56 protein-coding genes and 1 riboswitch (2 of these 57 only partly in view) are annotated in these 55,675 nt (G+C 59.1%); of the genes, 29 read left to right on the top strand and 27 right to left on the bottom strand.

The genetic code is table 11. The features are described from left to right. Positions 1-1,513: the 3' portion of an alpha/beta fold hydrolase gene (locus ACMG4M_RS01920; RefSeq protein ID WP_272962507.1), read on the top strand. The gene continues 182 nt to the left of window position 1, outside the view; 1,513 of the gene's 1,695 nt are visible here — the last part of the coding sequence; its start codon lies off the left edge, out of view; its stop codon occupies positions 1,511-1,513. 23 nt (positions 1,514-1,536) lie between these two features. Here ACMG4M_RS01920 and ACMG4M_RS01925 read toward each other — a convergent pair whose 3' ends face one another. The 8 genes from ACMG4M_RS01925 to ACMG4M_RS01960 form a co-directional block, all read right to left on the bottom strand. Beyond that, positions 1,537-3,219 (bottom strand): alpha/beta fold hydrolase, encoded by a 1,683-nt coding sequence (locus tag ACMG4M_RS01925; RefSeq protein ID WP_414430636.1) that lies wholly within the window; start codon positions 3,217-3,219, stop codon positions 1,537-1,539. 154 nt (positions 3,220-3,373) lie between these two features. After that, on the bottom strand, positions 3,374-4,285 hold the full coding sequence (locus ACMG4M_RS01930) for a hypothetical protein (RefSeq protein ID WP_414430637.1): 912 nt from the start codon (positions 4,283-4,285) through the stop codon (positions 3,374-3,376). Beyond that, the gene (locus ACMG4M_RS01935; RefSeq protein ID WP_414430638.1) at positions 4,282-4,827 is read right to left on the bottom strand and encodes a hypothetical protein; all 546 of its coding nucleotides are present in this window, start codon (positions 4,825-4,827) and stop codon (positions 4,282-4,284) included. The genes ACMG4M_RS01930 and ACMG4M_RS01935 overlap by 4 nt, the downstream gene beginning before the upstream one ends. A 14-nt stretch (positions 4,828-4,841) precedes the next feature. Then, positions 4,842-6,002: a S41 family peptidase gene (locus tag ACMG4M_RS01940; RefSeq protein WP_035246001.1), complete on the bottom strand. Its 1,161-nt coding sequence runs from the start codon at positions 6,000-6,002 to the stop codon at positions 4,842-4,844. Between the two features lie 69 nt (positions 6,003-6,071). Next, positions 6,072-6,704, bottom strand: coding sequence for a CsgG/HfaB family protein (locus ACMG4M_RS01945; RefSeq protein WP_035246002.1), 633 nt, complete (start codon positions 6,702-6,704; stop codon positions 6,072-6,074). A gap of 38 nt (positions 6,705-6,742) precedes the next feature. Then, positions 6,743-7,576, bottom strand: a complete 834-nt coding sequence (locus tag ACMG4M_RS01950) for a hypothetical protein (RefSeq protein WP_156964845.1) — start codon at positions 7,574-7,576, stop codon at positions 6,743-6,745. Continuing rightward, positions 7,573-8,019, bottom strand: coding sequence for a hypothetical protein (locus ACMG4M_RS01955; RefSeq protein WP_414430639.1), 447 nt, complete (start codon positions 8,017-8,019; stop codon positions 7,573-7,575). The genes ACMG4M_RS01950 and ACMG4M_RS01955 overlap by 4 nt, the downstream gene beginning before the upstream one ends. A 20-nt stretch (positions 8,020-8,039) precedes the next feature. After that, entirely contained in the window at positions 8,040-9,293 is a 1,254-nt protein-coding gene (locus ACMG4M_RS01960) for a hypothetical protein (RefSeq protein ID WP_414430640.1), read from the bottom strand. Between the two features lie 318 nt (positions 9,294-9,611). Between ACMG4M_RS01960 and ACMG4M_RS01965 the strand changes: the two genes are divergently transcribed. Together ACMG4M_RS01965 and ACMG4M_RS01970 are read left to right on the top strand one after the other, a co-directional pair. Further along, complete coding sequence (locus ACMG4M_RS01965; protein ID WP_414430641.1) at positions 9,612-11,471, top strand: hypothetical protein; 1,860 nt, start codon at positions 9,612-9,614, stop codon at positions 11,469-11,471. Positions 11,472-11,510: 39 nt separating this feature from the next. Further along, positions 11,511-12,218 carry a hypothetical protein gene (locus ACMG4M_RS01970; RefSeq protein WP_414430642.1) on the top strand — a complete coding sequence of 236 codons (708 nt, stop codon included), beginning with the start codon at positions 11,511-11,513 and terminating at the stop codon, positions 12,216-12,218. Positions 12,219-12,281: 63 nt separating this feature from the next. On the opposite strand, the gene ACMG4M_RS01975 is transcribed toward ACMG4M_RS01970, so the two are convergent. Further along, on the bottom strand, positions 12,282-13,634 hold the full coding sequence (locus tag ACMG4M_RS01975; RefSeq protein ID WP_414430643.1) for a deoxyguanosinetriphosphate triphosphohydrolase: 1,353 nt from the start codon (positions 13,632-13,634) through the stop codon (positions 12,282-12,284). A 136-nt stretch (positions 13,635-13,770) separates the two neighbouring features. On the opposite strand from ACMG4M_RS01975, the gene ACMG4M_RS01980 reads away from it, so the two are divergent. Together ACMG4M_RS01980 and ACMG4M_RS01985 are read left to right on the top strand one after the other, a co-directional pair. Beyond that, positions 13,771-14,445, top strand: a complete 675-nt coding sequence (locus tag ACMG4M_RS01980) for a type 1 glutamine amidotransferase domain-containing protein (RefSeq protein WP_414430644.1) — start codon at positions 13,771-13,773, stop codon at positions 14,443-14,445. 245 nt (positions 14,446-14,690) lie between these two features. Further along, positions 14,691-15,167 carry a glutathione peroxidase gene (locus tag ACMG4M_RS01985; RefSeq protein WP_035246011.1) on the top strand — a complete coding sequence of 159 codons (477 nt, stop codon included), beginning with the start codon at positions 14,691-14,693 and terminating at the stop codon, positions 15,165-15,167. Between the two features lie 132 nt (positions 15,168-15,299). Here the strand turns inward: ACMG4M_RS01985 and ACMG4M_RS01990 are convergent, their stop codons facing one another. The 4 genes from ACMG4M_RS01990 to trhA all read right to left on the bottom strand — a co-directional run bounded on the left by ACMG4M_RS01990 (position 15,300) and on the right by trhA (position 17,346). Continuing rightward, on the bottom strand, positions 15,300-15,722 hold the full coding sequence (locus ACMG4M_RS01990) for a DUF6691 family protein (RefSeq protein WP_414430645.1): 423 nt from the start codon (positions 15,720-15,722) through the stop codon (positions 15,300-15,302). Beyond that, positions 15,719-16,159, bottom strand: a complete 441-nt coding sequence (locus ACMG4M_RS01995) for a YeeE/YedE family protein (protein WP_272962518.1) — start codon at positions 16,157-16,159, stop codon at positions 15,719-15,721. The genes ACMG4M_RS01990 and ACMG4M_RS01995 overlap by 4 nt, the downstream gene beginning before the upstream one ends. Further along, the gene (locus ACMG4M_RS02000; RefSeq protein WP_035246015.1) at positions 16,156-16,467 is read right to left on the bottom strand and encodes an ArsR/SmtB family transcription factor; all 312 of its coding nucleotides are present in this window, start codon (positions 16,465-16,467) and stop codon (positions 16,156-16,158) included. Before ACMG4M_RS02000 ends, ACMG4M_RS01995 begins: the two co-directional genes overlap by 4 nt. A 219-nt stretch (positions 16,468-16,686) precedes the next feature. Then, a complete protein-coding gene (trhA, locus tag ACMG4M_RS02005) occupies positions 16,687-17,346 on the bottom strand; it encodes a PAQR family membrane homeostasis protein TrhA (RefSeq protein ID WP_272962519.1) in 660 nt (219 codons plus the stop codon). 36 nt (positions 17,347-17,382) lie between these two features. Here trhA and ACMG4M_RS02010 point away from each other — a divergent pair, with 36 nt between their 5' ends. From ACMG4M_RS02010 to ACMG4M_RS02075, 14 genes are all read left to right on the top strand, one after another. After that, the gene (locus ACMG4M_RS02010; RefSeq protein WP_198030627.1) at positions 17,383-17,610 is read left to right on the top strand and encodes a hypothetical protein; all 228 of its coding nucleotides are present in this window, start codon (positions 17,383-17,385) and stop codon (positions 17,608-17,610) included. Then, positions 17,607-18,053, top strand: coding sequence for a Dps family protein (locus ACMG4M_RS02015; protein WP_035246021.1), 447 nt, complete (start codon positions 17,607-17,609; stop codon positions 18,051-18,053). Before ACMG4M_RS02010 ends, ACMG4M_RS02015 begins: the two co-directional genes overlap by 4 nt. A gap of 118 nt (positions 18,054-18,171) precedes the next feature. After that, a complete protein-coding gene (locus tag ACMG4M_RS02020) occupies positions 18,172-18,906 on the top strand; it encodes a glutathione peroxidase (protein WP_272962521.1) in 735 nt (244 codons plus the stop codon). Positions 18,907-19,329: 423 nt separating this feature from the next. Continuing rightward, complete coding sequence (locus ACMG4M_RS02025) at positions 19,330-19,953, top strand: efflux RND transporter periplasmic adaptor subunit (RefSeq protein WP_414430646.1); 624 nt, start codon at positions 19,330-19,332, stop codon at positions 19,951-19,953. Beyond that, complete coding sequence (locus ACMG4M_RS02030) at positions 19,901-20,401, top strand: efflux RND transporter periplasmic adaptor subunit (RefSeq protein ID WP_414430647.1); 501 nt, start codon at positions 19,901-19,903, stop codon at positions 20,399-20,401. Before ACMG4M_RS02025 ends, ACMG4M_RS02030 begins: the two co-directional genes overlap by 53 nt. Beyond that, the gene (locus ACMG4M_RS02035) at positions 20,401-23,469 is read left to right on the top strand and encodes an efflux RND transporter permease subunit (RefSeq protein ID WP_414430648.1); all 3,069 of its coding nucleotides are present in this window, start codon (positions 20,401-20,403) and stop codon (positions 23,467-23,469) included. The genes ACMG4M_RS02030 and ACMG4M_RS02035 overlap by 1 nt, the downstream gene beginning before the upstream one ends. 189 nt (positions 23,470-23,658) lie before the next feature. Further along, positions 23,659-24,639 (top strand): calcium/sodium antiporter, encoded by a 981-nt coding sequence (locus ACMG4M_RS02040; protein WP_272980180.1) that lies wholly within the window; start codon positions 23,659-23,661, stop codon positions 24,637-24,639. Between the two features lie 37 nt (positions 24,640-24,676). Continuing rightward, entirely contained in the window at positions 24,677-25,801 is a 1,125-nt protein-coding gene (locus tag ACMG4M_RS02045; RefSeq protein ID WP_035246308.1) for an AI-2E family transporter, read from the top strand. Beyond that, positions 25,798-26,544, top strand: a complete 747-nt coding sequence (locus ACMG4M_RS02050; RefSeq protein ID WP_035246031.1) for a DUF4397 domain-containing protein — start codon at positions 25,798-25,800, stop codon at positions 26,542-26,544. The genes ACMG4M_RS02045 and ACMG4M_RS02050 overlap by 4 nt, the downstream gene beginning before the upstream one ends. Positions 26,545-26,811: 267 nt before the next feature. Then, complete coding sequence (locus ACMG4M_RS02055; RefSeq protein WP_156964846.1) at positions 26,812-26,985, top strand: OsmC family protein; 174 nt, start codon at positions 26,812-26,814, stop codon at positions 26,983-26,985. Positions 26,986-27,047: 62 nt separating this feature from the next. Beyond that, on the top strand, positions 27,048-27,332 hold the full coding sequence (locus ACMG4M_RS02060; RefSeq protein ID WP_035246033.1) for a pyrimidine/purine nucleoside phosphorylase: 285 nt from the start codon (positions 27,048-27,050) through the stop codon (positions 27,330-27,332). A gap of 25 nt (positions 27,333-27,357) precedes the next feature. Then, entirely contained in the window at positions 27,358-28,260 is a 903-nt protein-coding gene (locus ACMG4M_RS02065; RefSeq protein ID WP_052042544.1) for an alpha/beta fold hydrolase, read from the top strand. Between the two features lie 177 nt (positions 28,261-28,437). After that, the gene (locus ACMG4M_RS02070; RefSeq protein WP_035246034.1) at positions 28,438-29,520 is read left to right on the top strand and encodes a hypothetical protein; all 1,083 of its coding nucleotides are present in this window, start codon (positions 28,438-28,440) and stop codon (positions 29,518-29,520) included. A gap of 200 nt (positions 29,521-29,720) precedes the next feature. Further along, a complete protein-coding gene (locus tag ACMG4M_RS02075; RefSeq protein ID WP_414431152.1) occupies positions 29,721-30,989 on the top strand; it encodes an MATE family efflux transporter in 1,269 nt (422 codons plus the stop codon). A 144-nt stretch (positions 30,990-31,133) separates the two neighbouring features. Here ACMG4M_RS02075 and ACMG4M_RS02080 read toward each other — a convergent pair whose 3' ends face one another. Beyond that, positions 31,134-32,060 (bottom strand): sterol desaturase family protein, encoded by a 927-nt coding sequence (locus tag ACMG4M_RS02080; protein ID WP_414430649.1) that lies wholly within the window; start codon positions 32,058-32,060, stop codon positions 31,134-31,136. Positions 32,061-32,181: 121 nt separating this feature from the next. Here ACMG4M_RS02080 and ACMG4M_RS02085 point away from each other — a divergent pair, with 121 nt between their 5' ends. The 4 genes from ACMG4M_RS02085 (at position 32,182) to ACMG4M_RS02100 (ending at position 35,643) form a co-directional block, all read left to right on the top strand. After that, positions 32,182-33,204: a helix-turn-helix domain-containing protein gene (locus ACMG4M_RS02085; protein WP_414430650.1), complete on the top strand. Its 1,023-nt coding sequence runs from the start codon at positions 32,182-32,184 to the stop codon at positions 33,202-33,204. Between the two features lie 217 nt (positions 33,205-33,421). Further along, positions 33,422-34,402 carry an NAD(P)H-dependent flavin oxidoreductase gene (locus tag ACMG4M_RS02090; protein WP_414430651.1) on the top strand — a complete coding sequence of 327 codons (981 nt, stop codon included), beginning with the start codon at positions 33,422-33,424 and terminating at the stop codon, positions 34,400-34,402. A 159-nt stretch (positions 34,403-34,561) separates the two neighbouring features. Continuing rightward, positions 34,562-35,011 (top strand): glutaredoxin family protein, encoded by a 450-nt coding sequence (locus tag ACMG4M_RS02095; RefSeq protein ID WP_035246043.1) that lies wholly within the window; start codon positions 34,562-34,564, stop codon positions 35,009-35,011. Positions 35,012-35,040: 29 nt separating this feature from the next. After that, positions 35,041-35,643, top strand: a complete 603-nt coding sequence (locus ACMG4M_RS02100) for a glutathione S-transferase family protein (RefSeq protein ID WP_272962528.1) — start codon at positions 35,041-35,043, stop codon at positions 35,641-35,643. A gap of 86 nt (positions 35,644-35,729) precedes the next feature. Here ACMG4M_RS02100 and fghA read toward each other — a convergent pair whose 3' ends face one another. Next, the gene (gene fghA, locus ACMG4M_RS02105) at positions 35,730-36,575 is read right to left on the bottom strand and encodes an S-formylglutathione hydrolase (RefSeq protein WP_272962529.1); all 846 of its coding nucleotides are present in this window, start codon (positions 36,573-36,575) and stop codon (positions 35,730-35,732) included. A 72-nt stretch (positions 36,576-36,647) separates the two neighbouring features. Further along, entirely contained in the window at positions 36,648-37,757 is a 1,110-nt protein-coding gene (locus tag ACMG4M_RS02110) for an S-(hydroxymethyl)glutathione dehydrogenase/class III alcohol dehydrogenase (RefSeq protein WP_035246048.1), read from the bottom strand. Positions 37,758-37,895: 138 nt separating this feature from the next. Between ACMG4M_RS02110 and ACMG4M_RS02115 the strand changes: the two genes are divergently transcribed. Together ACMG4M_RS02115 and ACMG4M_RS02120 are read left to right on the top strand one after the other, a co-directional pair. After that, positions 37,896-38,768: a LysR family transcriptional regulator gene (locus ACMG4M_RS02115; protein ID WP_272997644.1), complete on the top strand. Its 873-nt coding sequence runs from the start codon at positions 37,896-37,898 to the stop codon at positions 38,766-38,768. A gap of 264 nt (positions 38,769-39,032) precedes the next feature. Continuing rightward, positions 39,033-39,428 carry a GFA family protein gene (locus ACMG4M_RS02120; RefSeq protein WP_272980182.1) on the top strand — a complete coding sequence of 132 codons (396 nt, stop codon included), beginning with the start codon at positions 39,033-39,035 and terminating at the stop codon, positions 39,426-39,428. 35 nt (positions 39,429-39,463) lie between these two features. Here ACMG4M_RS02120 and ACMG4M_RS02125 read toward each other — a convergent pair whose 3' ends face one another. From ACMG4M_RS02125 to ACMG4M_RS02170, 10 genes are all read right to left on the bottom strand, one after another. Further along, a complete protein-coding gene (locus tag ACMG4M_RS02125) occupies positions 39,464-39,781 on the bottom strand; it encodes a TRL-like family protein (protein ID WP_052042547.1) in 318 nt (105 codons plus the stop codon). Between the two features lie 211 nt (positions 39,782-39,992). Further along, complete coding sequence (locus tag ACMG4M_RS02130; RefSeq protein ID WP_273010118.1) at positions 39,993-41,147, bottom strand: hypothetical protein; 1,155 nt, start codon at positions 41,145-41,147, stop codon at positions 39,993-39,995. Positions 41,148-41,157: 10 nt separating this feature from the next. Further along, entirely contained in the window at positions 41,158-41,376 is a 219-nt protein-coding gene (locus tag ACMG4M_RS02135) for a hypothetical protein (RefSeq protein WP_007151188.1), read from the bottom strand. A gap of 240 nt (positions 41,377-41,616) precedes the next feature. Beyond that, positions 41,617-42,558 (bottom strand): DegV family protein, encoded by a 942-nt coding sequence (locus ACMG4M_RS02140; protein WP_035246056.1) that lies wholly within the window; start codon positions 42,556-42,558, stop codon positions 41,617-41,619. 110 nt (positions 42,559-42,668) lie between these two features. Beyond that, positions 42,669-44,138: a pyruvate kinase gene (gene pyk / locus ACMG4M_RS02145; RefSeq protein WP_414431153.1), complete on the bottom strand. Its 1,470-nt coding sequence runs from the start codon at positions 44,136-44,138 to the stop codon at positions 42,669-42,671. Positions 44,139-44,270: 132 nt separating this feature from the next. Then, entirely contained in the window at positions 44,271-44,738 is a 468-nt protein-coding gene (locus tag ACMG4M_RS02150; protein WP_035246058.1) for an aminoacyl-tRNA deacylase, read from the bottom strand. Between the two features lie 422 nt (positions 44,739-45,160). Then, positions 45,161-45,991 (bottom strand): methylenetetrahydrofolate reductase [NAD(P)H], encoded by an 831-nt coding sequence (metF, locus tag ACMG4M_RS02155; protein WP_035246060.1) that lies wholly within the window; start codon positions 45,989-45,991, stop codon positions 45,161-45,163. Positions 45,992-46,122: 131 nt separating this feature from the next. Beyond that, positions 46,123-47,511: an adenosylhomocysteinase gene (gene ahcY / locus ACMG4M_RS02160; protein ID WP_035246062.1), complete on the bottom strand. Its 1,389-nt coding sequence runs from the start codon at positions 47,509-47,511 to the stop codon at positions 46,123-46,125. Positions 47,512-47,531: 20 nt separating this feature from the next. Further along, positions 47,532-47,609: riboswitch (S-adenosyl-L-homocysteine riboswitch) on the bottom strand. Positions 47,610-47,670: 61 nt separating this feature from the next. Continuing rightward, the gene (gene metK, locus ACMG4M_RS02165; protein ID WP_272962534.1) at positions 47,671-48,819 is read right to left on the bottom strand and encodes a methionine adenosyltransferase; all 1,149 of its coding nucleotides are present in this window, start codon (positions 48,817-48,819) and stop codon (positions 47,671-47,673) included. Between the two features lie 62 nt (positions 48,820-48,881). Next, positions 48,882-49,862: an ArsR/SmtB family transcription factor gene (locus ACMG4M_RS02170; RefSeq protein WP_297765609.1), complete on the bottom strand. Its 981-nt coding sequence runs from the start codon at positions 49,860-49,862 to the stop codon at positions 48,882-48,884. Between the two features lie 234 nt (positions 49,863-50,096). Between ACMG4M_RS02170 and tkt the strand changes: the two genes are divergently transcribed. The 4 genes from tkt (at position 50,097) to fba (ending at position 55,475) form a co-directional block, all read left to right on the top strand. Further along, positions 50,097-52,097: a transketolase gene (tkt, locus tag ACMG4M_RS02175; protein ID WP_414430652.1), complete on the top strand. Its 2,001-nt coding sequence runs from the start codon at positions 50,097-50,099 to the stop codon at positions 52,095-52,097. Next, positions 52,098-53,114 (top strand): type I glyceraldehyde-3-phosphate dehydrogenase, encoded by a 1,017-nt coding sequence (locus ACMG4M_RS02180; protein ID WP_272962537.1) that lies wholly within the window; start codon positions 52,098-52,100, stop codon positions 53,112-53,114. Positions 53,115-53,162: 48 nt separating this feature from the next. After that, on the top strand, positions 53,163-54,326 hold the full coding sequence (locus ACMG4M_RS02185) for a phosphoglycerate kinase (RefSeq protein WP_272962538.1): 1,164 nt from the start codon (positions 53,163-53,165) through the stop codon (positions 54,324-54,326). A gap of 84 nt (positions 54,327-54,410) precedes the next feature. Beyond that, on the top strand, positions 54,411-55,475 hold the full coding sequence (fba, locus tag ACMG4M_RS02190; protein ID WP_035246071.1) for a class II fructose-bisphosphate aldolase: 1,065 nt from the start codon (positions 54,411-54,413) through the stop codon (positions 55,473-55,475). Positions 55,476-55,547: 72 nt separating this feature from the next. Here the strand turns inward: fba and ACMG4M_RS02195 are convergent, their stop codons facing one another. Next, positions 55,548-55,675, bottom strand: partial view of an META domain-containing protein gene (locus ACMG4M_RS02195; protein ID WP_272962539.1) — the end only. 301 nt of this gene lie beyond the right edge of the window; the window shows 128 of its 429 coding nt (coding positions 302-429); its start codon lies off the right edge, out of view — the gene reads right to left on this strand; it ends in the stop codon at positions 55,548-55,550.

A 55,675-nucleotide genomic window follows, 5' to 3' on the forward strand; every position in this document is an offset into this window, starting at 1 on the left:
CCAGGCGCTGGACATGGCAGACCGGTTCGAGTCTCAGGCGGTATCACAGAATTTGCTGGATCGGACACTGGAAATGCTGCCGATGGGAGTGGCATTGCTCGATGATGAGTTGAACATCATCATGCTCAACCAGCAGGCCGATCGAACCCTGGCAGAGCATGAAATGCTGGCCAACCATGATGGCCATTTCAAGATCAATAATCGTGAGCAGCATAAACTGCTCCATCATTATATAGAGCGATCTCTCGAGGACGGCAGCAGCCACGCCTTGATGCTGTCACCGGGGAATCCCCGCTCCGTTTCTTTGCTGGTATGCCCTGCGGATCTGGTAAAAGACAGAGACGACAATGATCCCCCCGCCGTGACTCTGTTTTTATCCAATCCGGACTTCCAGTCCTTGATCGACGAGCAAACACTGACCGACCTGTATCGGTTGTCCGCTGCGGAGGCAGAGCTGACTCGTGATCTGATTCATGGTTATGATCTGCGCAGTATTGCCCAGCGCCGTCAGGTCTCGGAGCTGACGGTACGTACCCAGTTGAAATCCATTTTTCGGAAAACAGAAACGGCGCGGCAAGCAGAGTTGGTGTCGTTGGTGCTATCTGGCCTGGCTCCTCTGCGGGGTAGAGAATCTGTCACCGCGAAAGTGGCTGATGACATCGGCGAATCGACGGGGTTACGTTATTGCAAGGGCGCCCACGGGCAGAGGCTGTGTTTTGCGGAGTACGGCGATCCGCAGGGTGTTGCAGTGATGTTCTGTCACAGTGTGCGCGGTTCCCGTCTTGAGGTGCCTGGCGGCGACAGTGTGTTGCGGGACATGCACATCCGGTTAATCATCCCAGAGCGCCCTGGTTATGGTGATTCGGAGGCACTTGACGAACGGACTGTGGATGACCTGGCCGAGGACATGCGGTGCCTGGCCGATCATCTGGAGCTACCGCAATTCCATCTGCTTGGTTACTCGCTGGGTGGCTTCCTGGCCCTGCACTGTGCAGCCCGGTTAGGAGATCGAATCAGCCGTCTGGGGCTGGTTTCCAGCCTGGCGCCACCGGGCAAGGAGGCGGGTAAACCGTTGAAAGGCATGATGCGTCTGGCGGTTGCCCTTGCAGACAAGGCGCCTGGGCTGGCGGAGACCGTGCTGGACCATATGGCGCGCACGATTCTGAAAAACCCTCGCCGCCATTTGGGCTCGTCGGTGGATCGCAAACTGCTCGCCGAACCGGATCACCAGGAGCGTTATTTACTGGCGCTGAGAGAGTCGTGTCGACAGGGCTCCATGGGGTTCGTTCAGGATTTGCAGGCGGTGGCTCGAACGCCGTTACCGGAACCGTCATCACTGGCGTTGCCGGTTTATCTCTGGCATGGCGAACAGGATGGGCAGGTGCCTGCTGATCAGGCCATACAGCTTGACCGCTGGTTGACCAACAGCGAGCTGACGCTGCTGCCGGACGGCGGGCATTTTTTTATCTATTCCCGCTGGCCGCAGATTCTGGCCAACTTTGTGGCTGAGTAAGGCAGTGTTGGGATCGGCTGCCCTCAGGCCTGTTGCGTGATGGCTTGTGGTACCGAACCGGCCAGTGCCTCAATAAACTCTCGCCAGCATTCAATCACCGGGTAGCGACCCTGGTCTTTCAGTACATGAAACCGGGCGCCGGGGATCGCCTGGGCCATCAGCCTGGCTGGTTCCAGCTGCACGCTGCGATCCAGGGCGCCGTGCCAGACCAGGGTAGGAATCGCGATGTCCTCCAGCTCGAACCCCCAGGGCCGCAGCACCCGGAGATAGTCATCTATGATCACTCTGGCGCCCTGAAACCAGCGCTGCCGTAATTGCGGCAGGGTGATTGCCTGCACGGCCGGGTCGTTGATCAGGCTGGCGTCCTTGTCATCCAGCACCCGAGAGAAAAAGGAAAAGAATTTTTCCGGAGAGCGGTTCACGCCACGCAGGGCCAGTTTGCCCAGAGCGATGAAGAGCCGTGGATCGCGGTCGACCATTTTCAGCAGACGATTATGCATTGGGTCCAGTTGCCCGGCCTGCATGTATTGCCAGGGCACGATGCTGCCAATGACTCCGACCCGCTCGAACAGTGACGGGTACCTGGCCGCAGCGGCCAGCGCGTAGGGCCCGCCGAAACAGTAGCCGGCCAGAATGGGGCTTTGCAGGTTCAGCCGTTCGCAGAAATAGCGCAGGTCTACCGCGAAATCGACGAAATTGCCGTTCGGGCAGGGGCTGGAAATGCCGAACCCGGGGCGCACTACCACGAGTACCCGTAATCCCTGGGAGACATACCAGTCATGGTGGGGTTCGTGGCAGGGCATATTTCCGGCCTGGTTTTCCATTACCAACAGGGGTTTGCCTTCCGGGCAGCCGTACTCGAACCAGCTCAGTACCCTGTTATCGGGCAGCACCATGAAGCGCTCCTCGCGCCCGTCATGGGTGCGCAGGGACGGTGTAGCAAGCAGTGCATGGCTCATTGCCCGGCTGACCAGGGCGACTTGGCTACTGATGCCGGTCTTGCCCATGATCGATTTAAGCTGGGTGCGTGCAGTGTGTACGCTGACTGAGAGCAACTCGGCACTCTGACCAAGATTACCCACCTTGCAAAGCAGGTGTAGCAAGCGGGCTTCTGCGGGAGAGATGCCGAACAGGTTGGCCAGCGACTGAACTGATGGCGCAGCGACGCTCCGGTCGGCAAAAACCCAGACCACGGTAGTAATTCGCGACACGTCATCGGGTGCATCCGAGCGGAATACCGGCATGCACAGTAGCACCAGTTTTTCCTGTTCCGAGTGCAGCAGCTGGCTGTCGCGGCCCCGTTGTAGGCGAACAACCTGTTGCAGTTGCTGTTTGAGAGTGGGGTCGCTGAGCATCAGCGCGCCGCCATCGGCCATGCGTAGCGGGCCCGAGGCCATGATGCGATCTGCTGCCGAATTGTGTTTTACCACATGTAGCTGGTCATCCAGCATCAGCATGGGCCAGGGTAGACGGTTGGTCATGTCGTTGAGGAGATGGTTCTGGTCTTCCTGGGAATGCATGTGGTTGCTGCTGCGCACGGCACGATCCAGGTGCTGCAGTAGCGATTCCATGGATTCCAGGTCCTGGTTCTCCTGCTGGCACCAGTCGATCATGGGCTCCAGCAGCTCGCCCCAGTCACCCGGCGAGAGAGCTGTTTCGTAGATGCGTCCTATCAGGGCATCCCATTGTTTTCGTTCGGCATCCATGTGAATTCCCCTGTTCCCTCTATGAGAACTGTATCAAATTTTGGGGAAAAGGTTAGGTAGGCCAAGACACCGTGGAATGATTACGGTGTTGGGAATGGTTCGCTCTCTTTCGACTCAGGGTGAGCCTGATCCGAAGGAGAGCGAACGAAGATAGTTATTGTGCAGAAGCCAGCGATTTCATTAGCCCTGGATAGATGGCATCGGCTGCCTTGATAGCATCCTGGTAAGTGCTTTCATTGGCGTAGTGTGTTTTTAAATAACGAGCCATGTCATCCAGGTTGCGGAATGAGAGGTCTGAAGTGGTGCGGATGTAATCCATGCCCCCGGAGCTGTTGATGGCGGTAGTTCGCCCCACTTCCTTACCGAGTTTTGAGCCGAGGATGCCGCCAATGAAAGGCACATTTTCCAGTGCTTTCTGCCCCGCATAAGCGCCCACGGTGGAACCGATCGCACTACCCATATTCGCGTTGATGGCCTTGTCGACCCATTCCGCGAGAACACCGTCACTGGTCCACGGGTTCATATACTCACCGCTGTTATCCGGTATCAGCAAAGCCGCAGTGACATTGTCCGATTGGCTTTTTCTGGTGGCGGCCATGGCGGGCGGTGGTGTCCGTGAGGTGCTACGAATCATGGAGGCAATCAGATCGCTGGACAGGCCCATCCTGCGCAAGCGTCGGGTTTCTTCATCATCGAAGCTTTTGTAGGGGCCTTGTGTCTCTGTTCTGGCAGCTAGCACTGTCTGGCTGGTCCCTTTTTTGATGGCATCTACCAGGTCAATGACTCGCAGATCTTCAGGCCCGATAAACCACAGGGCGTCTTCCTCTGGGAGCATTGCTGCGTAGCCTGGAAAGAGCGCGACGTTTTCCCGATGCCAGTCTAGCGCGTTGCCACGGGGAGTGTGGCTGGCCAGATTGCCGAGAATGTCACCGGCAAACAGGCTGCGAGGATTGTCGATCAGCCATTGTCGCTGTTCCAGGATGTCTTTCCCGGCCACCTCTTGATCGTATTGATGCTTTTCAGCAGTAACCCATTTCTCCAGCGCTTGCAGGTGGCGACGCATCATATCGTTGGACAGGTCCTCGGAGGCGATGGCCGGGTCTTTTTTCCAACGAAAAGCGCAGAGGGAGAATAAACCGATATATAGCTTCGAATCTTGCCATTGGCCTGGGAGGTGAAAAGGGTTTCGCCTCCGGTTGCCACTGAGAGTTCGCTATCAAACTCTATATCGGAGCTGCTGGGCAGAGTGAACAGGGAACCGATATACATGAGGAAATGGCCCCAGTTCATTTTGATCGTGGAGTTTTCCATGCTGACAGCCAAGTTGGCAGACTGACTGGGTGATGCGTCAGCGGATAGCCCTTGTATCTGCGACTCCATGGAGTTTTCGATAGCAGAGGTTATTTTTGTCCATTCCGGGCTTTTGACCATTTGAGTTTTGCTGGTCACTGTTGCAGGGGCCGCTTGAAAAGCAACGGGCAATGAGACGCTGCCTGTCTCGGGAAGCACTTCTCCCTCTGTCGGCACATAACGATAGGACATGCAGCCGCTAACCAGGAGGATGCTGGTCATGACCAGGGTGAGAGGGTAAACGGATCGAATTGACATAGTGGGTTCCTGAATCAGCGCGCCGAGTTGGCCACGGCGGTTTGCAGGCCCGGATAGATCTTGTCGGCGGCCTTGATTACGTCCACAAAGTTGCTCTTGGTGCTGTGGGTGGTGGCCAGCCATTGCGCCATGTCACTCATGGAGTTGAAGGAAATGTCTGAGCTGCTGCGGATGAAGTCCCAGCCGCCGGACGCTTCCAGGGCGGTGTTGCCGCCCACGGCCTTGCCAGCCTTGGAGCCCAGGAATCCGCCCAACATGCCGCCGAAGGGCACATTTTCCAGTACCTTGTTGGCCGCGTAGGCGCCAGCAACGCCACCGACTGCGGAGCCGGTGGCCTTGCCCATGGAGACGTTGATGGTCTTGTTGACCCATTCGGCGGTGACGCCGTCGCTGGTGTATGGCGAGAGGAATTGGCCGCTGTTGTTCTTGAGCGCCAGGCCATCGATTTTCTGTTGCTGGATGGCGGCCAGCTGTTCGCTGGTTTGCTCGCGGCGCTCCAAGACTACGTCACGGGTGCCGGCAGTGCCCGGAGACATGATGCTTAGTCGTGCGAAGGTGCCTGGCTCTCCACGCATTTGCGCAACCAACTGGTGCAGAGTCTGGCCGGCAGTGGGAGTCATCTCTCCGTTCTTGCCATCGCCGATGGCAACGATTAAATCGCCGCTCTGTAGCAGGCCGCTCTCTTCCGCTGCGCTCAACGGTACCAGGCTTTCCACTTTCAGAAAGTGCTTGTCTTCAGTCTGGTGGATTCGGATCCCGAGCAGACCATCACCGAGAGGTTCATCGCTTGTCGATACGCCCTGGGCTCCCGTCGAGTTCGGGTCGAGAGTAGCCCAAACCTGCTGACCGCCTTTGCCATAATCAATACAGCGCCAGGCACCGACAGTGTGTTCGGCCTGGACCTGAAAGCTTCCCGAAGGGACCACTAGGGAGTGGTACATCAGCTTGCCAGATGACACTTCGGTCTGCAGGCAGGCGGCGGTTTTGTTGTCACGGGCCTGAAAGACCTGCTTTTGATAGGCCTCGGAACCGGTTGACGATGTAACCGGGCCGTTGACGGTGGTCACGGCGGGGCTGCTTGTGCCACCTTGTTGATAACTGGAGGCGCAGGCGGCGAGTAGTGCAGAACCCAGCACGACCGCCCCCAAGCGGATGCAGGTAAAAATACGTTCCATGATGGTGTCTCCTGATAATACCTGTCCCTGCGGGCGGTCGTTCCCGTGGCGTCCGCGGACAGTAAAGGGTTAGCGGTAAAGCACGTTATCCTGGGTGGCCTTGCTCATTTCAAAGCCGTCGCCCCACACCAAGGTGCCCAGCTCCATGTCTACCATTTCGAAAGAAATGTAGTGGTAGCGCTGGCGCATCTGGCTTTGCCGATCAATGGCGTCCTGGGAGGTGATGGTGGCGAACATCTGGTAGTCGACCCCGGCGGTGGCCTGGGTCTTGCGGATGGTGCCACCATCCACCAGGCCTTCGCGTTTGATTTCGCGCTCTTTCTGAATTGCCGCCAGGTTCTGGCGATTCACGAACACCATGCGGCCGTTGGCGGCACGGGTGAGCTCGATTTGCAGCCGTTTGGCAAGCATGTTGAGGTTGATCACCGAGGTGCTTTCGTTCTTGAAACCTTCCATATCAATCAATACCCGGGGCGGGGTAGGGCGGTTGGAGACCATGGGATTGGATAGCAGGCTGCGCATCATTTTGTCGGTCATGGCGACCACGTCCTGGGATTCGATACCGACCCCCTGAACCCGCCCGGCACTGCCTACGTCCTGGTATACGGAAGGCTGTCCGGCGGCGTTATCGACCCGCGACGGCGCACAGGCGCTGACCAGCACAGCGGCACCGAGGATGGCGATGGGTTTGAAAGCGTTCATGGTGTTCCCCTCATGGAATTCGTGGATAAATAAGGTGCTTACTGGCTCATCTGGGCCATGGTATGCAGAGCAATTTCCTTGCCGGTGGCGCTCATGGGCTGCGGGCGATCGCGCTTTTCGAAGCCGCTTTCAGCCACCACCCAGGCATGTTGGTCTTCACTGCCTGGCGGTTTGCCATCGGTGTTGAAAACCGCGAGCACGCTGGCATCTTTCACGGACAGCACGCGCACCTGGTAGAGGCCATCGCGGTCAAATTCGCTGCCTACCACCAGTTCCAGTACATAATCCGCTTGCTGGGACAGAGCGCGCATCTGCAGGCGCAACTGATCCGGCGAGGCGCGTTCGAAGGTGCCGTCTTCCAGGGCGTTATCGGTGATGCGCTGGGCCATGGCTTGATCAATGACGGTGGCGCCGCCTTGCTTGAAGGCGCTGATAAGCCCGCCCTGCAAACCCATGGCAATGGCGTTGCGATCGCTGGTACGTAGCCCGCCGCGGCTTTCCTGTTCCATCGTCAGGGTAGCGCGGCCTTTTTCTTCGCGGGCCTCCTTGCCGGTGACGCTGAGCTCGCCCTTGGCATTGAGACTGCCGCGGTAGTGGCTGTACCAGTCGCTGACGCGGCTGGGGAATTCACGATTCCAGAACACCGCAATACGTGGTTTTCCCTGGTCGGGAAAGGCCTGACGAAAACGGCTGATGATGTCCTGCTCGGGCGGGCGCTGAGATTGATCACGCAGGCTTTCCGCGTAGGCTTCCTCGCTCATGGGAACCTGGGCCGGTGCCATCATTTCGGTAGCAGGATGGTCCTGTTGAGAAAGAGCCTGGCTGCTGAGAAGCCAGGTAAAAGGGAGTACGAGAAGGGTCGACGTTTTCATTTTGCCTGCCTCACTTCCACCCGGTATTTCAGTTTCGCGGTGGTGGTGGATTTTTCCAGATAGACACTGGTGGAGTTGGCGGGAACCACCACACGCTGCCAGCGGGGAGCCACATCGGTAGGGATTTCGGATTGATCGAAGAATTGGGTGCGGGCTTCGAGGATGCTGTTGTAGTCGGTGTGGTTGCGCAGTACGACGAAGACTTCGGAGGTATTGGCCGGGGTGCGGCGAATGCCATGCTTGTCGGTGGTAATACGGAAGACCTTGTCAGGGCCGGGAATGCCACCACTGAAGTTACGGTTCAGATCGTAATCAGTAAAAGTGACGCTATTGTAGGTAGTGAGTGCCGTACGCTGTTCCAGTTCCAGCTTGCTGCTTGACTGGCAACCGGCAAGCAGGGAGCAAGCCAACAAGCTGGCGGCAATGGCGAATTTCGCGTGCATGGTGTTCTCCATAACGTGGGTTAACGGGCACTGGCGAAAATGACGCCGTTGCCATTCTTGTCGAAGAAAATGCGGGCAGGTTTACTACCCGGGGGCTGGGTGATGCCGGCCTTGTTTGTAAAGGTGACACTGGCGTTTTGGGTGTCCGGGGAAAGCCGGGCGCTGCCCAGATGCAGGGTGTCGGGCAGGCTGCGCCAGTAGCGAGTGTCAGCCCGTGTCTTGGCGCGAGCAGACATGCCCTGGGCGGCGACACCAATGGCGGTGATGGTGTTGAAGCCCGCGGCAAGGCCGCCACCGGCACCGGCGGCGATGCCGGTGATCAGGCTGTTGTCGCTGAGGCTGGTCATGGCGTCGCCCACGTTGCCGGTGGTCTGCTTGAACTGCACCTTGCCTTCGATGATGCGATCCACCGCCCGGCCGCCCCGGGTGGAAGCCTGGAAAAACACATCTTCCGCCGGGTAGAGGGTCTGATTGAGGCCATCACCGGCAATCTTTGCGCGGTTCTCGGTAAAGCCCTTGCCGCGACGGTAGACCAGCTCATAGTGACCGACGCCGTCGGCCAGTTTGCGTGGTGAGGTGCCGGTTTCGGCCACGATCAGGGTGTTGTCGCTGTCATCGGGGACCGGGCCGTCGGGGCGGAACTGACGGTATTCCTCGAAATGCTCGCCGGCGAGACGCTCGTTGCCATCCAGTCGCGCCGCCCAGCCGGCCAGATAGACCAGTGAGGCAAAGTCGGTGGTGTGCTGCTCTTCTTCGGCAAAAGCATCCTGCAGCAGGCCATTGAGAAAGGTGGCGCGGGCATTACCGTAATCGCCATCAATCAGGTAAATCAGGCCGCGATAGTAATAGACCATGGAGCGTTCATAGGGCTCGCCCTTGAATTCCTTTTCGCCTTCCTCGTACCAGAGACTGCGTGCCTTTCGCGCGGCATCGTTGTCCGCATAGACGCTTTCGATGTTGGCGATGGCCTCATCCAGGGTGCGGCGGGCGGTATCCAGATCCCCGGTCTTGAACGCGGTGGCGCCGATTTCCATCAGGTTCAGCACTTCGTTGCGGCGCCCTTCCTGGAACAGCTTGCGCCAGGCGGGCTGCAGGGCTGCAGGCTGGCTAGCTACGTATTCCTGCTTGGCTGGGTCCAGCGGCGTCACCGCATATTGCTTGGGCCCGGTGGCGCAGGCGCTCAGCAGGCCGGCTCCGATCAGTGATAGCAGGAATTTTTTGCAAGCATAAAGGGGGCGTTCCCCTGAAACAGCAGGCGTAAACGTGTTAGCCATCAACTTCCCCGTTGGATGGATGCTTTTTGGTGTCGTGCGGGGCGTCCCCTGACCCTCACCCGCGCGAAGTCGTTAGCTACAAGTATTGAGCAGGCGCAGAGAGGCGCGCATCCCCCATATGGGGGATATTAGTAAATGAAGCTGTCGGAGTTCAGTAAATTGCAGTCAGATGGCGAGCATTAAGCTTATGCCTCAGTAGGCTTTTTGTAGCGATGCTAAATGAATTGTGTTTCCTGCCACAAAAAAATTGAGACAAATATCGCATTTTGCTAGCTTCGCACCTTGGAATATCAAAACCAACTCAGGGAAGGGACATATATGAAGGGAATTTTTGCCCTCACCCCCCTCGTTGCTGCGCTATTGATCGCCGGTTGTGGCGGCGGAGGCAGTAGTGGCGGGGGAGGCTCCTCAAGCAATGACGGCGGGCCATCAGGCACGGCTCTTAAGGGCTCTGCGGTGAAAGGCCCATTGGCCAACGCGGCGGTCTCTCTGTATGCCGCTGATCCGAATCAGCCTGATGGTCTTGGCGAACTGCTGGATAGAGGCGATACCAATGGTAGCGCCGCGTTCTCAGGGGTTTCGGTGCCCGATGGCACTACAGGCACCGTGATCGTTGAAGTTGTAGCAGATGCGGACACCATTGATTTGACCACAGGCCAGGCGCCGGTCATCAGCCGATTGCTGTCCGTCTCTACTGCGGAAGACATTGCAAACGGTGGAACGAATTATCCTACCCCCCTTAGTACGCTGGCTTTGCAGTTAGCTCTGAAAAATGCAGACAGCCCCGACGGAGGCTTTGCCGGTAATGATGACGGCAATGTTTCCCAGGATGAGTGGCTTCAGGCTCTGGGGATTGCTCAGGAAAAAGTGAAGAGCGCTCTAGGGTTTGACCTGCTTGGTGATGATGTCGATCTGTTTTCCAGTCCTCCTCTAATCACTTCTGCCGACGATGACCAGGCCAAAGTGGTTCAGCTGCGTACGGCTGTGGAGGCTGTATCTGCATTGGCGGCAGAGCTTGCCAAAAAGGCGAAAGAGGCAAATGCCGCCAGTGAAGAGTCTGCTGACAGCATGTTCTCTGCGCTGCTGCAGGATTTCTCTGATGGAACGATTGATGGCCAGTCAGATGGGCAGGCCCTGAATGCCTTCAGTGACATCCCTAACCTGGCGACAGAAGTCACTCAGGACCCGTCAATGCTGGTTATTCCCGGCACAGATGGCGTCACGGTTGGTCAGGCCAACACGGTCGTGGCCGATGAAACGGCGGATACGGGGCAGGCTGAAGTGGATACCAGCACAGCCTCAGCTACACCTGCCGATCCCGCCCCAGCGAAGGTCGAGAGTGACCTTGACGGCGATGCTGACCCGGACAGTACCGATCCTGATATCGATGGCGATGGTGTCCTGAACGCCGACGATCCTGCACCTGGCAACCCTGATCGTGATGACGATGGTGTTGTCGATGGTGACGATGCCTTCCCCGATGATCCTGAAGAAACCGCTGATTCTGACGGCGATGGCGTGGGCGACAATGCGGATGCCTTCCCGGAGGATGGGAGCGAGACCGTGGACTCCGATGGTGATGGTGTCGGCGATAACGCTGATGTGTTCCCGAATGATCCGGAAGAAACCGCTGATTCTGACGGCGATGGCGTGGGCGATAATGCGGATGCCTTCCCGGAGGATGGGAACGAGACCGTGGATTCCGATGGCGATGGTGTCGGCGATAACGCTGATGTGTTCCCGAGCGATCCAGAAGAAACCGCTGATTCTGATGGCGATGGCGTGGGTGATAATGCGGATGCCTTCCCGGAAGACGAGACCGAGACCGTGGACTCCGATGGCGATGGTGTTGGCGATAACACTGATGCGTTCCCGAACGACTCAGGAGAAACGGCAGATACGGATGGTGATGGTGTGGGGGATAATACTGATCCCTTCCCGGAGAACCCCGAAGAAAGCGCCGACTCTGACGGCGACGGGGTCGGCGATAATTCAGATGCTTTCCCTGATGATGCTACCGAAAGTGAAGATGCCGATGGTGACGGCTTTGGTGACAACGTAGCTGATCCAGATCCCACTGATCCTTGTGTGCCCAGCACCACTGTTACTGCCTGCACTGGCACTACTGTCCAGGCAGTATGGGGTGAAACCAAATGGAACGAAGCGAACTGGCAGTAAGCCGGTTCGCCAACTAATTACGGAAGAAGGAACAACACAATGAAAACATTTATGATGACTGCTCTGGCTGCTGCAATGGCAAGTTCCGTGGCTGTGGCGGAAGTATCCGTGCCAAATACTTTTACGCAAGGTGAGAATGCGGTTGCGGAAGAGGTCAATGCTAACTTTGGTGCATTGGTGGCCTCTATAGAGGAAAGCAACAGCCGTATTGCCGTTCTTGAAGAGCAGCTTGAGAGCTCTAAATCTTTAGATGTTGCTGGCTCAGGCTATGTGCTTCAGCGGTCTTCAGCTTCATTGGTGACAAAGGATGCAGAGCAAAACGGGACAGGTGATTTTGCAGGTTGGGCAGTAGAGTTGGTCAATGAAAGATTTTTTCTGACGTTTAATGAAGACGCAGATAATACAGTTTCTTTGGTTTTCGATATTGAACAGGAAGGTAGGCTGGAGAATTACATTAACGGCCTGTCGTTAGAAACAGAAGAGGACGATCAGTCTGAAACGGAAACCCTTTATTGGACACAGGAAGGTAATTCCCTTCATCTTTCGGAGTCATTGGGCGGTGATCCGGTGATTGAATTTATTGTAGCAGAGGGAGGGAGTATAATTTATTCCTCTTTCACTGAAGTGAGAAATGAAAAGCAGGAATTTGATGATAGCTGCGGTGAATTGCACAACGAAATTTGCTATAAAGAATATTTTGATAGTGGGTCGTTGCTAGGAATTCGTCAGAGTGTTGCGCAACAGTAACTTCTGCTAATGAAATAAATGCAGAGCCGAGTGTGCTAACTTGGGCGCTCGGCTTTATTGTCCTCAATACCGCGTTTCCGCCATTCCTGAAAACTGCTTGGCCAAATAGGTCGCGTAGTTGTCAGTCATGCCGGCAAGAAAATCCAGTGCCCGCATGATGCACTGATAAATCCTTTCCTGTTCCGGCAGTGTCGCCAGATTCTCCGGAAAACTGTGGCGGCCGATCAGGTCGATGATACGTTCATGGCGATAGTTCCGGGCGCTATCACAGGCATGAGACACCGCCGCTTCAATCAGGCCGTCCAGTAGCGCGCCCATCACTTCGAAGGCGCCGATTTCCAATTCGATTTTTCGTGGATGCTCGAACACTTTCGAGCGTGCCAGTTGCTTGGCGTTTTCCACAACATCGCGCACCGCCGGTTCGCAATGGCTGATCAGGTCCCCTTCCATGCTGCCGCCCAGCAGGTTGTCGTGATTGGCGACAAAGGCTTCCACGCCGGCTTCAATAAAACGCTCGATGATCTTGCCCCGTAACAAGGCAGCCTTGCGACCGTCACGCAGGTCGGAATGGATCAGGTCACGCACTTCGGGCGTGTCCGGCAGGGCCGGTTGCAGCAAGGCATAGACCTCATCCCAGTGCAGCAGATCCATCTCCAGGCCGTCTTCCAGATCGATGATCGCGTAGCAAAAGTCATCAGCGGCCTCCATCAGATAGGCCAGCGGGTGGCGGCAGAAGCGGCCGGGGGATATCTCCAGCAGGCCCGTCGCTGCAGCCACTTCGCGGAACGCATCGGTTTCCGAGACAAAGGCGCTGTACTTGCCCGGCTTGCTGCTGGCGGCGCCGGCATCGGCGGACAGCCAGGGGTATTTCAGGAAGGTGGCCAGGGTGGCGTAGGTGAGACGCATGCCGCCATCGTACTGGTGGTATTCGCTCTTGGTGATAATGCGAAAGCCCTGGGCGTTGCCTTCGAAAAAGGTCAGGTCGCTTTGTTGTTGCGGGGCCAGCATATCGAGAAAGCGCTGCCCCCTTTCCTGGAACCAGGCGCGGATGGCTCGCTCGCCGGTGTGCCCGAACGGCGGGTTGCCGATATCGTGAGCCAGACAGGCGGACTGGACGATATCGCCAAAGTCGGTGGCGCTGACCGTGTCCGGCAGCCGGTTCTGCTGTTGCAGTCGCTCCCCCACGCGGATACCCAGGGTGCGCCCCACGCAGGACACTTCCAGAGAGTGGGTCAGCCGGTTGTGGACATGATCGTTGGTGGCCAGCGGGTGTACCTGGGTTTTGCGTGCCAGCCGCCGGAAGGCCCCAGAGAAGATGATCTTGTCGTGGTCGCGCAGGAAGGCGGTACGGCCGCTTTCGTCCTTGGCGCTGCGACCGCCCAATCGGGCCTTATTGAGTAACTGGTGCCAATCCATACAAAAAAATCCGCCTGCGGGCTTGATGAAAAACGCCGTCGCACCCAACGTGAGAAGAACCAATCACAGCATGTTGCCATGGGCCGTGCTGGGATGAACAGAACAGGAACGCAGTTGAACACGAACGGGAGGCGTAATGAATCTGGATAAACCCCTGCTGATGCTGGTGACCAGCGCAGCGCAAATGGGCCAGGGTCAACAGACTGGCCTGTGGCTGGAAGAGTTCGCGGTGCCGTGGTTGCTGTTCCGGGAGAAAAATATTCCGGTGGTCGTGGCCAGCCCCCGGGGCGGCAAGATCCCGGTGGACCCCAATTCCGTGCCGGATGACGAACAGAAGGCCCTGTGGTCCGAGGCCATTGCGGCCCTGCAGGATACCCGGCCTCTTGAGGAAATCTGGGAAGACGGCTTTGCCGGCGTGTTTGTGCCCGGTGGTCACGGCGCCATGTTCGATATGCCCGATCACCCGCTGGTGGCGGCGGTGATGGAGCGCACCTGGGCCCAGGGTGGCTTGCTTGGTGCGGTGTGCCATGGCCCGGCGGCTCTGGTGGGGCTACGCAATGAAGATGGCACCCCTTTGGTGCAGAACCAGACCCTGACCTGCTTTACCAATGAGGAGGAGCAGGAAGTGGGGCTGGATGAGGTGATGCCGTTCCTGCTCGCCACGCGCCTGGAAGAGCTGGGCGCCAAGCTGGATCTGGCGGAAAAGTTTGTCAGCCATGCGGTGACGGATGGGCGACTGATTACCGGCCAGAACCCTCAATCGAGCCAGGCCGTGGCTGACGCCCTGGTTGATGCTCTGTACCGGGAATAGGCCGCCGGGCATTGCGGCTCGCGGCAAGCGCTTTCTGGAATCCACACGCCGCCGCGTTGCCGCTGAAAATGACCCCTGGCTTGCAGAGCACCGGCGACAGGGTTCTGATGGGAATGGCTGCACGGTACAGTCGCAAGCACCACCTGGAGACAAAATGCACTCCGGCACGGTTGCGTATAGACTCCGAACAGGCTCTAAGTTACGACATCGCGCCGCTGGGCGTTTGTTTTGTTATGGGAGACACAATGGGAATTTACGATTACACCGCCACTACCCTCAGTGGTGAAGACAAGGCGCTGGCCGACTTCAAAGGCAAGGTGCTGTTGGTTGTGAACACCGCCAGCAAGTGCGGTTTCACCCCTCAGTACAAGGGCCTGGAAGCGCTTTATGACGACCTGCAGGAAAAGGGCCTGGAGATTCTCGGCTTTCCCTGCAACCAGTTCGGCAAGCAGGAGCCCGGCGCGGCGGACGAGATCGGCGCTTTTTGCGAGAAGAATTACGGGGTCAGTTTCACCATGTTCGATAAGGTCGACGTGAACGGTGACAACACCCATCCGCTGTACGCCTACCTGAAAAACGAAGCCACCGGTGTGCTGGGCAGCAAGGCGATCAAGTGGAACTTCACCAAGTTCCTGATCAACCGCGATGGCAAGGTCATCAAGCGCTACGCGCCCACCGACAAGCCGGAAGCGATCCGCAAGGATATTGAAAAGCTGTTGTAGGAAGCTGTGTTTGTAGGAGCGGCGCTCTCTGTGCCCTGCGGGTATGAGCCGCGAACCGTACCAAGTACGGCATCGTAGGCAATTTCGCGGCTCATACTCGTAGGGCACAGAGAGAGCCGCTCCTACGTAGCCTTAGCCCTTCCGATATTCCAGCCATTCAAAGGCGGCCATTCCCGCCATCATGGCGGCGACGAATATCACTGCCTTGAGGCTGCCGGTGCCCAGTGCGACCAGCGCGGGTCCAGGACAGAAGCCCGCCAGCCCCCAGCCAACCCCGAAACCCAGCGAACCGAGGACCAGCCGCCGGTCCAGCTTGCGATTACCGGGAATCTGGATGGGGTCGCCGCTCCAGGCCAGGCTGCGGCCCCGGGTGAGGGCAAAGCCCGCCGACGCTACGGCGATAGCACCTACCATCACCAGCGCCAGGGACGGGTCCCAGGGGCCGGCCAGATCGAGAAAGGCCAGTACCTTGGCCGGGTTGGCCATGCCGGCCAACAATAACCCGGCGCCGAAAATCAGGCCGACGACAAAGGCGCTCAGTTGCGACCGGTTCATACCGCACCTCCCAGCAAATGGCGAACCACAAACACGGTGACAAAGCCGCTGCCCATGAAGGCCAGGGTGGCAGCCAGTGAGCGTGGAGACAGCCGTGATATTCCGCAGACCCCATGGCCACTGGTGCAGCCGGCGCCGTAGCGGGTGCTGATGCCGACAATCAGCCCGGCGACAATCAGCAGCGGCCAGTCGGCGGCGATGATCAGCGGGGGCAGGGTGGCCGCCAGGCTCCACAGCAGCGGAGCGGCAACCATGCCCAGTACAAAGGCCAGTCGCCAGGCGCGGTCACCGGGGACGGGACGTAGCAGCCCGCCGACGATGCCGCTGATGCCGGCAATGCGGCCGTTGGCGTGAATAAAGAGGGCGGCGGCCAGGCCGATCAGGGCGCCGCCGGCCAGGGCCGACCAGGGGGTAAAGGCATTCCAGTCGATAGTCATTGGGGCTCTCCACAAAAAAGGGTGTACAGAGTTTCCAGCACGGCCAGGGCCTTGGGGTCAGCAATGGAATAGTGCATCTGTTTGCCGTCCCGGCGACTGGCCACCAACCCCTCCCGGCGCAGGACGCCCAGCTGCTGGGACAGGGAGGGTTGGTAAACGCCAACCAACTCTTCCAGCTCGCTGACGCTGCGCTCGCCCTCGGTAAGCTGGCAGAGCAGCAGTAGCCGGTCCGGGTGCGACAGCGCCTTGAGCAGCTGGCTGGCTTCGGTGGCGTTATCGCGCAGGGCATCCATATCCAGAGTTTGCATGATACTTCCATAAAATATATTTAAATAAAATATATAATGAATGGTTGGGGCATGCAATAGGCTGACGCGTAACCAGTACCTCGTCGTTTGATTATCCGTTGGAGCTTTGCTTGCAAAGCGAAATCATGGACGCCCCCCACGCTTCGCCTTGCAAGCAAAGCTCCAACGCAACCCGCGCGCCTTGACCTGTTTGCTGTGCAGAATTCCCGGCTGCGGAGGCTAGACCGGCAGCACACCGTAATAGACGGCGAAGAAATGACAGATGCTGCCGCCCATCACGAACAGGTGCCAGATAGCGTGGTTGAAGGGAATAAAGCGGTCGGCCAGGTAGAAAATCACCCCGGCGGTGTAGGTGATGCCGCCGGCCAGGATCAGCCAGAAGCCCACCTCGTTCAATTTAGTGGTCAGTTCCCCGGAGGCGAACAGGATCAACCAGCCCATGGCCAGGTAAATGCCCACCCGCATCAGTTTGAAACGGTGCCCGTACATGGCCTTCAAGCCGATGCCGATCAGCGCCAATGTCCAGATCACTGCAAACAGGATCCAGCCGGTCTGGCCGCGCAGATTCACCAGCAGGAAGGGCGTGTAGGTGCCGGCGATCAACCCATAGATGGCGCAGTGATCGAGCATCTTGAACACCGCCCGCCATTTCGGGTTACGCAGGCTGTGGTACAGGGCGCTGGCGCTGTAGAGCAGAATCAGGCTGGCACCGAAAATACTGAAACTGACCACTTTCCAGGGGTCGCCCTGCAGGCTGGCGGCAACAATCAGTATCACCGTGCCGGCGACACTCAGGGCGGCGCCGATGCCGTGCGTCAAGCCGTTCAACCATTCTTCCAGAATAGAGTAATCCGTTTCCGGTTGCGGGGTTGCGGTCATTGACGAGGTCTTCTTGCGGCTGGAGGAGACTGCATCATGCCGAGCGCCAAAGGCGCCTGTAAAGCGCCAATTCGGACAGATGTGCACATCAGTGTTTTCTATCGATGTAATGAAAGCAATTTTCTGTTGATAGCGCGGGTGCGGCGTTACGGTAATCCTGATCCATGGCGAAACAGGGTTGAAGTTCCTGTTCTCAAGGCCATGTCTGTAAAGCAGAGCGGAAAATCCCGCGTCACATTTGCACAGCAAGGAGCCACGCAATGATTGAACACAACAAGCAGGTTGCCGAGCAGTTAAGCAAGTTGCTGGCCGAGAGCTACACCCTTTACCTGAAAACCCACAAGTACCACTGGAACGTGACCGGTCCCATGTTCCACAGCCTGCATCTGCTGTTCGAGCAACAGTACACCGAGCTGGCCCTGGCGGTGGACACCATTGCCGAACGTATTCGTGCGCTGGGCTGGAAGGCGCCGGGTAGCTATGCGGAGTTTGCCAAGTTGTCCACGGTGAAGGATGCGGTGGGCGATCCGTCTGCCAGTGATATGATCCGTGAACTTACCGAGGATCATCGCACCGTAGCTGAACAGGCCAACCGGGTGCTGAAGCTTGCCGGCGAGCACGAGGATGAAGGCTCCTCCACAGTAGCCAGCGACCGGATCGAGATTCACGAAAAAGCGGCCTGGATGCTTTCCGCTCATCTTGATTGATAGCCAATGGCAATCATTGAGATAGAGTTAATACGTTTTAAAGATGGGTAAGTGGATGGCTATCATATGGGTATGACTCATCGAGTCACCCTCTTATCCATGTTTAAGGAGAGCCAATATGTTGGACAACCGTGAAGGGCAGCCCGTCCCCCAAGTCACCTTCCGTACCCGTGAAGGTAATGAGTGGCGGGATGTGACCACCGATGACCTGTTCAAGGGAAAAACCGTGGTGGTATTCGCCCTGCCGGGCGCGTTCACTCCGACTTGCTCCTCCACACACCTGCCGCGCTACAACGAGCTGGCGCCGGTACTGAAAGCCAATGGTGTGGACGACATTGTTTGCCTGTCCGTGAACGACGGCTTTGTGATGAACGCCTGGGCCGGTGACCAGTCTGCCGGCAACATCCGTTTTATTCCGGATGGTAACGGCGAGTTCACCGACAAGATGGGCATGCTGGTGGACAAGCAGGATCTCGGTTTTGGGCCGCGCAGCTGGCGCTATTCCATGCTGGTGAAAGACGGGGTGATCGACCGTATGTTCATTGAGCCGGAGAAGCCCGGGGACCCGTTCGAAGTCTCCGATGCCGACACCATGCTCAACTACATCAATGGTGAAGCGGCCCTTCCCAAGCGGGTCACCGTTTTCACCAAGCCGGGCTGTCCACACTGCAGCCGCGCAAAGAAGGCTCTGGCAGAAAACGGCTACGCCTTTGAAGAAATCGAACTGGGCAGCCGGGGCCTGAGCTACAGCTCCCTGGCAGCGGTAACCGGTGCCGGCACCACGCCGCAGGTGTATATCGAAGGCGAACGCATTGGCGGCGCCGACGAGCTGGACGCCTGGCTCAAGGCCTGATCAGGCCGCAGGCATCGTAAAGAGCAACCCCGTGACGCGCTCACCGTCATCGCGCGGCAGGTCGGGTGGACCCACCCGCCGTGCACCTTGATCCCCCCTCGGGCCGACATCTGTCGGCCCTTTTTTTACGGTAAATCCCCGCGGCTTTGCGAGACGTAGGGTGCACTGAGCCTAAGGCGAACTGCACCATCAAGCGCCGGGTCGGTGCAGTTCGCCTTAGGCTCAGTGGCACCCTACGCAGTCGGCGTTGGCGGTCAGGGATTCAGGGTTAAAGTCCCATTATTCGGAAGCCGTTTCCCTATACAAAGACACCACAGTCATTTCAGGTCAGAATCCGGTAGGGTTTTGAATAGGCTTCACGACACTGTGGCAAGGTATGTGATAATTGGTACTGACAAGTACCGTAATACTGGGAGAGCACGCATGGGACGTTTCTGGGCACTGGTTGGCCTGTCTCTGGTGATGGCGGGATGTGGCGATGAGCCGCCGGCGCAGGCGCCTTTACCGCAGCCGGTGAAGCTGTACACGGTGAACGGTGACAGTGCCGGGCAACTGCGCCATTACCCGGGGCGGGTGGTCGCCACGGAAGGGTCGCAGCTGGCGTTCCGGGTGTCCGGGCAGCTGGTCAAGCTGCCGGTGCGGGCTGGTGAACAAGTGAAGAAAGGGCAGTTGCTGGCGGCCCTGGATCCGGCGGATTTCAATAACCAGCTGGCCGATCGCCAGGCCCAGTTCGATCTTGCCGAGAGTCAGTATCAGCGGGCTATCAGCCTGCGCGAGCGCGGGGTGATTTCCGAAGCCCAGTTTGACGAGTTGCAGGCCAAACGTCGTCAGGCCCGGGCCGCTCTGAGCATGGCCCGTGACAATGTGGAATACACCCGGCTGAAGGCGCCCTATGCGGGTACTGTGGCGCGCACCGAAGTGGAAAATTACCAGTTTGTGCAGGCCAAGGAGCCAATCCTCTATCTGCAGGGCGACGACAACATCGATATCGAGTTTGCCGTCTCCGAACGCTTCTTTACCAACCTGCGCAAGGGGGGAAGACTATGAACCTACGGTACGTTTTGAGGGGGCGCCGGACCGCACCTTCAAGGCCAGCTATAAGGAACACGAAGCCAGCGCCGATGCGCGCACCCAGACATACAACATCACCCTGACCATGGCCAACCCGGAAGGGCAGGTGGTGCTGCCGGGCATGAGCGTGGACGTGGCCATTGATCTTAGCCAGATTCGCAAGGCCGCCGCCGACCGCCTGCAGGTGCCGGTGGAAGCCGTTTTCAAGCAGGATGGCAAGGAGGGCGCCTTTGTCTGGCGTTATCAACCGCAGGAGGATACCGGCTCGGTGTCGGCCGTGTCGGTCACCCTGGGCGAGGTGGTCGGTGAAGGCGTGGAGATTATCGATGGCCTGAACAGCGGAGACCGGGTGGTGAGTGCCGGTGTCCATCATCTGGAAGAGGGGCAGAAAGTCCGTGAGCTGGTGAAAGAGCGGGGGCTGTAATGAATATCGCCGCATACAGCATTCGCCACCGGGTGGTGAGCTGGCTTTTCACCTTGATTCTGCTGGTGGGCGGGATCGTCAGCTTTTCCCGCCTTGGCCAGCTGGAAGACCCGGAATTTACCATCAAGACTGCCATGGTGATTACCAGTTACCCGGGCGCTTCGCCTCGTCAGGTGGAAGAAGAAGTCACCTTGCCGGTGGAAATGGCAATCCAGAACTTGCCCTACGTGGATTATGTCACCTCCATTTCCAGCAATGGCTTGTCCCAGGTGCAGGTGGAGATGAAACCCACCTATCGGGCCAGCCAGCTCAAGCAGATCTGGGACGAGCTGAGACACAAGCTCACTGACCTGCAGCCGGAGCTGCCTCCGGGCGTCGGCACCATTCAGGTGCTGGATGACTTCGGTGATGTGTACGGGATTTTGATGGCGATCACCGGAGACGGTTATCGCTACCAGGAAATGCAGGATTACGCCGACTACCTCACTCGCGAGCTGGTGCTGGTGAAAGGCGTGGGCAAAGTCGTGGTGGGTGGCCAGCGCCAGGAGCAGGTGCTGGTGGAACTTTCCCGCACCCGACTGGCGTCCCTGGGCATCAGCCCGGAACGGATCTTTTCCCTGCTACAAACCCAGAATACGGTCAGCCCCGCAGGCAAGGTCAGGGTGGGGGACGAGTATATCCGCATCTACCCTACCGGTGAATTCCCTACCGTACAGGACATGGGGGATCTGCTGATTTCCGACCCGGGCGCCGATGAGCTGGTCTACTTGCGTGATGTTGGCACCATTGAACGGGGCTATGCGGAAGTGCCGGATCACCTTTATCGGTTCAACGGTGACGCGGCTCTGACCCTGGGGATTTCCTTTTCAAAGGGAGTCAATGTGGTGGAGGTAGGCGCGCGAGTTGAGCAGCGCCTGGCTGCACTGGAATACCAGCGGCCGGCGGGCATGGAACTGGCCACGGTGTACAACCAGCCCCAGGAAGTGGATAGCTCGGTGGGCGCCTTCCTGCTCAATCTGGGCGAGGCCATTGCCATCGTCATCGCCGTGTTGCTGGTGTTCATGGGGGTGCGCTCGGGTCTGCTGATGGGGGGCGTGCTGCTGCTGACCATCCTTGGCACCTTTATCGTCATGAAGGTGCTGGCCATTGATCTGCAGCGGATTTCCCTGGGGGCGCTGATTATCGCTCTGGGGATGCTGGTGGATAACGCCATCGTGGTCACCGAGGGCATCCTGGTGGGCATGAAGCGCGGTATGTCGAAGCTGGAGGCGGCGGTGGATATTGTCCGCCAGACCATCTGGCCGCTGCTCGGGGCCACGGTGATCGCCATCATGGCGTTCGCACCCATCGGCCTGTCTGAGGATGCCACCGGGGAATACACCAATACCCTGTTCTGGGTGCTGCTTATTTCATTGCTGCTCAGCTGGATCACCGCGGTGACCCTGGTGCCTTTCTTTGCGGACCTGTTTTTCTCCGACAAGGATGTGGGCGGGGCGGGCGGTGAGGCCGAAGATCCCTACAAGGGCAAACTGTTCGTGATCTATCGGCGCCTGTTGGACCGGGCCATTCATCATCGGGTGTTGACCCTGTCCGGCATGGGCATCCTGCTGGTGGTGGCGGTGGTAGGCTTCGGGGCGGTTAAACAGGCCTTCTTCCCGCCCTCCAATACACCCATGTTTCTGGTGGATTACTGGCTGCCCCAGGGCAGTGACATCCGTGCCACCCGCGAAGCGGTGGAGCGCCTTGAGGCGTCGCTGCTGGAAATGGACGAGGTCACCGGGGTGACCAGCACCATCGGTCGTGGCGCCGAGCGCTTCATGCTGCCCTACAACCCGGAAAAGAGTTACCCCAGCTATGCCCAGCTGATTGTTCAGGTGAGCGAGCGGGAGCAGATTGATGCGGCCCTGTCTGCCACCCGGCAACTGATTGGCGAAGAGCATTTGCAGGCCTTTGCCAAGGTGAAACGGCTGATGATCGGCCCCAGCCCGCCGGCATCCATCGAGGCCCGCTTCAGCGGCCCGAACCCGCAAACCTTGCGCGAGCTGGGCCTGAAGGCCCAGGCGATCATGCGTGACGATGGTGGCCTGGAAAGCATCCGCCATGACTGGCGCCAACAGGAAAAAGTGATTCGGCCCCAGTTCCAGGAAGCCCAGGCGCGCCGTGCCGGCATCAGCCGGGAAGATCTGGACAATACCCTGGCGCTGAACTTCAGTGGCCGCAATGTGGGTCTCTACCGTGACGGTAGCCAGTTGCTGCCCATTATCGCCCGCCCGCCGGAGGATGAGCGACTCAGCGCCGACAACCTTAACGATGTGCAGGTGTGGTCGCCGGTGTACGCCACCTACATTCCAATTACCCAGGTGGTGTCCGATTTCAGCACCGAGTGGGAGAATGCGCTGATCCTGCGTCGTGATCGCAAGCGCACCCTGACGGTGCAGGCGGAACCGGATGTGCTCGGCGATGAAACCGCCGATCAGGTGCTGCGCCGGATTCGCCCGGCCATTGCCGCGCTGGAATTGCCGCCTGGTTACTCACTGGAATGGGGTGGAGAATACAAAGCATCGAAAGATGCCCAGACGGCGGTATTCGGCAGCCTGCCCATGGGTTATCTGTTCATGTTCATCATCACCATGCTGCTGTTCGACTCCCTGCGACAGCCGCTAGTGATTTGGGCCACCGTACCGCTGGCCATCATCGGCGTGACTCTGGGTCTGCTGCTGCTGAATGCGCCCTTCGGCTTCATGGCGTTACTGGGCTTTCTCAGCCTGTCCGGCATGCTGGTGAAGAATGGCATCGTGCTGGTGGAGCAGATCAAGCTGGAAATGGAAACCCTGGAGCCCTTCGAGGCGGTGATGATCGCTTCCATTTCCCGGGTGCGGCCAGTGTGCATGGCGGCGGTGACCACCATCCTCGGCATGATCCCGCTGTTGTTCGATGCCTTCTTCGAATCCATGGCGGTGGTGATCATGTTCGGCCTGGGCTTCGCCACGATTCTGACCCTGATTGTGGTGCCGGTGCTCTATACCCTGGCCTATGGCATCAAGCCGGGGCGGGAGGAGCATGGTTAGCTACGAGCTACGAGCTAGAAGAGACCGGCTCTGGCGTTAATGCGCGGCGCGCATCCTTTGCGGGTGCGCCGTGCAATTTCGCGCCTGGCAGATAGGAGCTAGAAGCAAGCAGTTCAATGACAGGTGCCAGCCTTCCCGCTCTCTGCCACAATGCCCGCCTGACACGATTCATTACCCCAAGGAGTCCCCATGTTGCTGGCTATTGCCGCCGTGATCGCTGGCCTGATTGTGCTGGTATGGAGTGCTGACAAATTTGTGGAAGGGGCGGCCGGTACGGCGGCCCATGCGGGTATGCCGCCGTTGCTGATCGGCATGCTGATCGTCGGTTTCGGCACCTCGGCACCAGAGATGGTGGTGTCTGCCATGGCCGCGCTGGATGGCAATCCCTCCCTGGCACTGGGTAATGCCTATGGCTCCAATATTTCCAACATTGCGCTGATTCTCGGGGTGGTCGCCGTCATGAGCCCCATCGCGCTGAATTCCGCGGTTCTCAAAAAAGAGCTGCCAGTGCTGACGCTGGTCACGCTGCTGGCGGGTTATCAGTTGCTGGATGGCAGCATTTCCCGGGTGGATGCCTGGGTGTTGCTTGCCGTGCTGGGGCTGCTGATGGGCTGGTCTATCTATGCTGCCATGAGCGGCAAGGGCGATGTGCTGGCGGGGGAAGTGGAAACCGATCTGGCCGAGCATCCCCTGCCATTGAAAACCGCCCTGTTCTGGTTGGTGGTGGGCCTGGCCCTGCTGGTGGCCAGCTCCCGATTGCTGGTGTGGGGGGCAGTGGATATTGCCCAGTCCCTGGGGGTCAGTGACCTGGTCATCGGTTTGACCATTGTGGCGATCGGTACCTCCCTGCCAGAGCTGGCATCCAGCATCGCCGCAGTGCGCAAGGGCGAGCACGATATTGCCTTTGGGAACGTGCTAGGCTCGAACCTGTTCAATACCCTGGCGGTCGTCGGCATCGCCGGTGCCATCCAGCCCATGAGTGTAGAGACGGTGGTGTTGCAGCGTGACTGGAGCCTGATGATGGTGCTGACCCTGGCCCTGTTTGTGATGGGTTTTGGTCTGTGGGGTCGCAAGGGGCAGATTACCCGCGGCAATGGTATCGGTCTGCTGGTGGTTTTTGTGGCCTATATGAGTTACCTGGGCGGTGGCGTGTTGATGGCTGCCAGCTGATCCAGCTAGTGAATTTGCAGAAAGGAAATGGATGGCGATGCAGGATACGGATATATCGGTAAAGCTGGAGCGGGGCACGTTTCTGTTTACGCTGGTGGCGGTCAGCGTGGCGTTTGCGTTGTTGCTGAAACCCTTCTTCGCCCCCATTTTCTGGGCCTGCGCCATTGGTGTGATTTTCTATCCGTTCCAGAAACGCCTGCTCGGCAAGTGGCCCCATCGTCGTAATCTGGTGTCACTGTGCACCCTGATTTTGTGTGTGGTGCTGGTGGTGATCCCGGTACTGGTGGTGGCCTCCTCCTTCGTCACCGAAGGGGTGTCCCTGTTCCAGAAGGTGCAGAGCGGCGAGCTCAACCTGGCCGACTATGTGGACCGCATCAAGCAGGCATTTCCCTGGTTGCAGTCCCTGGCGGAACGTTTTGATATCGACCTGGAGCGGATCAAGTCGCAGACCGTGGAAGCCTTCACCGGTGCCGGCCAGTTCCTCGCCAAGCGTGCCTTGGCGGTGGGCCAGAATACCTTCCAGTTTTTCCTCAACCTGGGCTTGATGCTGTATCTGGCGTTCTTCCTGATTCGTGATGGTGATGCCATGGTCAACATGCTGATTCGGGCCCTGCCGCTGGGCGACGAGCGCGAGAAACTGTTGTTCGCCAAGTTTGCCGAAGTGACCCGCGCCACCATCAAGGGCAACCTGCTGGTAGCGGCCACCCAGGGGGCCCTGGGTGGCCTGATATTCTGGTGGCTGGGCATACCCGGTGCCTTGTTGTGGGGGGTGGTGATGGCGGTGTTGTCATTGATTCCCGCAGTGGGGGCGGGCCTGATCTGGCTGCCGGTTTCACTCTACCTCTATGCGGTTGGTGATGTATTGAACGCTACCATCCTGGTGTTGTTTGGTGTTTTTGTCATCGGGCTGGTGGACAATATCCTGCGTCCGATCCTGGTTGGACGAGACACCAAGTTGCCGGACTATGTGGTGCTGTTTTCCACCCTGGGTGGTCTGGCCATGTTCGGCATCACCGGCTTCGCGCTGGGGCCTCTGCTGGCCGCACTGTTTGTGGCCTTCTGGGGCATTTTCATACGCGAATTCAATGAGGGTGAAAGCCCCGCCGCCCTGCTCGAGCAGCAGGGCAGCAGCGAGGAACCATCCGGGAGTGAGGCATCATGATTTTCCTGCGTCTGGTATTGGCCGCGTCCGTGGCAGGCCTGTCTACCTTCGGCTGCGATGAGGACGACGACAACAGTCTGTTTTCTGACAACGCCAGAATCTATTTCCATAACCAGTTGACCCAGGTGGGTGGTGGCAGCGAAGACGATGTCACCGTGGACCTGTTCGTGGACAACCAGAACAGTCCGTTGCAGAACGATGTGGGCTACACCATTACTGGCAATGTCAGCGCCGAATCCATCGAGCTGGACGACGACAGCGAGTCTCTGTCTTTCGATGTGCGTGGCAGCAGTTCCGGCAGTACCCTGGTGAACGGCCCGTTGAATCGCACCCTCACCGCGGGTGATCGCTATACCGTGGTGTTAATGGGCGACACTACCCTGGACAACCGTCAGCTTCGCACCTACCGACATCAGCAAATGACCGTGACCAGCGGCCAGATCCGGGTGCGCTTCATCAATACCCTGTCGCGCCTATCCGGCGATGAACTCAGCGTTGCGACACCGGGCCCCGCCGGCCAGTCGCTGGTATCCGGTCTGGAGTATGCCGAAGGCAGCAACTATGTGTCGGTCAATGCCAGTGGCACCCTCGAGGTGACGGTCAATAACGAAACCCAGGGTCTGGAGATCGATCAGGTAAGCTGTAGCGTCAGCAGTGGCCGCAGCTATGATGCCATCATTGCCTACCGTCGTTTCGACAGCGACGATGACCAGATTGCCCTGTACTGCCAGCCGTTCAACTGAGCGGCTGGTACTTGGTAGTGAAGTCGTAGAAATATTCTGCCAGCAGGTTGAAGGATCCTGAGCAGCTCCCCTTGTTTTGTAGGAGCTATGCTTGCATGGCGAACTGTTGGCCGGTTTGCCATGCAAGCATAGCTCCTACAGCCCAATCCGCATTTTTTCAGTCGTACTGATGGATCCAGGTCAGGGGCTCGCCGCCCAGCAGCGTCACCCGGTTAGCATCAGGCTGTCACGGCCACAATCGAGAGAATACCGCTCACCGACCTGCAGGTGGGTTTAAACGTTTATCGGGATGTTGCGGGCAAGGAATATATCGATCGCACCCTGGCCTGCAGTGGTGAATTGACCGATGAGCAGCGCCAGCGACTGCTGGAGATTGCCGCCAAAACACCCGCTACCAATGCCGTGCGTCAGGGCACCCCGATTGCCACGGATTGGAAATAAGCGGCAAGGTGTCGACGCTTTTGGCATACTCGCGCCTCCATTGACTCAGCGGAGGCCCTTGCATGTTCAAGGTCAACGAATACTTCGATGCCAAGGTGGCATCCATTGCCTTTCAAGCCGAAACCAAGCCCGCCACGGTGGGTGTGATGGCGCCCGGGGATTATGAGTTCGGTACCAGCGAACACGAGACCATGACGGTGGTGAGCGGCGCACTGACCGTGAAGCTGCCCGGCGCTGCCGACTGGCAGACATTTGCTGCCGGTGACACCTTTGAAGTGGTGGCAGATAGCCGTTTTCAGGTAAAGGTGGCAGTGGATACCGCCTACCTGTGTCTGTACGGCGAATAACAACACGGAAGAACGGGGGATCGGAATGCCGTTATTTCCTGCCAGGGACGGCCAGTCACTGCATGTGAGAATTCTGGGGCGTGGCCAGCCGGTGCTGATGTTGCACGGGCTGGGCATGCAGGGGCGCGACTGGCTGCCTTTTGTGCTGCCATACCTGCGTTGTTATCAGTTTTATATGCCGGATCTGCGTGGGGCGGGGAATTCTGCTGCTGCCCGTTTCAACCAGGCCGATGTGTTTCATAACCACATGCAGGACATGGAAGACCTGGTGAGCCACTTTGGCCTGCAGGATTTTCATCTGGTGGGCTATTCCCTCGGTGCTACCACCAGCCTGCACTGGCATGCCCATGGGGATTTTTCTCCGGTGGGCCGTTATCTTCATATTGATCAGACCCCCTGCATTGCCAACCAGCCTGACTGGGCCCATGGCCTGTTCGGTGACCGTCAGGAACACTTCTTTTCGCAATTGCGGGAGTTGCTGGTATTGCTGGACGCGGCTCCGGATCACGGGCGAATCGCCAACCTGGCCGCCGGAATGCGCGAGGCTGTACTGCGCCAGCTGACCCATATTCTCGCCCAGGTAGCCGGTCGCCCGGAGCTGCATTCCGCCTTTCGGGCTACCTCCCGCTGGTCCGGGCTGTGGGCTCGCCTGCTGCCGGTGGCGGAGCTGGCGGATATCCGTGCCTATCTGCAGGCGTATCTGTCCGGTAGTCATGATTACCGACCTTCCGCCGCAGATTTTCCGGTGCCGGCCACGGTGATTACCGGTGCCCGTTCACCCCTCTATCCCGCTGAAGGGCAGGCCGCCTTTGCCAAACTGATGGGTGCCCGTCATGTTGTGCTACCGCGCTCCGGCCACGTGCCGCTGATGAGCCAGCCGTTGGCATTCACCCGGGCGCTGGGCGAGTTTCTGGCTGGCACTGAGTGATCGTGAGAATGGATGCGGCACAAGCATCGATGTTGCGTAGGGTGCACTGAGCCCAAGCGAACTGCACCAACCCGTCTGGTTTGTGGCCCCTTGAATCTACAGCAGAATGCAATTTCGGAAATCTGGCAATAGCGGGTAGCATGCATAACTTTCCTGAGTCGGTTTCGGAGAGAGCAGGTGGTCGCCATTCACAGCAGAGCCTCCGCGCTAACGGTGCGTGCAGGCACTGATGCCATTGCCCATTTGCGCGAGTACGGGTTACGCGCCGAGGATGTGGACATTGTTCCCGGTGCTGCCGGTGGTCCCAAGGCTTTGGGTATCAACGGGTTGGACCGGGCGGTGTTCGGTGACTTTCTACCCCGGGCGCCTCGACGTCGTACCCTGATCGGCGCCTCCATCGGTAGCTGGCGTTTTGCTGCTATCGCCATGGGTCAGGATCCGGCCCTAGGGCTGGAGCGGTTGGCGGAGCTCTACACCAGCCAGCGATTTCCCAAGGGCATTACCTCCCGGGAAGTGAGTCGTCGCTGTGCGGCGATGCTCTCCGAGCTGCTGCAAGATCGCGACCAGCACATCCTGCATAACCAGGACTACCGGCTGGTGATCGTGGTGATTCGCAGCCGTGGGCTGATGGCTCGCAACGGCGGTCTGGGTCTTGGCCTGGGACTGGCCGGACTGATCGGCACCAACTTCTTCAGCCGCCAGGCCACTGGCCTGTTCATGGAGCGTGGCCTGGTGTATCCGGACGGCAGCCCCTTGCCGGTGGGGCCGCTCAATGATTTCACCACCCATCATATTTCCATGCGGGCAGAGAACCTGCGCGCGGCCCTGCTGGCCAGTGCGGCCATCCCCATGGTGCTGGATGGGGTCAGCGAGTTGCCCGGGGCGCCGGATGGGGTTTACCGGGATGGTGGCATGCTCGATTACCACCTGGACCTGCCTTATCAGAGTGCGGGCATTGTGCTCTATCCGCACTTCACCGACCGGGTGATCCCCGGCTGGTTCGACAAGCCCCTGCGCTGGCGCAACGGCGACCCCAAGCGTCTGCGTCGTTTGCTGCTGGTGTCTCCATCGCGGGAATACCTGGCCAGTCTGCCTCACGGCAAACTGCCCGACCGGACCGACTTCAAGCATTACCTGGGCGACGATGCCGGCCGCGAGGCCTACTGGCGTAAGGCGGTGGGGGAGAGTCAGCGGCTGGGGGATGAGTTTCTTGAGCTGGTGGAAACCGGAAAACTGGTGGATCGTATCCAGCCGCTGTAAGAATCCCCCGTAGGAGCGGCGCTTGAGCCGCGAACCTGCTTGCGACAGGCCGTGCCAGGTACGGTTCGCGGCTCAAGCGCCGCTCCTACGGGGAACATGTTACCCTCGCCAGGTTTCCCTATTGACCCGGATTGCCCGTGACTGAATCCAGCCCCTCCACATTGTCCCTCGTCCGCCAGCTCTGGCAGCAGACCTGGCCCATGGCGCTTGGCGTTATGTCGTTACTGGGGTTCTACCTGGTAGACAGCATTTTTGTGGCGCGGTTGGGGACGGCGCCGCTGGCGGCGCAGTCGTTTACCTTTCCGCTGTCGTTTCTGGTGATCGGGGTGCAGGTGGGGATCGGCATTGCCATTGCTGCGCTCATCTCCCGGGCCATCGGTGCCGGTCAGCAGGATCAGGCCAACCGGCTCGGTGCCCTGGTGCTGACCGGTGGCGGCCTGTTGCTGGGTGTGCTGCTGTTGCTGCTTTGGCTGCTGCAAACCCCGGCGTTTTCCCTGATCGGCGCCAGTGAAGCCATTCGCGAACTGATCCGTCCCTACTGGGCGATCCAGGTCCTGGCTATGTGGGTGGGCGGGGTACTGTATTTCGGGTACAGCCTGTTCCGGGCCCACGGCAATACCCGCTTCCCCGGGTTGATGATGGTACTTACCAGCCTGCTCAACCTGATTCTGGATCCGTTGCTGATCTTCGGGGTTGGTGACTGGGAGGGGTTCGGCCTGCCCGGTGCCGCGTTGGCGTCCCTGCTGGCTTTCTCAATCGGCATGATCATCCTGGTGTTGGCCCTGCGGGGGCAGGGCTGGGTACAGCGTCATGGCATGCTGTTACAGATGCGGGTATCTGCCTGGCCGTTCGCGCAGATTGCCGGCCCTGCCATGATCAGCCAGCTGATGCCGCCGTTGGCGGCCATGCTGGCCACCGCCCTGGTGGCCCGGGCCGGTGACCAGGCGGTGGCTGCCTGGGGTATGGCTAGTCGGCTGGAAAGTTTTTCCATCGTGTTGGTGCTGGGCATGACCATGGCGCTGCCGCCCTGGTTGGGCCGCTGTTATGGCGGAAACGACTGGGACACCGTGCGCCGGCTGATGCGGGTGGCGGCGGCCATGGTGATTGGTTGGCAGGTTCTGCTGGGACTGGTGATGGCGTTGCTGGCGGCGCCATTGGCGAGCCTTCTGGTGGAGTCGGCACCGGTCCAGGCTTACCTGACACTGCTGATTCGCTGGTTGCCGCCCAGTTTTGGTCTGCTCGGTGTGTGCATGCTGGTGGTCTCCGCCAGCAATGCCCTGGGCTGGCCCATGCGTGCCATGCTGATTTCCTTCCTGCGCCTGTTCCTGTGCTATCTGCCGTTGCTGTGGCTGGGCTACCAACTGGGCGACTTCGGCGGCCTGGCGTTGGGGGCGGCGTTCGGTAATCTGCTGGCGGGGGTGATGGCGTGGGGGTTTTATCAGCAGGCGTTGAAGGCAGTTGACAGTTGATAGTGGACAGTTGGCAGCTACGCGGACGGTTTCTTCTTTATCCTGAAACGTAAGAGGCCGCGCCCAGAGTTTGGGCGCGGCCTCTTACGTTTGAAAGTTGGCAGTGGCTGTTTCGCGCCGCTGTCAACTGTCCACTATCAACTGTCAACTATTATCGTTTCTCTCCCACTCCGGCGGCTTCCACAGATGTTTCAGCCGCTGTCCGATGGGGCCGCGCTGTTTGATGTCGCGGAACATGTCCACGTATTCATGGCACCAGTTCACCAGCAGGTTGTTGCTGTACACCGGGCGGGTGATGCCGTATTCCACCGGTTCCTCGTCCCGTTCTGGAGTAAAGGTGCCGAACAGACGATCGAAGACGATGAAGACGCCGCCGTAATTGGTGTCGATATAGTCCGGGTTGCGACCATGATGGACCCGGTGGTGGCTGGGCGTGTTGAACACATATTCGATGGCCGGGTGCAGTCGCTTCACCAGGGTGGTGTGGATAAAGAACTGGTAGACCAGTGACAGGGCATAACATACCCCGATCCACACCGGGTTGAAGCCGACAAAAGCCAGCGGCACGTAGAACAACCAGCCACCATTGAAGATGTTGGTGGCGTTCTGACGCATGGCGGTGGAAAAGTTCATCCGCTCGGAAGAGTGGTGGGTCACATGGGCGGCCCAGAACCAGCGCACCCGGTGGGAGCTACGGTGCATCCAGTAGAAGCAGAAATCCGTCAGCACCCAGAGCAGGGCGCCCGTGAACCAGGTCAGCTCGATATCCAACAAGCGGTGGTGGTAGGCGAAGGCATATACCGGGAAGGCGATCAGGCCGGCGAACAGCAGCTCGGTGGTCTGGTAACCGGCACCCAGCATGAAGTTGCGGATGGATTCCCGGCTATCTACCAGTTCGGCATTGTGGCGGATCTTCAGGAACTCCCACAGGAATACGCCGATGAAGAAGGGCGTGGCCACCATGAAGATCAGTTGCCGCTCGTCCAGGGCCAGCCAGGGGGCGATCGTTTCCCACAGTGGCGCCAGGCCGCTGTTTTGCCACACGCTGTTGAGCCAGTCCATCAGAGCCATGGGTATCTTCCCGTTGTGATTGATGATGGAGTCATTGTGCGATGGAGGACCGGGTTTGTATTGACACTCTATGCCGTATTTTTGACAATATATGCCATTGGATGAACGGCGGGAGAGCATCATGGCCACAGCCATGCGCGTCACCGGGGCCTGGGTACAGTTGCTCACGGACTGGCTGGACCGGGAAAATCTGCCGGCGCCGGCCCTGCGCACCGTGCTGGACAGCCGTAGCCCGGCGGACCTGGTGCCCCTGCCGTTATGGCGTGACCTGCTGCAGCGGGCGGTGGCCCTGCGACCGGACCGGGTGGCGCCGGGGTTGTCCATCGGCGCCATGGTGCAGCCCCGCCATGTGGGCATGCTCGGCTACCTGATTCTCACCTGCCGCACCCTGGGTGAGGCCATGCAGGCCTACCAGCGTTACGAGACGCTGTTTTACGGCCAGGATATGGTGGAAGTGCTGGGCCTGGGGGATCAGATGCAGGTGCGCTGGTCCGGTGAAGATTCCACCGGGGAGCTGGCGGACACCGTTGCCATCGCTGCGCTGATCACTTTCCTGCGTCGGCTGGTGGATGATCCGCCGTCACCCGCCTCGGTGTCTTTCGTGTTTCCGCCGCCGTCGGCGACAGCCTGTCAGGCCTACGAAGCCTTCTTCGGCTGCCCGGTGTTGTTTGCCCAGTCCCACACCTGCGTCAGTTTCCCGATCCACTTTCTCGCCATGCCCCTGCCGCACAGTGATCCCAGCATGCGCAATCTGCTGGATCGTCAGGCCGGCGCCATGCTGCTGGCCCTGCCGGATTCCGACAGTTTCGACCGGGCCCTGCAGCAGGCGATGGTAAGGCTGTTGCCGGAGGCGACGGTGACCCTGCCGCGTCTGGCTGCAGAGCTGCACATGTCGGTGCGCACCTTGCAACGACGCCTCGCCGAGCGACAACTCACCTGGCGGGTACTGCTTGATCGCACCCGCGAACAGCTGGCCCGTCATTATCTGGCGGACCCCTCACTGACCCTGGGTGATATTGCGCTGTTGTTGGGGTTTTCCGAGCACAGTGCCTTCAGTCGTGCCTACCGGCGCTGGACCGGCACAACCCCGGGCAAGGCCAGAAAAACCCTGGGCCGCGCATACAAAAGCGAGGTTGCTGTCTAATCCAGGCTTGTTGATGCGTTCTCTTGATGAAAGCGGAAAGCGTTGTAATACAGGCGTTTGCTGCCTGATCCATGGCAAGTGCTAGCCAAAATTCCCGAGGGGGTGAACATTCCTGTCATTGCTGCAAAATAGGGGGCTTGAGTACGTTGGCGCCATCCAAACGCCCCCGGAGCCTGTTCTGCGGGGCAGGCCTGAATTCAGTAAAGGGACCCCATTCATGAAGACACGTATTACCGAATTACTGGGTATCCAGTATCCGATTGTGCAGGGCGGCATGCAGAATGTGGGCTATGCCGAACTGGCGGCGGCGGTATCCAACGCCGGCGGCCTGGGTATTATCACTGCCCTGACCCAGCCCACCCCGGAAGATCTGGACAAGGAAATCAAACGCTGCAAGGAAATGACCGACAAGCCTTTCGGCGTCAACCTGACCATCCTGCCTACCATCAAGCCGGTGCCCTATGAGGAATACGCCCGGGTGATCTGCGGAAACAATATCTCCGTGGTGGAGACCGCCGGCCGTAACCCGGAACCCTTCATGCCCCTGTTCGAAGGCGCCGGTGTAAAGGTGGTGCACAAATGCACCTCCGTCCGTCATGCGTTGAAGGCAGAAAAGGTGGGTGTGGCTGCGGTCTCCGTGGACGGCTTCGAATGTGCCGGTCACCCGGGGGAAGACGACATCCCCAATCTGGTGCTGCTGCCGGCAGCGGCCAAGGTGATCAAGATTCCCATGCTCGCCTCCGGGGGTATTGGGACCGGTGCGCAGATGGCGGCCTGCCTGGCGCTGGGTGCGGACGGCATCAACATGGGCACCCGTTTTCTGGCCTCGAAAGAATCGCCAGTGCACGAAAACATGAAGCGCGCCATTGCCGAAGCCTCCGAACTCGACACTGCGCTGATCTTCCGTCCGCTGAAAAATACGGCTCGTGTTTTCAAGAATGCGGTCGCCACCCAGGTCAACGAGATTGAGCGCGAAAAAGGCCAGGACATGAAGTTCGATTACATCATGGATCTGGTTGCCGGGGTGAAAGGTAAGGCGGCGCTGACCTCCGGTGAAATCGACGGTGGCATCTGGACCTCTGGCATGGTCCAGGGGCTGATCGACAGCTACCCGAGCTGTGCGGAAATCATTGATGACATCATCAGCGAGTGTGTGGGTACCATCAATCAGCGCCTTGCGGGTTTTATCAACGACTGACTGTTTCCGGTTTTAGTCTCGCTCTCCCGAGCCATAGCCAGGGCACTGCCCTGGCTTTTTTTTGCCGTTTTCCCGGGCTGGTCGAGTTTTTGGATATTGCGCATGTTCCTCGGTGGGGGATTTGACGGTAAGCTGACCACGCAAAAAGGAGAGGGGATCATGAAGGGATGCATCAAGATACTGCTGTTTGCTTGTGCCATGCTGTTGTCGGGGCAGGTCTGTGCAGAGATCTACACCTGGACTGATGCGCAGGGGCGCGTCCATTTTGGTGACAAGCCTGCCGATAACGACCGGGCGCAAGCCGTCAACGTCCGCATCAATACATTCGAGAGCGTGACCTACGACAGCCTCGGAAAGGGCGTCCCGGAGCCGGCAGCGCGTGGGGGCAACGTTATCATGTATGCCACCCAGTGGTGCGGGGTGTGCAAGAAAGCCCGCCGTTACTTCAATGACAATAATATTTCCTTTACCGAATACGATATTGATAAAGACCCGAAAGCCCAGGCACGCTTTGACGCACTGGAAGGCAAGGGGGTGCCCGTCATTCTGGTGGGCAAGCGGCGTATGAACGGTTTCAGCGTCGAAGGGTTTGAAAGAATATACCGGTAATACTTCGCGCCCTATCACAAGGAAAAGTGATGTTTACGCTTTATGAATTTGCCTCGTCCGGCAACTGCTACAAGCTGCGGCTGGCCATGGCCCAGCTGGACATACCCTTTCAGCGTATCGAAAAGGATATCACCCGCGGCGAAACCCGCACTGCAGAATTTCTCGCCATCAATCCCAATGGTCGTATTCCGGTATTGGTGACACCAGATAACAGGGTGTTGCCTGAATCCAGTGCGGCGCTCTGGTATCTGGCCAGAGACAGTAAGCTGATGCCCGAGGACCCGTTTCAGCAGGCTCAGGTGCTGCAATGGATGTTCTTTGAGCAGTATAACCACGAACCCAACATCGCCACGTCGCGCTACTGGATTCATGTGCTGGGAGAACAGGAAAAGTATGCTGAGGCGCTGGCGGAAAAACAGCAGAAAGGTCATGACGCCCTGGCGGTAATGGAAACCCATTTGTCAGACCGGGACTTCTTTGTCGGCCGCGATTATTCCATTGCCGACATTGCCTTGTATGCCTATACCCATGTGGCCGGGCAGGGTGGTTTCTCTCTGGATGCTTATCCGGCGATACGGGGTTGGTTGGAGAGGGTTGAGCGGCAGCCGGGTTACGTTGCCATGGAGGCTTGATAATTCACAACATCGAATGACCGGGTGGTAGGGTGGATTAGCCTGAGGCTAATCCACCCTACGTGATGGCGCTCTGCTTGAAAGATCTATTGCGTCAGGTGATGAAAGTGATATTTCAGATGATCGTCAATAAAGCTGGCGATAAAGAAATAGGAATGGTCATAACCTGGCTGCATGCGCAAGGTGATCGGCACGCCGGCTTCTTCACAGGCGGCACTGAGTGCTTCCGGCTGTAGTTGGCCATCCGTGTAGAAGTTGTCCGCATTGCCCTGATCCACCATCAAGGCCAGCGAGCTACCATTTGCCTTGATCAGCTCGCAGGCATCCCAGGCCTTCCAGCTTTCCTGATCATCGCCCAGGTAACCGTTCAGGGCTTTTTCTCCCCATGGACATTGCATCGGATGGCTGATCGGCGCGAAGGCGGAGACCGAGGTGTAGCGCCCCGGTTTTTTCAGCGCGCAGATCAGGGCGCCATGGCCTCCCATGGAGTGGCCGCTGATGGCCTCGCGACCGTTGAGCGGGAAATGGTCGCGCAGCAGTGCCGGCAACTCATCGGTCACGTAGTCATACATGCGATAGTGCTGGCTCCAGGGCGCGCGGGTGGCATTCACATAGAAACCGGCACCAGAGCCGAAATCATAGCTGTCGTGCTCACCGGGCAGATCGGTGCCGCGCGGGCTGGTGTCCGGGCAGACCATGGCAAGGCCCAGCTCGGCGGCGGTGCGTTGCGCGCCGGCTTTCTGCATGAAATTTTCATCGGTACAGGTAAGGCCGGACAGCCACCACAGCAGCGGCACGTCGTTTTCATCGGCTGCCGGCGGCAGATAAATGGCGAAGATCATTTCGCAATTGAGTACCTGGCTGCGGTGCTTGTAGCGTTTCAGCCAGCCACCAAAGGATTTGGTGGCGGAAACCAGTTCGATATCAGACATGATTATCCTTTCTGACGAAGCCGCTGCAGGAGCACCTCGAGAGGTGCTCCTGCAGTCGGAATTCATTGCCTCTTAAAAAAGAATCACCGAACGAATGCTTTTGCCTTCGTGCAGCAGATCAAAGGCGGTGTTGATCTCGTCCAGGCCCATGGTGTGGGTGACGAATTCGTCGATCTTGATTTCGCCTTTCATGTAACGATCCACATAACCGGGCAGCTCGGTACGGCCTTTCACGCCACCGAAGGCAGAGCCTTTCCAGACCCGGCCGGTGACCAGCTGGAACGGACGGGTAGCGATTTCTTCACCGGCACCGGCCACGCCGATGATGATCGATTCGCCCCAGCCCTTGTGGCAGCACTCCAACGCCGAACGCATCACGTTCACGTTGCCAATGCACTCAAAGGAATAATCCACACCGCCGTCGGTGAGTTCGACAATCACTTCCTGAATGGAGTTGTTGTAGTCCTTGGGGTTGATGAAATCGGTGGCGCCGAACTGCCGGGCCAGTGTTTCCTTGGCCGGGTTGGTGTCGATAGCAATGATGCGCTCTGCCTTGGCCATCACCGCGCCCTGAATCACTGATAAACCGATGCCGCCGAGCCCGAACACGGCCACCGTGGAGCCTGGCTCCACCTTGGCAGTATTGAGCACGGCGCCGATGCCGGTGGTGACGCCGCAGCCGAGCAGGCAGATCTTGTCCAGCGGGGCTTCCTTGCTGACCTTGGCCAGGGAGATTTCCGGCACCACGGTGTATTCAGAAAAGGTACTGGTGCCCATGTAATGATGCAGCAGTTTGCCGTTCAGGGAAAAGCGGCTGGTGCTGTCCGGCATCAGCCCCTGACCCTGGGTGGCGCGCACTGCCTGGCACAGATTGGTCTTGCCGCTGAGACAGAATTTGCACTTGCGGCACTCGGCGGTATAGAGCGGAATCACATGGTCGCCGGGCTTCAGGCTGGTTACGCCTTCGCCCACTTCCTGCACGATACCGGCGCCTTCGTGGCCAAGAATGGAAGGGAAGATGCCTTCCGGGTCCTTGCCGGACAGGGTGTAGGCATCGGTGTGGCAAACGCCGGTGGCAACGATCTGCACCAGCACTTCCCCGGCCTTGGGGCCGGCCACATCCACTTCTTCGATCTGTAGGGGTTTGCCTGCTTCCCAGGCGACGGCGGCACGGGATTTCATGGTGATTCCTTCTTGATGAGTAGAGGGCGTTAACGCGTTTCGCGATGCAAGGCATGGCGAATGATGGATTCACTATACGCAGACACGAATAGAGCTATAAGGCACAATTCAGCAAGAGATTATTGTCAGGTAGCAACAATGCAGCACTGGGATCGTATTGAAGCCTTTGTAGAAGTGGTGCGCCGGGGTTCCTTCGCCGATGCCGCCCGACACCTGGGGGTGTCCAGTTCTCACGTGAGCCGGCTGGTGTCGCGACTGGAGACCCAGCTGGGCACCCAGTTGCTTTACCGCACCACCCGGCGTCTGAAACTCACCGATGCGGGAGCCGTTTACTTCGACCACTGTGGTCAGTTGTTTGACGGTTTCCAGGAGGCGCTGTCGGCGATCAGTGATTATCAGCAGCGCCCCACCGGGGTGCTGAAGCTGACCTGCGCCACCACCTTTGGTGAGCGCTATATCGCGCCGCTGGTAAATGATTTTCTGGCCCGCCATCCGCAACTGTCGATACAGCTGGATTTCACCAACCGGCGGGTGGATATCATCGACGAGGGTTTTGATGTAGCCATCCGTACCGGTGCCCTGCCGGATTCATCGCTGATTGCCCGCAAGCTTTGCCCGCGTCGGGAATACATTGTCGGTTCCGCCGACTATTTCCAGCGCCATGCCCGGCCCCACACCCTGGGGGAGTTGAGCCAGCACAATTGCCTGGTTGGCTCTGCGGACCAGTGGGCGATGGATGTGGAGGGTCAGCACCGGCAATGGAAAGTGCAGGGCAACTGGAAGGGCAATTCCGGCATGGCGCTGCTGGATGCAGCCCGCAAGGGCCTGGGGTTGGCGCAGCTACCGGATTATTACGTGGAAGACGATCTGGCCGACGGTCGCCTTGTCTCGGTGCTGGATCAGTATGCCTGCACTCACACAGCGGTCTGGGTGGTCTATCCCCGTCACCGGCATCTGTCGCCCAAGGTGCGTCAGTTTGTGGATTTTCTGGTGGAGGGTATGGTGCGTTGAAAGGCGCTGATACCTTCTTGCAGGAGCGTCGCTGGCGGCGCGATTGGGAACTCTGATTCAGGCTTGGGACTCAGGCCCGGGAAATTGTTCTGCTGTAGGAGCTCCTCTTGAGGGGCGAAGACGGATGAAAAGGGTGAGTCGAGCAGGTAGCAATCTATTCCGAAAGGCTCTGTCGAGTTCAGGAAGGCCTGACCGCCCTGCGGGGAATTTCTGCGCAAGCGCGGTTCGCCCCTCAGCTCCTACAGCAACTAAAATGGAGTGGATATGTATACGGGAAGTTGTCTTTGCGGCGGTGTCACGTTTGAAATCGCCGGTGAGCTGGCACCGATTCAGGTCTGTCACTGCCAGCAGTGCCGTAAGGCCCAGGGCACCGCATTGGTGACCAATATTCCGGTGGAAAACGGCAAGCTGCATTGGGTCAGTGGTGAAGCCTTATTGAAACGCTATGAATCCTCGCCGGGCAAGCAGCGGGTGTTTTGCCGGGAGTGTGGTTCGCCGATTTACAGCTGCCATGAGAGCAAACCTGGCGTGGTACGGATTCGGGCGGGGTTGTTGAATGAGCCGCTGGCCACGCGGCCTGCGTTTCATATCTATACGGATTCTGCCTGTAACTGGTGGCCCATCGACGATGGGCTGCCGCAGTACTCTGAAGGTAAATAAAGAGGCCCCGCAGTGCGGGGCCTCTTGGGAGGGGATTATTCCCCTTCCACTATGGTGCAGAAGTTGCTGAACAAGCCCAGCACAGTGGTGCTCTGGTGGTCGATGTTGGCAACTTTGCTGATGTCCGCTTTCTGTTTGGCCGTGCTGATAGAGGAGTCACCTACAGCAATCAGCCCCAGGATGTTCGTGGCACAAGATTGGCCGCTTTTGCTGATCCCGGTGCTGGTGGTTGCATTCACCGGGCCTTTCACCGAGGTGAAAAGTGCGCCATTACCCACCGGGCTGACCGCAGTCGCGCAGCCAGTGGTAATGATAACCGTTGCCCCCACAATAAATGCCTTGATCATCTTCATATTATTCAACCCTGTTATACGTTATTGGATGCTTCCTTCCTGGAAGTGCGGGCATTGTAAAATAGTTGTCACAATATTGGCAGGGAAAACAGGGATCCAGGGCAGTGCGCCGGACATTTTCTGTCCGGCGCAAAGGGGGTGCGCAGGTCTATACAGCAACGAAACTGATAGTCGATATGCAACGCATCAGAGATGCGAACGTAGTAAGCGGTTACGCCATCTCCGCTTTCAGCGCCTCGATCTCGTGAGCGTCGCTGTTGCGCGCCAGGAAGGCTTGCCAGCTTTCGGCTGCCAGGCCTTTGAGCGCCTTGGCCACACGGGGCAGCTCCGCCTCAGGCAGGTGGCCGAACAGACCCAGCAGCTTGCTGTCGTGGGCCTGCCCCAGCGCCTGGCCCAGTGCCTCGGGCTGGCTACCGGTGAGCACATCCACCGCCGGCGTCAGGTGTTCCTGATCCAGTAGCGGCAATAGGGTGAGCAGCTCATCCCAGCTGTTTTCGCTGGCCACGGTGGCAATCAGGCTTTCCATGATGTCTGCTTCGCGCAGCTTGGGCACATTTACCACCATCTGCTGATGCTGGTTATCCATGGCATTCACGGCTTGTAGCAGGTTGGTCCACAGGCGCTGTTCGCTGGCCACTTCAATGATGTGACTGATGACGGTTTCGCCCTGCTCGGCCACCAGGTTGCCCATCTGGCCGCGCAGCTCGGTGTTCAGGTGTCCGTTCAGGGACAGTACCGCCGGCCACAGTTCATGGTCGGTGGCGGCTTTCAGGGTAGCTCGTTGCTGTGTTTCGCTGAGTAGTGCCAGCAGGGTGTCCAGCTTGCTCTTGTCTTCCAGGTAAAGGGCAATCTTTACCATGGCTTCGCCGTCTTCGATGCTGCTGGTGACGGCTTTCAGGGCTGACGTCTGAATCACGGCCACAAAGCGGGCCAGGGTGATGTGCTCGCCCATGGCCAGCAGGGTCTTGGCCACAGAGGCGACAATCTTGTCAGGCATGGCGGCCAGCAGGTCCCGGGAATACGTGGGCTCAAGATGGATGCAGAGCTTGGCCAGAAATTCTTCCGGAAGCTTGTCGGCCAGCTTGATGGCGCGTTCGGGGGGCAGCTCGGAGGCAATGCCGGCGGCGAGCACGGAGCCCAGTACAGTGGTGGCCAGTTTGGCGCTGGCACCGGTGGGCACCAGCTTGCTGATGCCGGCCAGGCGCTGATAGCTGTCCTGGTGTTGTTCGTAGAAGAAGCCGGATACGGCACCACGGAAGGCGGCCAGGGCGCCAAGATCCTGGCCGTCCAGGAAGGCCAGGTTGTTTTCTTCGGTTTCCAGCAGGCGGCTGAGTTTGAGCAGTTCGGCCTGAGTTTCAATATGCATGTCTATCTCCTTAACCGAACAGCATTTTCTTCACCGGGCGGCGGAAGGGCCCGGGCACGACGTTAAGTGCGTTGTTCATCGCTTTTTCGACTCTGGCGTCTTTGGTTTCCAAAGCCGCAAGGACGGTATCGGCCAGCTTGCTGGCCTGATCGGCGGGCAGGGACTCGATAAAGGCCAGCGCGTCCGCTGGCAGCCCCTTGTTCTTCAAGGTACTGATGGAATCAGACATGGTTCCTCCTTCACTACAGCGGCGCGGAGCACAGTCCGGGCCGCCCTGAATACAGGCTGTCTGGCGCAGCCTGCCTATGGCTGGCGCTACTATGCCAGCAATGGAGGAGGATGGGTGTTGCCGAAAAGCCGTTGCCGCGCGGCGCTCAAGAAAGCGCAGCGGTGAGTGTTCAGTTCGGTTCTGTGCCGATAAAGCCCATATTGCCCGCGACCGGTTGTCGATTTATCTCACCGGGCAGGTTCAGGCAAAGTCCATCTGGTCGGAGATAAAGCCCACACTGATGGCACCGGGGCCGATATTGACGCCGCCGGTGAGCCCCATGTGGCTGATCAGCAGATCTACCTGGTGCTTTTCCGTGGTGGCTTTCAATTTGCTGAAGCCGGGCATCTGGTAGACCGCGTCCGGGTCGCCGGCGTAGCTGACGCAGACGATGGGGGTCAACAGGCCCTCTTCCACGCAGGTGCAGGCGTGGGTGAACATCTTCTCCACGGCGGTTTCAAAGCCACGCACCTTGGCCACCGGGAAGGTCTGGTCCTGGCGGGCGCAGAGGATGGGTTTGATGTCCAGCGCCGAGCCCATCAGCGCGCCAACAAAGCCCACGCTCTTATCGCCTTTCTTGCGGGCTCGTTTGTGCACGTAGTAGAGATCCGGCACTACAGCGTAACCCGAGGTTTTCGGGGTCAGGTCGCTGATGCGCTGGCGGATGTCACCGACTTTCATGCCGGCATTGATAAGCCGCATGGTTTCTGCCGCCAGAACTCCCTGGCCGGCAAACAGTGTCTGGCTGTCACTGACCCGGATGCGGAACGGCCCTTCACGACCGGCGGCTTCACGGTACTTTCTGTAGTCGCCGAGGATGGCATGGGCCGCCTCCGTGGCGTTTTCGAAGATCGGGCTGCGACTCTTTGGTACCGTTTGTACCAGCGCGTAATCGAAGTCTCCCACCGCCTGTTCCAGGAACAGGGTGCGGATCTGGTCCACCGTGGGCGGAGCAGTTTCCGCATCGTGGTTCTTGTCCACTTCATGGCGGGCGTAAAACTCCCGGGCCCGTTGCGGGTCGCGGTCGTCCACGAAAATTTCCTTGCCGATGCGGATGGGCACCGGCATGACCAGGATGTTGTTAGCGTCAATAAAGTCCTTGGGCAGATCACAACCCGAGTCCACAACCAGACCGATTCTCATTGTTATGCTTCCTGTGGGAAGGGTAACAATGAGTCTAGTACCGCCGTTCCGCTGCTGGCGTCTTTTTGCGTATGGGAATGGTTAGGGGCTGTTACAAGACAGACGGTGTGTTACTGAATATTGCCGCCCACCTGGATCACCTTAAGAGTGTTGGTGCCACCATGAGCATCGTTGTAGTTGCCCTTGGTGATCAGTACCCGGTCGCCGTTCTGTACCACACCCATTTCTTCCAGGATCGCTACTGCACGGCGGTTCACTTCATCGCTGGCAATGGCATGGCTATCAAAGGGGATGGCGCGCACGCCCCGCAGAATGGCGACCCGGCGCTGGCTGCTGGGGTAGGGGGTGAAGGCATAGATGGGGATGCCGGAGCGCAGCCGTGACATCAGCCGCGGGGTGTTGCCGCTTTCGGTCATGGCAATGATGGCAGTGACGTTGCTGAGACGGTTGGCAGCCTGCATGGCGGCCATGGCGATCACTTCATCAATGTTGTCGGCATTGTCGTTGATGGGACGATCGGTGCGTCTTTCCTGCCAGGTACGCTCGGCCCCAAGAATGATGCGGTCCATGGCCTGTACGGTTTCTACCGGATATTCGCCCACCGCAGTTTCCGCTGACAGCATCACCGCGTCGGTGCCATCCAGTACCGCATTGGCCACATCGGAGACTTCTGCACGAGTGGGTTGCGGACTATGAATCATGGATTCCATCATCTGTGTGGCGGTGATCACGAAGCGGTTCAGTGCCCGTGCCCGGCGAATAATATGTTTCTGCACCCCCACCAGTTCGGCGTCGCCAATCTCCACGGCCAAGTCACCGCGCGCCACCATGACGCCGTCGGAGGCCTCAATGATGGCATCCAGAGTGGCGTCGTCAGCCACCGCTTCGGCTCGTTCAATCTTGGCAATAATGCCGCCCTGGCCACCGGCCTGCCGGTAGCGGCGGCGGGCTTCTTCCACATCTTCAGCGTCGCGAGGAAAGGAGAGGGCCAAAAAATCCACGTCCATGTCGGCGGCGGTAATGATGTCAGCCAGATCCTTGTCGGTGAGCGCCCGGGCGCTGAGCCCGCCACCCTTGCGGTTCACTCCCTTGTGATCAGACAGGTCGCCGCCCACCTGCACCGTGCAGTCCACCCGGGTACCAGTGATGGCCGTGACTTTCAGCTCCAGCAGGCCGTCGTTCAGCAGCAACACATCGCCGGGCTGGCAATCGTCCGGGAGTGGCGGATAACTCACGCCTACCTGTTGATCGTTGCCGGCGTCGTCGGCCAGGGCGGTATCCAGGGCAAAGGCCTGGCCGGCCTTCAGCAGGATGGGGCCACCGGGAAAGCTGCCGATACGGATTTTCGGACCTTGCAGGTCTGCCAGAATCGCCACGTGCTCGCCACATTGCTCCGCGCAGTGGCGAATGGTTTGCGCGGTTTGCCGGTGAGTGTCGGCGTTGCCGTGGGAAAAGTTCAGGCGGAACACATTGACGCCAGCCCGGATCAGGGCATCGAGTCGAGTCTCGGAGGACGATGCAGGGCCAACGGTGGCGACAATCTTGGTACGGCGCAGGGGGGAGCGGGACATTCGAAGCATTTCCATCAGCTGATTTTTGGTCAGCATACCATGGTGAAATGCAGGAGTGATGACAGGAAGTCGGCGGGCCCGGAGGAAAACTGGAGGCCCTCACCCGGTGACCGGGTGAGGGGTAGAGATGACTATCAAGATTTAATGCAGCATGGCGAAGGAGCAGGACTGGGCCTGACTGAGGCGCAGGAAATCGCCCATGCCCATCTTGATCACTTCCGTGTGGGTACCTGCGTTAAAGGCCAACCAGTCCTCGCTGAGCATGGTGTCATCCACATAGACCTTCATGTCATAGAGATTGCCGAAGGGCGGTTCGCCGCCGGGCTCGCAAAGAGGGAAACGGTCCTTGAAGTCTTCCTCGTGGGCCAGCCGGACGCTGTTGGCATTCAACGCCTGGCGTAACCGGTCCGGATCCAGGTACTGATCGGATGGCAACACCGCCATGGCCAGTTCACCGTCCACATCCACGATCACCGTCTTTGCCATGTGGCGTCCCGGAATATGGCTAAATTGGGCCACCTCGGAAGCGGTCATGGCAGGCGGGTGGTTATAGCAGTGATAGTTCACATTGTTGTTGTCGAGAAAATCAGCCAGTGCGCGGGCAGGCATGATAAACCTCCTCCCGGAGATGATAGCCCGGGAATAGTGAGCCGCCGCAGGGACAGTTTGTGACCGGCCCGGGCCAGCTCCATGAATGTTCATATTCAAGCTTAGGGAGGAGGGAGCAGGTGGGGAAATACGGTTATGCGCTAAGGGAAATAGCGGAATGATCTAGCTACGAGCTACGCTCGATTGGATTGGGGGTGCTCCAAGGGTTTCGCCATTTCTACGAAGCCGCGTAGGAGCACCGCTTGAGGTGCGAACCGAGCGTAGCGAGGCAACAGAGATTCAAGGATTCCACAGCGCTATGAATGAGGCCTGTCGAGTGCTTGAATGCCTGATCGCCCTGCCGGCGATTTCCTTGCTGCGCAAGGTTCGTGGCTCAAGCGCCGCTCCTACAGCGGCTCCGACTCGAGACTAGTCGCTGCCTGTCAAAGCCCCAGATTATCCAGAATCCGCAGATTCGGGCCGGCCTGGTTCATGGTGTAGAAATGCAGGCCCGGTGCGCCCATGGCCAGCAGGCGTTCGCACAACCGGGTGACCACTTCCTCGCCGAAGGCTTTCACTGCCGCGTCATCATCCTTGATGTCGTTGAGCTTGCTGTGCAGCCAGCGGGGAATGTCGGCGCCGCAGGTGCTGGAGAAGCGCACCAGGTTGGCCACGTTGAGAATCGGCATGATGCCTGGATAAACCGGGGCGTCGCAGCCGATTTTCTGCAGCGCGTCCAGATAGTAACCGTAGGCATCCGCGTTGTAGAAATACTGGGTCAGGCCGCTGTTGGCGCCGGCGTCGATCTTGCGCTTGAAGTGGGCAATATCGTCTTCGAAGCTGCGTGCCTGGGGATGCATTTCCGGGTAGCCAGCCACTTCCAGGGTGAAGTGATCGCCGGTTTCCTCGCGGATCAGCTGTACCAGTTCGTCGGCGTACTTGATCTCGCTCTGGGCATAGCCCATGCCGGAGGGCAGATCGCCACGCAGGGCCACGATACGGGTAACGCCGGCGGCCTTGTAGCCGTTGACCAGTTCCAGAATTTCCTCACGGCTCTGGCCAATGCAGCTCAGATGCGGGGCCGTATCGCCATGTTGATTGCGCAACTGGTTGACCATGTCGCGGGTGTTGTCACGGGTGGAACCCCCGGCACCAAAGGTGCAGGAAAAAAACTCCGGATTCTTGGCCAAGAGTTTCTGCTGGGTAGCCAGCAGCTTTTCTTTTCCCGCATCGGTTTTCGGCGGGAAAAATTCAAAACTGATTCTTTTGCTCATTTGGCTAGTGCCTTTTCGATCAAAAGCTATTTCACCACAGAGGTCACGGAGCACACAGAGTTAAAAATGCGCATTGAATGTGCGTTCTTTTTTCCTCAGTGTTCCCTGTGCCCTCTGTGGTAAAAATGCCTTTAGTACTTGTAGTGCTCTGGCTTGTACGGGCCGTTCACGTCCACGCCGATGTAGTCTGCCTGCTCTTTGGTGAGCTTGGTGATCACGCCACCGAAGCCCTGCACCATGTAGCGGGCCACTTCTTCGTCCAGGTGCTTGGGCAGCACTTCCACCTTGAGCATTTTTTCTTTCACGGTGTCAGAGTGCTTGGCGTAGCCCTGGTCGAACAGATACATCTGCGCCAGTACCTGGTTGGCGAAGGAGCCATCCATGATGCGGCTGGGGTGGCCGGTGGCGTTGCCCAGGTTTACCAGGCGACCCTCGGAGAGTAGCAGCAGGAAGTCGCCCTCGGCCTTGTTGCGCCATACCTTGTGCACCTGCGGTTTGACCTCTTCCCATTCCCAGGTCTTGCGCATGAAGGCGGTGTCCACTTCGTTGTCGAAGTGGCCGATGTTGGAAACCACAGCGCCTTTCTTCAATGCCTTGAGCATGTTGGCGTCACAGACATTGAAGTTGCCGGTGGTGGTGACCAGAAGGTCGGTGGTGCCCAGCAGCTCCTTGTTGATGGACGCCTCGGTGCCGTCGTTGACTCCGTCCTTGAACTGGCTGACCACTTCGTAGCCGTCCATGCAGGCCTGCATCGCACAGATCGGATCCGCTTCGGTGACCTTGACGATCATGCCTTCCTGGCGCAGGGACTGGGCAGAGCCCTTGCCCACGTCACCATAGCCGATAACCAGCGCTTTCTTGCCGGACAGCAGGTGATCGGTGCCGCGCTTGATGGCGTCATTGAGAGAATGGCGGCAACCGTACTTGTTGTCGTTCTTGCTCTTGGTGACGGAGTCATTCACGTTCACCGCCGGCACTTTCAGAGTGCCCTTGTTCAGCATCTCGTAAAGACGGTGCACGCCAGTGGTGGTTTCTTCGGTGATGCCGTGGATGTTGTCCAGCATCTGCGGGTAGGTCTCGTGGATGTAGCCGGTCAGATCGCCGCCGTCATCCAGGATCATGTTGGCGTCCCACAGCTCGCCGTTGCCGTCACGGCAGGTCTGCTCGATGCACCACATGTACTCTTCTTCGGTTTCTCCTTTCCAGGCGAATACCGGTACGCCGGCGGCAGCGATGGCGGCAGCGGCGTGGTCCTGGGTGGAGAAGATGTTGCAGCTTGACCAGCGCACTTCCGCGCCCAAGGCGACCAGGGTTTCGATCAGTACTGCAGTCTGAATGGTCATGTGGATACAGCCGATGATCTTGGCGCCTTTCAGCGGCTGTTCGGCCCGGTACTTTTCACGGATGGTGACCAGTGCCGGCATTTCGGTTTCGGCAATATGAATCTCGGAGCGACCGTAGGCGGCCTGGGAAATATCTGCCACTTTAAAGTCGGTGAAAGTGTTCGCTTTTGCGTTCATGGTGTTCTCCATTCGTTTTTGACGAATGGGCGCCGTTGCTCTTTCTGTGTCCGCTCTGCGAGCCTCGCGGTCATGCCGCTGCAGCGCCCCTCACTGGGCAGACGTTATCGGGATGTTGTCGGCGCCGTCGCAAAGACGCCGCCGGCAGTGATGTCGTTATTAAAGCGCCTTGGCCAGGTCTGCCGCCTTGTCGGTTTTCTCCCAGCTGAAGCCTTCGCGGCCGAAGTGGCCGTAGCTGGCAGTGGGCCGGTAGATCGGCTTGCGCAGGTCGAGCATTTCGATAATGCCGCGCGGGCGCAGGTCGAAGTGCTCGCGGACCAGGTCGACGATGGCGTTGTCGCTGATCTTGCCGGTGCCGAAGGTGTTAACGGAAATAGAGGTGGGCTCGGCCACGCCAATGGCATAGCTCACCTGGATTTCGCACTTGCTGGCCAGGCCGGCGGCGACGATGTTCTTGGCCACATAGCGACCGGCGTAGGCCGCGCTGCGGTCTACCTTGGACGGGTCCTTGCCGGAGAAAGCGCCACCACCGTGACGGGCCATGCCGCCATAGGTATCCACGATGATCTTGCGACCGGTCAGGCCACAGTCACCCATGGGGCCGCCGATCACGAAAATCCCGGTGGGGTTCACGTGGTACAGGGTGTCCTTGTGCAGCCACTCTTCGGGCAGTACCGGCTTGATGATTTCTTCCATCACCGCTTCGCGCAGGTCCGCCAGCTTGATTTCCGGAGCGTGCTGGGTGGACAGCACCACCGCGTCCACGGCCACCGGCTTGCCGTTGTCGTAGCGCAGGGTGACCTGGCTTTTCGCATCCGGGCGTAGCCACGGCAGGGTGCCGTTCTTGCGCAGTTCCGCCTGTCGCTCCACCAGACGGTGGGAGTAATAAATCGGCGCCGGCATCAGGGTGTCGGTTTCGTCGGTGGCAAAACCGAACATCAGGCCCTGGTCGCCTGCGCCCATTTCCTTGTCCTCGGCCTCGTCGACACCGATCGCGATATCCGCGGACTGTTTGCCGATGCCGTTGAGTACCGCACAGCTGGCACCGTCGAAACCCTTGTCGGAGCTGTCATAGCCGATATCCAGAATGACCTGGCGAACGATGTCCTCCAGTTCTACATAGGTGCTGGTGCGGACTTCGCCGGCGACGATGGCCATACCGGTTTTCACCATGGTTTCCACCGCCACCCGTGCATGGGGGTCATCCTTGATGATGGCATCCAGAACGGCGTCCGAGATCTGATCGGCCATTTTATCCGGGTGGCCTTCGGATACAGATTCGGAGGTAAAGATGGAATATTCACTCATTACTGGAGTGCTCCCGTTATTCAAGTGTGCGTTACGTTGCCTTCAACAGGCGCCAAGAACTTTCAACTCTTCCTGAAGGTGCGTACCTGCACCTGAAAACCATTGCGCAGGGCCAGAAATTGGCTTTCCTGCAACTCAAGACCGGCACGGCCGGCCCAGTCCACCAGATCGGCTTCTTCGAAGCCAAGCCAGAAATCACCACAGGCCTCATGGGCCCAGTGCTGATCGTGCCGACACAGGTCGGTGATCAGCAGGGTGCCGCCAGCATTCAATTGCCGGGCCGCCGCACCAATGGCGCTGGCGGGGGCGGGCAGATGATGCAGGACCATGTTAAGCACCACCGCATCGACTGTGGGCAGGGTGGTGGCGCTGGCCGGCCATTCACCCAGTATCAGTTCCACATTTTGCCGTTTGGCGACAGCCAGGCTCTGGCGGGCCCGTTCCAGCATGGCCTCGGCATTGTCCAGGCCCTGCACGGTATCGAAACGGGCGGCCAGCTCGAGCAGGAACTGGCCATCTCCGGGGCCGATTTCCAGGGCGCTCTTGTTCTCTGGGCCCTCCGGGCAGGCCCGGGTGAGAAGCTCCAGGGCCTGCTCGGCGTACTGGCCGTAGTCGGCAATCAGCTCCTGCTGGTCGTCCAGTTCCGCATGGCGGGCAAAAAAGGCCCGGCTTTGCGCCGCCCGCTGGCTTTGTACCTGCTCCAGTCGCTCGGCAACACCGGCATCCAGGTGGCCATCATCCAGCTCATCCAGCAAGGCGCCGTGAAGTGCACCCTCCACGCTGTCCGCCTGGGGCAGGCGCCGGCGGTAGAAGATCGAGTTGCCTTCCCGCCGTTTCTCTACCAGTCCGCCCTGGGCCAGTACCTTCAGGTGGTGGCTCATGCCGGACTGTTTCATGGCCATGATGTCGCACAGCTCCAGCACCCCGAAGCTGTTCTGGCCCAGCACCTGCAGCACCTGCAGACGTAACGGGTCGCCAGCGGCCTTGAGGAAGCCCGCCAGATGATCAGTGATCTCCGGTGCGTCGGGTGCTTGTGCATTCATAGAGAGGGAGTCTAGCGTAACGGGAAGCTAAATCAAAATAAATTGATATAGGTTTTTGCGGGCGCCGCCAAGGCGTCAGGCTGGCGGGGCGAGCGATATGTCGCCGATGCCGTCATGGCCGCCTTTCAGTGGTTTGCGGGCTGCCCTCCGGCTTGCAGCTTGCGGCTTGTAGCTATTACCCCCATGAGGGACAATAGCGCCCCTTTTCAGCCACCAGCCAGTTTGGAGCCCTGCATGTCCAGTGCCCCCGCCCGCCGTGAACTCGCCAACGCTATCCGTGCCCTGAGCATGGATGCGGTACAGAAAGCCAATTCCGGGCACCCCGGTGCGCCCATGGGAATGGCCGATATCGCCGAGGTACTCTGGCGCGGCTTCCTCAAGCACAACCCGCAGGATCCCACCTGGCCCGACCGGGATCGCTTCGTGCTGTCCAATGGTCACGGCTCCATGCTGCTTTACAGCCTGCTGCATCTGAGCGGCTACGGCGTCAGCCTGGACGACATCAAGAACTTCCGTCAGCTGGGCAGCCCCACTGCCGGCCACCCGGAATACGGCGACGCCCCGGGCATCGAAACCACCACCGGTCCGCTGGGCCAGGGTATTGCCAATGCGGTGGGCATGGCGCTGGCGGAAAAGATGCTGGCGGGTCAGTTCAATCGTGAAGGGCACGCTATCGTCGATCATTACACCTACTGCTTCCTGGGTGATGGCTGCATGATGGAAGGCATCTCCCACGAAGCCTGCTCCCTGGCCGGCACCCTGGGCCTGGGCAAGCTGGTAGCCTTCTATGACGACAACGGCATTTCCATTGATGGTGAGGTGGAAGGCTGGTTCACCGATGACACCGTGGAACGTTTCCGTGCCTACGGCTGGCAGGTGATTCCCAATGTGGATGGCCACAATGCCGAAGAGGTGCAGGTGGCCATCGAGAATGCCCGCGCCAATACCGATCAACCCACCCTGATCTGCTGCAAGACCGTTATCGGTTTCGGCAGCCCCAACAAGCAGGGCAAGGAAGAATCCCACGGTGCCGCCCTGGGTGAAGATGAAATTGCCCTGACCCGCGAATCGCTGGGCTGGAAGCACGGTCCCTTCGAGATTCCCGCCGAGATCAAGCAGGCCTGGGATGGTAGCGAAAAGGGTGCCTCCGCCCAGAGTGACTGGCAGCAGCGTTTCGATGCCTATAAAGCGGCCTACCCGGAACTGGCGGCGGACTTCCTGCGTCGCCAGGCCGGTGAACTGCCCGCCAACTTCCTGGAGCAGGCGGATGCCTACATCCGCGAGTGTCAGGAGAAGGGGGACAAGGTTGCCACTCGCAAGGCCAGCCAGAACACCCTGGATGCCTTCGGCCCGTTGCTGCCGGAACTGGCCGGCGGCTCCGCCGACCTGGCCGGCTCCAACAACACCATCTGGAAAGGCTGCAAGTCGGTCACCGCCGATGATGCCAGCGGCAACTACATCCATTACGGGGTGCGTGAATTCGCCATGACCGCGATCCAGAATGGTCTGTGTCTGCACGGCGGTCTGCGCCCCTACGGCGGCACCTTCCTGGTGTTCATGGAATACGCCCGCAACGCGGTGCGCATGGCGGCGCTGATGCACCAGCCCAACATTCTGGTCTACACCCATGACTCCATCGGTCTGGGTGAAGACGGCCCGACCCACCAGCCCATCGAACAAATGGCCAACCTGCGCCTGACGCCGAACATGCGTACCTGGCGCCCCTGTGACACGGTGGAATCCGCCGTGGCCTGGAAGAAAGCCATCGTCCGTCAGGACGGTCCCTCCGCCCTGATCTTCTCCCGCCAGGGTCTGCCCTGCATGGAGCGTGGCGAGGCGCAGCTGGTTGATGCCGAGAAAGGTGGCTACACCCTGCTGCAGACCGGTGACGGCACCCCGGACGCCATCATTATCGCCACCGGCTCCGAAGTGGAACTGGCGGTGAATGCGGCCAAGGCACTCACCGGCAAGAATGTGCGTGTGGTGTCCATGCCCTGCGTGGAAGAGTTCCTGGCCCAGGATCGCGATTATCAGGAAAGCGTGCTGCCTTCCGACGTGCGTGCCCGGGTCGCAGTGGAAGCGGCCATCGCCGATTACTGGTACCGCTTTGTGGGCCTGGACGGCAAGATCGTGGGCATGAACAGTTTCGGCGCCTCCGCCCCGGCTGGCGACCTGTTCAAGCACTTCAATATCACTGCCGAGGCAGTGCAGCAGGCCGTGGAGAGCCTGCTCTAAGTGAAAGTCGCGATTAACGGCTACGGCCGTATCGGGCGTTCCTTTGTCCGTGCCCTTGCCGAGCGCGAAGGCGCCGGCTGGCAGGCACCGTTTACGCTGGCGGCGATCAATGACAAGGGTCGCCCGGAAGACCTGCTTTACCTGACCCGCTATGACACCACCCATGGTCGTCTGGCGGAGCCGGCGGAGCTGATTGAAGGCATGCTGCGTATCGGTAACCAGGCTCCCCGGCTGCTGGAACAGCCGAAGCCGGAACAGTTGCCCTGGGGTGAGATGGGCGTGGATCTGGTGCTGGAATGCTCCGGCCATTTCCGCAGCCATGCCGGTGCCTCGCGGCATCTGACTGCTGGTGCCAAACGGGTCATCATTGGTGCGGTGCCGTTTGATCTGGCCGATCAGATCGTGGTGTATGGCGTGAACCACAGGGACGTCCGCGACGATAGCAAGGTGTTGTCGGCGGCCTCCTGTACCACTCACTGCATCGCACCGCTACTGACCCGGCTGGATCAGGCCTATGGTATCCGTCAGGTACTGATGAAGGAAATCCACTCCTACACCTCGGACCAGACCCTGCTGGACCATGTCCATCGGGATCCGCGACGGGGCCGGGCCGGGGCACAGAACATCGTGCCCACCACCAGTAGTGCCATTGGGGCAGTACAGCAAGTGTTGCCGCAACTGGCGGGCAAGATAAGCGGTCATTCCATCCGTGTGCCCACGTTAAATGTGGCCATGGTGGAGCTGACCCTGCTGCTGGAGAAGACCCCTGACGGGGACAGTCTGAACCAGTGGCTGCAGCAGCAATCGAAAGAAGCCAGCGCGCTGATTGGTTACAATGACGCACCGCTGGTGAGCGTGGATTTCAACCATCGGCCGGAATCTGCCATCGTCGATGGCACCCAGACCCGGGTGCAGGGCGAGATGGTGCAGGTGGTGGCCTGGTACGACAACGAATGGGGCTATGCGAACCGACTGCTCGACTGGGTGGCGACGCTGGCTGAATCACATCAAGCTTGAATGAATGGATGCACCCGAGCGGGTGGCCGTGAATGAGGTAAGTACGACATGAACTTCAAACGCATGACCGACCTGGATCTGGCAGGCAAGCGTGTTCTTATCCGTGAAGACCTGAACGTGCCGGTGAAAGACGGCAAGGTCACCAGCGACGCGCGTATCCGCGCCTCCCTGCCCACCATCGAGCACGCTCTCAAGGCTGGTGCGAGGGTAATGCTGATGTCCCATCTGGGCCGCCCCACCGAAGGCGAGTATGCCGAGGAATTTTCCCTGCAGCCGGTGGCCGATCATCTGGGCAAGCTGCTGGATTGCGACGTGCCGCTGGTAAAAGAGTGGCTGGACGGCGTGGATGTGGCAGAAGGCCAGGTGGTGTTGTGCGAGAACGTGCGCTTTAACAAGGGCGAGAAAAAAGACGACGAGGCACTGTCACAAAAGATGGCTGCCCTGTGTGATATCTATGTCATGGACGCGTTTGGTACCGCTCACCGGGCCCAGGCGTCTACCCATGGTGTGGGCAAGTTTGCTCCGGTAGCCTGTGCCGGGCCGCTGCTGGCCAATGAGCTGGATGCCCTGGGCAAGGCGCTGAACGCACCGGAAAAACCGCTGGTGGCGATTGTTGGGGGCTCCAAGGTGTCCACCAAACTGGAAGTGCTGGAATCCCTGTCCGATGTGGTGGACCAGTTGGTAGTGGGCGGCGGTATAGCCAACACCTTCCTGGCGGCGGCCGGCCACCCGGTAGGCAAATCCCTTTATGAGAAAGACCTGATTCCGGCGGCGCAGAAAATTGCCGACAAGGTCCATATCCCGATCCCGGTGGATGTGGTTACCGCCAAGGAATTTGCCGAATCCGCTGAAGCGACTGCCAAGAAGGTGGCAGAGGTGGCCGACGATGACTTGATTCTGGATATTGGCCCGCAGACTGCCCACATCGTCGCGGCGCTGATGAAGGAAGCCAAGACCATTATCTGGAATGGCCCGCTGGGTGTGTTCGAGTTTGACCAGTTTGGCGAGGGCACCAAGGAAATGGCAGAAGCCATTGCCGACTCTGATGCCTTCTCCATTGCTGGTGGCGGTGACACTCTGGCAGCGGTGGACAAGTACGGTATTACCGATCGCATCAGCTACATCTCAACCGGTGGCGGTGCCTTTCTGGAATTCGTGGAAGGCAAGGTGTTGCCGGCGGTAGCCATGCTGGAAGCGCGGGCGAAAGACTGAAGAAAAGGTCGCTGCGGCGGTCTTTGCAATGACTGAACAGGAAACGGGCAGCATCGCTGCCCACGGAACCGAAGGGGAAACACAATGGCACTCGTAAGCATGCGACAGTTGCTGGATCACGCCGCCGAATATGGCTATGGCGTACCGGCCTTTAACGTCAATAACGTGGAACAGATGCGCGCCATCATGGAAGCCGCGGACCAGACCAATTCCCCGGTGATTGTGCAGGCCTCCGCCGGCGCCCGGAAATATGCCGGTGCCCCTTTCCTGCGTCATCTGATTCTGGCGGCCACCGAAGAGTTTCCGCATATCCCGGTGGTGATGCACCAGGATCACGGCACCAGCCCCTCCGTGTGTCAGCGTTCCATCCAGCTGGGCTTCTCCTCGGTGATGATGGACGGTTCTCTGGGTGAAGATGGCAAGACGCCGATGGATTACGACTACAACGTGCGCGTGACCCAGGAAGCGGTGGCCATGGCCCACGCCTGTGGCGTCTCCGTGGAAGGCGAGCTGGGTTGTCTTGGCTCCCTGGAAACCGGCCAGGCCGGTGAAGAAGATGGTATTGGTGCCGAAGGGACCCTGAGCCACGATCAGATGCTCACCGATCCGGAAGAGGCGGCGGACTTCGTCAAGCAAACCAAGGTGGATGCCCTGGCGATCGCTATCGGCACCAGCCACGGTGCCTACAAGTTCACCCGTCCGCCCACCGGTGACATTTTGGCCATCGAGCAGATCAAGGCGATCCACAAGCGCATCCCGGATACTCACCTGGTAATGCACGGTTCTTCCTCCGTACCGCAGGACTGGCTGGCCATCATCAACGAGTACGGTGGCGAGATCGCGGAGACCTACGGGGTGCCGGTGGAAGAGATTCAGGAAGGCATCAAACACGGCGTGCGCAAGGTGAACATCGATACCGATCTGCGCCTGGCGTCCACCGGTGCGATTCGTCGTTTCCTGGCCCATAACCCGGCCGAATTCGACCCGCGCAAGTACCTGAAAGAATCCATCACCGCCATGCGTGATATCTGTATTGACCGTTACGAGGCCTTTGGCACCGCCGGCAATGCGGACAAGATCAAGCCGATCAGCCTGGAAAGCATGTTCATGCGCTACGAAGCCGGCGAGCTGGATCCGCGCGTCAAGTAATCCAGTGCGGCAAAACAGCACCGGTATCACAACAAGGCCCCGCAATGCGGGGCCTTGTTGTATCTGGCGCGGTTATTTCTGACGGGAAGCTTCGATCCTTACCTCGTCAGTGCCGCTGAGGATCAGTTGCCCGTCTTCGCTGATATCGGCCTGGTTCACTCCTTCCAGGGCATCCAGAAACTGCTGCTCCAGTTTCATCA

Source organism: Alcanivorax sp. IL3 (assembly GCF_047495465.1).
Classification (GTDB): Bacteria; Pseudomonadota; Gammaproteobacteria; order Pseudomonadales; family Alcanivoracaceae; genus Alcanivorax; species Alcanivorax jadensis.

Excerpts from the sequence above, each read along its gene's own strand:
- ACMG4M_RS01925 (WP_414430636.1), bottom strand. The coding sequence starts at position 3,219 with ATGGATGCCGAACGAAAACAATGGGATGCCCTGATAGGACGCATCTAC.
- ACMG4M_RS01930 (WP_414430637.1), bottom strand. The coding sequence starts at position 4,285 with ATGATGCGTCGCCACCTGCAAGCGCTGGAGAAATGGGTTACTGCTGAA.
- ACMG4M_RS01935 (WP_414430638.1), bottom strand. The coding sequence starts at position 4,827 with ATGTCAATTCGATCCGTTTACCCTCTCACCCTGGTCATGACCAGCATC.
- ACMG4M_RS01940 (WP_035246001.1), bottom strand. The coding sequence starts at position 6,002 with ATGGAACGTATTTTTACCTGCATCCGCTTGGGGGCGGTCGTGCTGGGT.
- ACMG4M_RS01945 (WP_035246002.1), bottom strand. The coding sequence starts at position 6,704 with ATGAACGCTTTCAAACCCATCGCCATCCTCGGTGCCGCTGTGCTGGTC.
- ACMG4M_RS01950 (WP_156964845.1), bottom strand. The coding sequence starts at position 7,576 with ATGAAAACGTCGACCCTTCTCGTACTCCCTTTTACCTGGCTTCTCAGC.
- ACMG4M_RS01955 (WP_414430639.1), bottom strand. The coding sequence starts at position 8,019 with ATGCACGCGAAATTCGCCATTGCCGCCAGCTTGTTGGCTTGCTCCCTG.
- ACMG4M_RS01960 (WP_414430640.1), bottom strand. The coding sequence starts at position 9,293 with ATGGCTAACACGTTTACGCCTGCTGTTTCAGGGGAACGCCCCCTTTAT.
- ACMG4M_RS01965 (WP_414430641.1), top strand. The coding sequence starts at position 9,612 with ATGAAGGGAATTTTTGCCCTCACCCCCCTCGTTGCTGCGCTATTGATC.
- ACMG4M_RS01970 (WP_414430642.1), top strand. The coding sequence starts at position 11,511 with ATGAAAACATTTATGATGACTGCTCTGGCTGCTGCAATGGCAAGTTCC.
- ACMG4M_RS01975 (WP_414430643.1), bottom strand. The coding sequence starts at position 13,634 with ATGGATTGGCACCAGTTACTCAATAAGGCCCGATTGGGCGGTCGCAGC.
- ACMG4M_RS01980 (WP_414430644.1), top strand. The coding sequence starts at position 13,771 with ATGAATCTGGATAAACCCCTGCTGATGCTGGTGACCAGCGCAGCGCAA.
- ACMG4M_RS01985 (WP_035246011.1), top strand. The coding sequence starts at position 14,691 with ATGGGAATTTACGATTACACCGCCACTACCCTCAGTGGTGAAGACAAG.
- ACMG4M_RS01990 (WP_414430645.1), bottom strand. The coding sequence starts at position 15,722 with ATGAACCGGTCGCAACTGAGCGCCTTTGTCGTCGGCCTGATTTTCGGC.
- ACMG4M_RS01995 (WP_272962518.1), bottom strand. The coding sequence starts at position 16,159 with ATGACTATCGACTGGAATGCCTTTACCCCCTGGTCGGCCCTGGCCGGC.
- ACMG4M_RS02000 (WP_035246015.1), bottom strand. The coding sequence starts at position 16,467 with ATGCAAACTCTGGATATGGATGCCCTGCGCGATAACGCCACCGAAGCC.
- trhA (WP_272962519.1), bottom strand. The coding sequence starts at position 17,346 with ATGACCGCAACCCCGCAACCGGAAACGGATTACTCTATTCTGGAAGAA.
- ACMG4M_RS02010 (WP_198030627.1), top strand. The coding sequence starts at position 17,383 with ATGCCGAGCGCCAAAGGCGCCTGTAAAGCGCCAATTCGGACAGATGTG.
- ACMG4M_RS02015 (WP_035246021.1), top strand. The coding sequence starts at position 17,607 with ATGATTGAACACAACAAGCAGGTTGCCGAGCAGTTAAGCAAGTTGCTG.
- ACMG4M_RS02020 (WP_272962521.1), top strand. The coding sequence starts at position 18,172 with ATGTTGGACAACCGTGAAGGGCAGCCCGTCCCCCAAGTCACCTTCCGT.
- ACMG4M_RS02025 (WP_414430646.1), top strand. The coding sequence starts at position 19,330 with ATGGGACGTTTCTGGGCACTGGTTGGCCTGTCTCTGGTGATGGCGGGA.
- ACMG4M_RS02035 (WP_414430648.1), top strand. The coding sequence starts at position 20,401 with ATGAATATCGCCGCATACAGCATTCGCCACCGGGTGGTGAGCTGGCTT.
- ACMG4M_RS02040 (WP_272980180.1), top strand. The coding sequence starts at position 23,659 with ATGTTGCTGGCTATTGCCGCCGTGATCGCTGGCCTGATTGTGCTGGTA.
- ACMG4M_RS02045 (WP_035246308.1), top strand. The coding sequence starts at position 24,677 with ATGCAGGATACGGATATATCGGTAAAGCTGGAGCGGGGCACGTTTCTG.
- ACMG4M_RS02050 (WP_035246031.1), top strand. The coding sequence starts at position 25,798 with ATGATTTTCCTGCGTCTGGTATTGGCCGCGTCCGTGGCAGGCCTGTCT.
- ACMG4M_RS02060 (WP_035246033.1), top strand. The coding sequence starts at position 27,048 with ATGTTCAAGGTCAACGAATACTTCGATGCCAAGGTGGCATCCATTGCC.
- ACMG4M_RS02065 (WP_052042544.1), top strand. The coding sequence starts at position 27,358 with ATGCCGTTATTTCCTGCCAGGGACGGCCAGTCACTGCATGTGAGAATT.
- ACMG4M_RS02075 (WP_414431152.1), top strand. The coding sequence starts at position 29,721 with ATGGCGCTTGGCGTTATGTCGTTACTGGGGTTCTACCTGGTAGACAGC.
- ACMG4M_RS02080 (WP_414430649.1), bottom strand. The coding sequence starts at position 32,060 with ATGGCTCTGATGGACTGGCTCAACAGCGTGTGGCAAAACAGCGGCCTG.
- ACMG4M_RS02085 (WP_414430650.1), top strand. The coding sequence starts at position 32,182 with ATGGCCACAGCCATGCGCGTCACCGGGGCCTGGGTACAGTTGCTCACG.
- ACMG4M_RS02090 (WP_414430651.1), top strand. The coding sequence starts at position 33,422 with ATGAAGACACGTATTACCGAATTACTGGGTATCCAGTATCCGATTGTG.
- ACMG4M_RS02095 (WP_035246043.1), top strand. The coding sequence starts at position 34,562 with ATGAAGGGATGCATCAAGATACTGCTGTTTGCTTGTGCCATGCTGTTG.
- ACMG4M_RS02100 (WP_272962528.1), top strand. The coding sequence starts at position 35,041 with ATGTTTACGCTTTATGAATTTGCCTCGTCCGGCAACTGCTACAAGCTG.
- fghA (WP_272962529.1), bottom strand. The coding sequence starts at position 36,575 with ATGTCTGATATCGAACTGGTTTCCGCCACCAAATCCTTTGGTGGCTGG.
- ACMG4M_RS02110 (WP_035246048.1), bottom strand. The coding sequence starts at position 37,757 with ATGAAATCCCGTGCCGCCGTCGCCTGGGAAGCAGGCAAACCCCTACAG.
- ACMG4M_RS02115 (WP_272997644.1), top strand. The coding sequence starts at position 37,896 with ATGCAGCACTGGGATCGTATTGAAGCCTTTGTAGAAGTGGTGCGCCGG.
- ACMG4M_RS02120 (WP_272980182.1), top strand. The coding sequence starts at position 39,033 with ATGTATACGGGAAGTTGTCTTTGCGGCGGTGTCACGTTTGAAATCGCC.
- ACMG4M_RS02125 (WP_052042547.1), bottom strand. The coding sequence starts at position 39,781 with ATGAAGATGATCAAGGCATTTATTGTGGGGGCAACGGTTATCATTACC.
- ACMG4M_RS02130 (WP_273010118.1), bottom strand. The coding sequence starts at position 41,147 with ATGCATATTGAAACTCAGGCCGAACTGCTCAAACTCAGCCGCCTGCTG.
- ACMG4M_RS02135 (WP_007151188.1), bottom strand. The coding sequence starts at position 41,376 with ATGTCTGATTCCATCAGTACCTTGAAGAACAAGGGGCTGCCAGCGGAC.
- ACMG4M_RS02140 (WP_035246056.1), bottom strand. The coding sequence starts at position 42,558 with ATGAGAATCGGTCTGGTTGTGGACTCGGGTTGTGATCTGCCCAAGGAC.
- pyk (WP_414431153.1), bottom strand. The coding sequence starts at position 44,138 with ATGCTTCGAATGTCCCGCTCCCCCCTGCGCCGTACCAAGATTGTCGCC.
- ACMG4M_RS02150 (WP_035246058.1), bottom strand. The coding sequence starts at position 44,738 with ATGCCTGCCCGCGCACTGGCTGATTTTCTCGACAACAACAATGTGAAC.
- metF (WP_035246060.1), bottom strand. The coding sequence starts at position 45,991 with ATGAGCAAAAGAATCAGTTTTGAATTTTTCCCGCCGAAAACCGATGCG.
- ahcY (WP_035246062.1), bottom strand. The coding sequence starts at position 47,511 with ATGAACGCAAAAGCGAACACTTTCACCGACTTTAAAGTGGCAGATATT.
- metK (WP_272962534.1), bottom strand. The coding sequence starts at position 48,819 with ATGAGTGAATATTCCATCTTTACCTCCGAATCTGTATCCGAAGGCCAC.
- ACMG4M_RS02170 (WP_297765609.1), bottom strand. The coding sequence starts at position 49,862 with ATGAATGCACAAGCACCCGACGCACCGGAGATCACTGATCATCTGGCG.
- tkt (WP_414430652.1), top strand. The coding sequence starts at position 50,097 with ATGTCCAGTGCCCCCGCCCGCCGTGAACTCGCCAACGCTATCCGTGCC.
- ACMG4M_RS02185 (WP_272962538.1), top strand. The coding sequence starts at position 53,163 with ATGAACTTCAAACGCATGACCGACCTGGATCTGGCAGGCAAGCGTGTT.
- fba (WP_035246071.1), top strand. The coding sequence starts at position 54,411 with ATGGCACTCGTAAGCATGCGACAGTTGCTGGATCACGCCGCCGAATAT.